The sequence below is a fragment of the Chthoniobacterales bacterium genome (genome assembly GCA_036569045.1).
In the GTDB taxonomy this organism is placed as follows: domain Bacteria; phylum Verrucomicrobiota; class Verrucomicrobiia; order Chthoniobacterales; family JAATET01; genus JAATET01.
The window spans coordinates 1-55955 of the sequence record DATCRI010000019.1 but is presented as its reverse complement, the minus strand read 5'-3'; the positions used below and the strand labels follow the sequence as shown (position 1 = coordinate 55955).

Here is a 55955-nt window from a genome sequence, read left to right as displayed (position 1 = left end):
GTCAACGACTGAACCTCTCATTAGTTCAGAAAACTTTTACGAAAAGTCGCTGATTTACCAAACCGCCAATATAATGCGACTTTGTGTATTTTGCCATTCTGATACGGTGCTACACTCTGTTAAACGATTCATTTTTTAGATAAATCGATCGTACATTCGACTTCCACACCCACTTTAGATCTCGACAGGGAAGAGCATCAGTTTTGAGCAGCGACAATTTTACTTGAACCTCGCTAACAAATCATCCACAGAGATAACAAATGTCTTATTCCGACCTGACACCCGAAATTCTCCGCGAACTCCTCACTCTCGTTGAGAAAAAGGAAACTCTTCTAGCAGAGATCGCTACGATCGACGCATCGATTACCCGCTTGGCTAGTGCCGATTCACAATCGCAGAAAACTGCCCCCTCTCCTGCGCCAAAAGTCAAAGCACCTACAGCTTCCAAGACAACGCGCGCCGCAAAATCATCACAAGCATCTCCTGAGAAGCAATCAGGTTCATTGGCTGAGCGAGTTGCTGTAGCTTTGAAGGACAAACCGGAAGGATTGTCGGTTCCCGAGATCGCCAAGCTTACCGGAGCAAAGCCTGCCAGCCTGCATGTTTTCTTCGCCACGACCGGAAAGAAGAAGGGATTTGTGAAAGTCGGTCGCGGCGTTTGGGCGTTGGGCACTACCAATGAACCCATCATCCCTGTAATCGCTTCCGAACCGACAGTCGAGTCCCCCACCCTTGCAGCAGAACCAGCTATTGAGCCGGTAACGGAGGTCGCTCCATCTGCATCCGCGGTACCACTTGTAGCAACGGTTCAGCCAGAATTTGCAGCCGCTCACTGAGAAGTTCTCACATATCACAGAAAACCCCGTCAGCCATAACTGACGGGGTTCTTTTTTGGGTTGGTTAGGCAATGAAAGGAGAGCCACAGATTAATTTCGCTGTGTCCAGAGCATAGAAGATGTCAGTTCCTACCTTTTAGCTGATTCTACAAGATCTCTACCAAGTCGGCCCATCTACAGCCGATGCCTTCCCGCAGCCGAATTAACGTTGTGACCAATATATTCAGTCTGCCAGCTTCGATTTTTTGAAGCGTTCGGATGTTCAGATCAGACATCTCTGCGAGCTTCTCCTGAGTCAAACCATGGGACAAACGTTCTCGACGAATGTTTGCTCCCAAGACTCTCAGTTTCTGTTGTTGCTGCGCAACCGCCACGCGCCCCATTAGGGCGTAAAATCGTTCTTGCGAACACGGCCCAATAGGGCGTAAAACGACACAAATGATCAGGAGTTTGTGCGTTGCCGCGTCAGTCGTTTTCCTCTGTATCGAAAACGTATTTGCTCAAGTTCCTCCTCCCCAGCCTCCATCAGCCGCAACACCTGGTATCAAGCTCGGCCCCAAGTGGAACACGAAGCTGCAGGGAGGAACGGAGACCATGACCGATCTCGTTCGTTTACTTGATCCATTGGTTAACGCAGGTGCCAATCTGGACGCCGACAGCAGTATCGAAATCTACAAAGGCGTCACTTACCTGATGCCGATCAAGGAAGCCGTCAAAACCTTGGGACTGACTGGTAACCTCCCATCACGGAACATGCTCGGATGCCCGGGATTTCCGAAGGAGTCATTTTTCTATTACACCTACAAAGGATTGTTCGCGGACGGCTACAATCAAATCAACATCGTTGTGGATCAAGCGAACCAGGTGGTGTGCATTCAATTGGTCCAAGAAGCGCCAAAGCCCGGACAATTCCCACCACGATATACAGGAGATCAAGGCTGGAGAACTTACAATTTCGTCAGCTATCGGAACAAAGCCATGAAGAAACTCTTCATCGACCACCAGGTCTTTTACTACATTCTAAGCGATCGACCGGATTGGAGGCGGTGGTCAGGATCCTCCCTTTCAAACTATCCCTTCAAGCTTTTGCGGATCGATACGGTTTTGGTCGACCCCGATTATCCCAGTCGAAAGGGATACGGCGAAAACCGCACTCTCGAGGCGGTCCGCCTTTATCTGCCGGTGCCGCTGGCACAATTGATCCTCTATTGCATCAACAATTCGATGAACTCAGGCGCGTAAACTTATGATTACAGGAATTCTAATCTTTGGAGCCATCATGGCTTTTCTGGGCATCGGGGCTCACGCTACCGGCCTTCCTCATCTCTTTTACATTCTTTTCCTGCCGCTGGCAAAGGTGTTGGCCGCCGGCATCGTCATTGGAATTCTCTTCTATGGATGCGCCACAGGGCATTTTCCCAATTGAAACGGTCTCGGAGGAGGCCACTAAAAACTACGCCGCAAACTTCGGAGAATACCGGACGAAGTTCGAAGAAATACGGACTTCTCCCTATCTCGCAGAATTCAATTTCGCAAAGCTCTTGGAAGCAAAGCGATATCAGCAGATCGAGCAGGTCATTACCTATTCGGATTCCGTCTTGCAGTGGTTCTTCAACGGTTTGCTCAATTTGGATTCTCATCAGGTGGACCCACTCATGATCGAGATTGCCGATTTATGGAAACACTACTGCCACTTGCTGCTTATTACCACCCGATGTCAGGCCGCCGTCTATCGCGCACATCTGGTCTACCATCAGAACAACGGATTCACCGCGAACTTCGTTTCGTACTTCATGGGTAATGGACGCGTTCAACGTGATGTCGAGATGGAGCAGCTTGCTCAATATTCCCGGGCCGTTGAAGAACTCAATGCCGCCGACAACGAAGTTGCGGCTCATTTCCGAATTCTTCAAATGACCCATTCCAAAAACGCACAGGAACTTACCAGAAAATACTCCTAAGCCCCCCTCGCATCAAACGCGGAGAGCGCGGGTATAATGATAGGCAAGCGAGCTTTTGCTAAGTGAAAAGCTTCTTTTCAACCATCAACCTGCCATCATGAAAACAATCCTCACGCTTCTCTTCCTGATGACCGCCCCATTTTCATATGGTGTGGTCGTCTATTCCAACAACTTCGACACTCCCGCCAATTACAATGGCTGGTTCGCTTCCGGCGATGTGGCACCTTGGTACACCACGATCTCGTATGCTTCCGCCGGCTATGGAGGTAGTCCCGGATGTCTCACGATCAACGTGAAGACCACCACGACAACCACCAATTATTCTACCTATGCAAGTTTGAAGCCATTCACGCTTACGACGGAATCGAGCAACACCCGTCTCTACATTCAAGGATATGTCCGTGCGAATACGGCAGAAACCACGGGATCTGTGCAGATCGGGATTGGGGCGCCGATTGGCCTGACTTTGGAAACGTATCCGACGGGGTTGCAATATCAGACGCTAAAAATTCCTCCTCTGAACGCAGGGTGGGTTTCTTTTACATTGGTCTATTCCAACCTATATCCTCAGCTTAACGGCCGTAATTTGCAGCTCGGAAATCTATCGATGTGGTTTGCAGGCGACAACTGGTTCACAGGCAAGGGATCGCTTTCCTTCGACAACATCACGATCCAGACGGTCACGACAGCCGTTCCTGAACCTGGCAGCCTCATACTGCTAGGAATCGGGTGCGTCATTGTGATCATGGCACGAAGGAGCCCCCCTCCCCAGGAAAAGAGGTCCGATCGAGGTATAATCCTTAGAGATGATACTTAGATTGGAGGTCCCAATCCGAGTCTCAGGCAAATCAGGCAAACAAAAAAGCCAGTGGAATCACCCACTGGCTTTTTTCATGCCCTCAACCAACCACGACACTCACATGGCCATCATTGTCGAAACCAACTACAGCAAGAAACTAGGACTACCCGGATACAGCAGTCACCAGTATTCGGTGACGGTCCGTACCGAAGTCCACGACCTCACCCAGCTCGAAGCAGAAAGCTCCAAGCTCTATCGGCTTCTTCAGGATGCCGTCGACCAGGAGATCCAGCATGCAGGCTACATTGGAGAAATTCCACCTTCCGACGGTCCTTCCCATCGGAAAAATGGTGGAGACCACTGGGCCTGCTCTCCAAAGCAGAAAAGTCTCATTTTGAAACTCATGGAGACCCATGAGCTCGACAGACAGGAAATCGAGAATCTCGCTCACCAGTGGCACCGAAAGCCAGTTAAAACTCTGAGCACTCTCGAAGCTTCTGCTTTCATCGGAGACTTGATCGATGTGTATCAAGGTCAAGGCGGCCAGCAGAAACGTAATGGACGCTCAGTCCGTCCCACCAACGGAGTTCATTAAAATGTCCAACAAATGGCAGATCGCTCTCCGGGTTCTCGGAGCCGTGATTCGCATTCTCGAGAAAGCTTTGGGCGGCAAATAGCCGTTCAAAGGATCCACCAACAACGAAGGCCGCTCTCACCAAGCGGCCTTTTTCTTTTTCCAACTTATGTCCCCTACCACCCTGTATTACCGCGAGGGCGCTTCCGATAAGGTCTATCAGATCGCGCTCGAAGAACGCTCCACCGGATGGGTCGTCAACTTCGCCTATGGGCGTCGGGGAGCGACTCTCTCGACCGGCAGCAAGACTCAATATCCAGTCTCATACGAACAGGCTCTGAAAATCCATGACCGGCTCGTTCGGGAGAAACTCGCCAAGGGATACACTCCCGGCGCGGACGCGACTTCCTACTCGGGAGGCAGCCAGGAGTTTACTGGCGTCCTCCCTCAACTGCTAAACCCGGTTGAGGAGGTCGAGCTTCCTCAGCTACTGACAGACGACTCGTTCGTCCTTCAGCCCAAGATCGATGGACGACGACTACTCATTCGGAAGATGGGGCAGTCCGTCACCGGGATCAATCGCCGAGGAATCGAGTGTGGCATCCCTGAGTCCATCCCGGACGACGCACTCCTCTTCGAGGGAGACTTCCTCATCGACGGCGAGGCGGTCGGAGACGTGTTCAGCGCTTTCGACCTCCTTGAATGCGACGAAGAAGATTTGCGAAATGAGCCCTACCGGCAGCGTCTCATCGCATTAATGACGTTGCTTGGCGACGAACCCGTTGGCTCGATCCGGCAGGTGTGCACCTTCTGGGGCGAGCAGGAAAAGCGCTTCGCGTTCGATCGCTACCGGGAACAGGGCATCGAGGGCGTCGTCTTCAAGCGTGAACTTGCCTCCTACTCCGCTGGCCGTCCGGCCTCGGGCGGAAATCAGCTGAAGTTCAAGTTCGTGACCACGGCGTCCGTGATCGTTTCGGCGATCAATACCAGGCGCAGTGCGGCGATCTCTCTCTGGGATGATACCAAGTTGGTGCCAGCTGGCAACGTGACGATCCCACCCAACCATCCTCTGCCTGAAGTCGGGCAGGTGGCCGAAGTGCGCTACCTCTACGCCATTCCCGAGAGCGGGAGCCTCTACCAACCCGTTTATCTCGGTCTCCGGGATGACATCGAACAAGCCGAGTGCCTCGTCTCTCAGCTCAAATACAAAAAAGCGGCCTGAAGTCAGGTCCTCAACCCAAAAACCAAAACCACATGACCAACCCCAAACTCGTCCTCACCTCCGTCATCTGGCTGATCCAAACCAGTATCAGCCTGGTGGCCGTCAACATCGCCCGGCGTTGCCTGGGCTCCACTCATCACAAGAAATCATGAACATCGCCCCTTCCTCCCCTCGCCGCTGCAACCTCATCCTGCACTGCGGCGCTGCAGCCGTCAGCCGTCGGGAATTGGCCTCGGTGCCAACTCCTCAGCCGACACATACCTGGATGCCAATTGCCCACACGAAGGTGCTCGCGCAAATCGAGCGCACCCTGAAGGCAAACGACATCGAAGTGCTCGGCGAAGCCCACAGCCTCACCGCCGATGGTCAGCGCTACTTCGGGCTTCTCGAAGTCCGGCATGGCCACAATGCCAACGATTACTCGTGGGTGCTGGGCTTGAGAAACTCGCACGACAAGACCTTCCCTGCCGGCATCGTCGCTGGGGTCCAAGTGTTCGTCTGCGACAACTTGAGCTTCTCGGGCGAGGTCAAACTGGCACGTCGGCACACGAGGTTCATTCTCCGCGATCTTCCCACACTTGCCCACACGGCAGTGAGCAGGATCGTGGAGCAGTGGCATACCCAGGACCAACGCATCGCCGCCTATGGCGCAACCAGCGTGACCGATGCAAAGGCCCACGATATCGTGATCAGGGCCGCTGATGTGGGAGCCATTACCAACCGTCACATCCCGGAGGTGCTTCGGGAATGGCGGGAACCGCGTCATTCTGACTTCGCGCCGCGTACGGCCTGGAGTTTGTTCAATGCGTTTACTGAAGGCCTGAAAGGAAATCTTTCTCTTCTTCCTGAACGCACGACTGCGCTTCAAGGGTTGTTCGATTCCAAGTTCGGGTTTCGCCTCCACGGGAAGAACTGAATAGAGAACGAGAACGTCCACAGCCGGCTCGTTCATTTTGGTCGGCGTCACTCCCCTTCGACTCGTTCCCTGCCTGGCCTGTTAGCATCCTTCTCGTTCCTCTCATCGAGGAATTGGGAACGATGCTTGACGGGCAGGAAAAAAATAAACTCAGCTTTTATGCTGAGTTTATTTTAGCTATGACTTGGCAACATCGTTTACGGAAGCATCCTTTCCTGAAATCAACGGGATTTATCGATCCATTCTCACTCTCGATAGGCTGATTAAACCTCTGAATCCCAGCTTTGTCCGCAGCGTTATAGGTTTTCTTAACGCTATCGGCGTAATAATGAAGCAGCTACGGGTTAGCTGCAGCGTCTTGTTGGGCTGCATTTGGATATTTAGATCGCAACTCATCTAGCTGATAAATGCGTAAGTCCGTATAGATATTCAGCTCTTTGAGGGCCTTTTCTAATTTTGCTGTGTATTCTTTAAGGGGCTCACCTGAGAAAGTGGCTACAATAACGAGCATAACCGAGCCCCCCCAATATTCGCCGCTCATTTTTGCAGCATCATCAACGGTCTGTGCCTTATTTCTTATCAGGTCAAAAAGAGCGTAGTTCAATGTCGGGTGCTGCACCAACTTAATTTCTACAGCGATCAAGGCTCTTTTTAATGTAATCGCAGCATCAAACTGAACGGTTGTTTTATAATAATCCAGCGCCACGTTGCGCTTAACATAGCGTCCATATTCAGCTTGTAACTCACGCAAAACGAGATCCTCCGCCTGATAATACAAATCGATAAACTCTTTCGTATCGTCAGGGGTTGATGGGAGCGAATATATACCATCAATAGCTTTGTTATCGCTCTGAATGGCTTGGACTTCGTTCTTAATTTTTAAAAACTGCTCACGTGGCGTCGATGCTCGTAAAAAGGACTCATCTTCTCTGAAGTCGGACGGAGAATATAAAACCTTGTGATTGAGGTTTAATGTTAAAAAGAAGCAAATCACCAATAAAGTAGGAAAGAAGATAAGAAACCAAATGTAGGTCGCTTGATTTGCGGCAGCTACAAATGGAAGAATCAGTGTGCCGCTGATTTCTGTGATGCCCGCAAAAATGGCAATGATAGTCAGAGGGTTTGAGACCTTTTTGAAGGTTTCGAGCATAGAATTTTATATAGCCCAACGTCAAGCTCAGCTACCCCGAGCGCGGGTTGAACTCTTGTGAAGGCGTGAATAGAGAGGATGGGCGGTCGTGAGAAAGCGACGTGTGGCGGCTAGGGGTTAGCTGCAGCGCCTTGTTCGGCTTTTTTTGTTTATTTTAATAAAATAATAAAAATTCTGTCGTTCAAACATGAAGAATTCGCCTAATTTACTCTGTCGAAGAAGAAAAAACTTGACAAAATGTAAGAAAGGCATTATGGCTTTCAGCCATGGAAGCCCGGTATTGTAAACAGAAAAACCAATCCCCACGTGTCAGGCGGAAGCGCGCCGCACGCGTTGTAGCTGCAAAGTCTGTCTTTATCCTGTGTGTCCTTGTCATCTTCTTATATACAGTGAGCGTAATCGCTGCAGTATCGCAGGGGGCCGAGGCGCGAGACATTCTGGAAACTACCGAGCGCCTCTTGACGCCAGTTCTGAGTATCATTGGAATTCTGTTCATTGGGGGAAAGCGATTTACTTGATGGCCGAACGCCAAGCTCAGCTGCCCCGAACGGGCGCGCAACCCAGATGGCGCGTGAATGGAAAGGAAGGACGGTCGTAATCGCTGACGCGTTGCGGCTAGGGGTTAGCTGCAGCGCCTTGTTCGGTCTCATTCCGCGATTCCAAGTAAGGTGCGAAACTCACATTCAAGCTCTGTGATAAGCTTGGGCGCTTCTTGAGATGTGTATTCACTAGCTTTGGTCCAGCGATCGATATCCTCATGACCGCCGTGCTCACGAGCCTGCTCCACATGAATCATGAATTCGATTGAAATGTTATACAGGCCACTACTAAAACTTTCAATCTTCGATGCTAAATCGGGAGGAATAAAAAGGCGTCGAGGTCTATAAAAACGATTAAATTCTCCGAGTCTATCTGCGAAAAACTTACGTCGATCTTCCTTAGAATCTCCATCTTTCCATTCAAACATTGAAACATAAGCTGCGGCAGCTTGATGTAGGGCGTCGATCTTTCCGGCTAATTCAGAGATAATGTCCAACCTCTTCTCATGAATTCTACTGTATTCGATATTCCGTTTTGCGGCGGCTATCTGCAAATCGGCTCGGAGCTTTTCAAGTGTTACATCAGATTCGGCTTTAAGCGTGACTTTGTAAGATTCAAGCTTTTGATCGTATTCGTGTTGAATGGATCGCTTTAAGCGTTCCGAAATCCAGGATTTCGTAAGCCAAATGAGCGCTCCGCTCGTAACTGCCGAGGCGAAGATGGATTCGATTATCATTTTAATGACCGAACAGTATATTGGATTGAATGGGGCCGATAGAAAAATAGGCTGAAATATCACACCGGCTCTACATCGAGCATGCTGCCGCCCTTGCTCGCGTAGAAGGACTGTTTTGGAGGGATAAAACAGCGATACAGAGATAATAATCACCAGAATTGATCAAAACACTCAAGCTGAAACCCCACTTTTGTATTTGGAATCTTGAGCCATCACCCGCCGGTGCCAGTTTTTACCATCTCCACCAATCACTTAACCCGTCGGTGCCAGTCCATCCATACCCGTCCAGTTCCTCCATTCGCTTACCGCAGATATATTTCTGAGAAGGATTGAAGGAACCTCTCAACACCTTTTTTAAACAAAAAAATCAACAGATACAGTTCAATTACATATTTAAAACACTCAACTAGTATCCTTCAATCCTTCATCACCGAGGATCACGGTTTTGTTGAGATAGAGAATCTTCTGAAGTTCTCCATTATCACATCTCCCTCCGGGCATCCGGACGAACATTACAATGCCACACTAGTTTGTAGTCGTCGGACAAGTAGAGAAATCTGGAACGCAACAACTGGCAGCCGCGAAGCGGAACATAGAGAAGAGATCAAGAACGTCTCTCAGAAATTAGCTCTAAAAATACTCCTCATCGATTTTTAATTTATTTCATTCCTTTTTTGGATGAAGGCTCCAAATACGTTCCCGTTCCCGTTCTAAAGAACGGGGAACGTGGGAACGAATTTTTTGGGATGCCTCGTAGGTTGAAAATAACCATCCATTCCTGGTGACGGAACGAATTGGGAATGAATTTCTCCGCTATTTCTCCACAGTCTAAGTGGACAAGTTCCGGTCATCTTTAGGCCACGAAACGAAAGCGTATTTGCGCGTTCTTCCATCCTGTGTTTCCTCTTGAATGTATCCAGCAGCTTTAGCCGCTTCAATCGCCTGCAGAATTGCCTCGTCTCTCCCACGTACTCCTTTTTTGATTTCACCTCTCTTAGCTGGCACTTTGCTGTTCACGAAGCTACCCACCAAGCACCAAGATCGGAGGCACAACGCTCACCGAAATCATCGCGACGTTACAAGAAGACTCAGGTATGGCGCCGAGCCGCTGGAACCAAGTGAGAACTCCATCGTACATCTCACCAGCGAATCTGATCAGATGTGCGACAATGATAAGATTAACAGTTTAAGTTCATACGTAGTTCATACGCGACGAAGTCGCGTATCTATATATTTGAAAGCCCTTTATCAGAAACCTTTAATAATTATTTAAAAACATTTACCTAGAGTAAATCATCCACTTTTGTCTGTTCCGCGTCCGCTTTTGTCACAGTGCATCTAATTTTGTCACTCTATGTCCACTTTTGTCATATTGGGTGACAACTCTTGTCGCGTTGGAAAGCGGTGCCCATTTCGGGCCAGTCCTTGGTACACTCGCGCGACAGTAGTGTCCTGATACAAGTACGCTGAATTGAACTTCTTTGGCGACTGTCCATCAATGGCATAAAACATGTACCATTCGGCTTCGACCCCTAACATGCGAAGCTGAGGCAGGCATTTCCTGAACGCTTTAAGGTCAGCCGGCGTAATTGCATAATTTCTCACCTGACGCTGTTTGAAGCGCAGAAAGCATTCTGCGATCTTTTCAACATGTGCCGAGGCCAACTCCTCAGAAAAACCGTGGGCTATATCACTCTCGCCAATGGGATGCGCTTCGGCATAGTACCCCGCCTTGTCCGCTTGACAGATTACACCTGCCGCTACCAGAGAGCTGAGAGCACGTGAGATGCTTCGAGAGCTAGCAGGAATGACAGGCGGATGCTCAACCTGCTTCGTTCCTTCCTGAACCAATCGAACTTTACTCAACGAACTGGAACTAAGCCTAAACGCCAGCTCCCAACCTGAACCCTGCCCGTGACGAACTTCATACTCAAGTCGATCTTGCCTCAGAATGTTCAAGACCATTGCGGCAAGAATGCCGTGCTCCAACGCGTCGCCTTCGACGAAGAACCCCAGGCTTGCACTCATGTATTTCTTTTCGATTTTATCGCTGATCGTGAAAGTAAGTTTCTGACGACCTTCACGATGAACATCGATATCATCACCAAAGTGTTGGGCTAGGCGTTTAAGCCCATTATCTATTCCTGACCGGGACAGGTACGGTAAATCCGATTCAAGCTCAGCGAGACTGCGGTAGCAGCTCACGCCATTTTTAAGGGCAGCATTCCACCTTTTTCGACCGTGCCGTTTCCACAGAAGCAGACGATGAAGAATAATGGCTGCGGTGATATCCGGCGCTTTGTCGTTGACGTCAACTGCTAGTTTCCGAGAAAACGAATGCCACTTTTTAATTGAATTTGGATTTTCCGAACTAATCTCCATTATGGGTTCTGATGGCGGCGCCGCAACCACTTCTGGAACAGGCTTAGCCAGCTCCCTGCCATCACTTGTAAGAAATGCCATCGCCTCAGACATAGTCATCGTTGGCATGCCATCGTGCGTCAGAATTGACATAGACTGTTGATAATACTAGCGATTCTCAGCAAGCCCGCCAAACTTGTTAAGGTCTCGCGGGTTGGTTGAGTTCCTGCGGTAGGTGAATTGGTAAGGATTAAGAGCTAAACTGGGTGGAATGAGGCGTTCGGTTCATACGAATCACTCGGTAATGGTCATTGGCTGAGACATACAGTTGAGAAAGGCGATCAATCGGTAATTTCTGCAAGTCCTGCTTCAAGGCCTCAATAAGCATCCTTTTCTTTGACTCCACAACCTGCTCGCGAGTGGGTTGCCCTTTCGCCTCATCAACTGCATCTTGCCAGATGTGCCATACGACGGGATACGGCGTCAGGTCGTTGTCCCAATCAATTAGGTCAAGCATAGGTTCCACTACCTCAACAGTGGGAGGCTTGATCCCGTAGGGCGAACTTGCCGTAATGTCGTCGATAGCGAATTCCACGATGTTCGCGTATTTAATGAAATCATATTCGTGCTTACCCCAGCCTTTTGCCTCAGCAGCTTTCATGGCGACACCGAGAGCGTAATCAACATCGGGGCGACGATCTTCGCCATCGTAGATGTATGGGGGAGGAAGGAACGCAAAGTGTCCCGCCGCAATTTTTTTGATCTCGGGCATTTTCACTCCGGTTGTCGAGAACCATATGGCGACGATTTTAAGCTCGACACCAAGTTTAGCGGCGAGTTCGGAGCAGGTCAGTCCGGAAGACCCGGCTGCCTTGAGGGCGGCGAGGATACTCTCTTTTAACGCCCCACTGGTGGTGGGCGCGGGCACGTCGTTGGTAGTCGGGTTTTGGATGGGTTGGTTCTTATCCGTGGACCCAAGCAAGCGTGCTTGGCCGATAGTTTTTCCCTTCAAGATTTGTTTCTTTGTGCTCATTCAGTTGTTGCGTGTTTGGTCAATAGGTGTTGTATGACAGTTGTATGTCAGGAAGCCCATGTAAGCTCATTCGCCGATCATGTCAACATACAATCTGTATACAATTTTGAAACCGAAGAAAAATAAACACCGCCTCGCGGTCGTAAGGGAAGTACTTGGAATGACTCAGAAAGAGTTCGCCAAGCACCTTCACAAATCCCTCCCAACGATTCACTCCATTGAAAGTCATCGACTTGCCCTCTCCCCGAAGCTCGCGCAATGGATCCAGCTATCGCTGGGAGTCTCTGACGCTTGGTTACTTGGATCCGGAGATGAATCTACTCCGGTTAGTCGCTTTGGCCACCCCTACTCCAAAGATGATTTTATCAAATCAAAGCTTTTTCGCGAAGGCCTAGGTGCATTCGAGGGACCACGCCCGATCGCCGATTTACTCGGTAACATGCTGGAACAAATACAAAAGAAGGACCGAGAAGCCTTCGAAAAGCTCTATAATGAGGCGGCACAACTCACGATGAGGGCCTATTACACTTTTCAAAAACCAAACAGCTCAGAAAACTAGAACGCTCACAGGTGTAAGGGAATGTCATGGTCGGAGATTGTTCCGACCAATCAGATCGAATTCACTCGGTAACCTTCCGGCCATCGAAGGCGCGTTGCTCGAATCGAACGCAACCGATCGACCAACCAGCCGCGGAGAGCTTTTCGACAATGATCTCCCAGCATTTGAGACCTGAGGTCATGAAGTCATATAGCCGCGAAAATGTTCCCATGCGACTCTAGATCGCGGCTTGAAAGCTGCTCGTCTCTTCGGCGTGCGATACCTTATCATCCTAGCCGCTGCTTTTTCTCTCGATTCTCTCCGCGCCAGATTTCTTTGGAAGTATCTCGCGCCGGAATCGACCGAAAAAATTTCCGCTGACGGCTCCTCCGCACAATTCGACAGAGAGCTGGCCGGAAAAAGATCAAGACGAAGCGAGAAAAATTTGGATCGCTACGAAAGAAAAACATCACCGAGTTCCCTGCTGCCTACTCGCTGCCAAGCCATTTTTCCGCAAATCTGCTGCCAAATGCTGCCAAAAAATTTTACAGAGAAGCCCCTTTTTCAGAGGGTTGGACGGCTTTATCTCTGAAAAATTTCCACTGAGACAAATCCTTGAACATCAAGAACTTAAAGTGGCAGCGCCTACGGGAATCGAACCCGTGCACCGGCCTTGAGAGGGCCGTGTCCTAACCCCTAGACGAAGGCGCCGTTTTCACTACGAAAGCGGCGAACCGCGAACTCGCAAGTTGGAAAAGAGTCCGGTAAAGGTGCCAGCGATGAAGCTCTACGTCAAGACCTGGTGTCCATGGTGTATCGACGCCGTCGACTGGCTCAAGATCCGGGGCTACCGGTTCGACCAGCTTGACGTCCTGGCCGACCGGGCGACCTACGACCGGATGATTGCGATTTCGGGACAGAGCAAAACCCCGACCCTGGAGCTGGCGGACGGCGCCGTGCTGCCCGATTTCGACGTGCGCCAGCTCGAGAGATTCCTCGCGGCCCACGACATTCATCCCGGATGATTTCGAACGTTCTCATCATTGCCGCCACGGCCGCATTTTTCTACGGGCTGCGTTCCTACCGCCACCCCGCCCTCCACCGCCTCGGCACCTTCGGCCTGCTTTTCGGAATCTCGTTCCTCGTCGGTTGGCTGATCCTCGAGAGCGCCCTCATTGGCCTCCTGCTCGCGGCCACGTGGCTCCTGCTTCCCTGGCTGGAAATCCTCACCCGCGCCCGCCGTCTGCGTCTGCCGCTCGAGCGGGAACTGCGCTCGCTCCCCGCGCCGGACGGCGACCGTTTTCCCAACCTGCGGGAACTGTCCTCGGAAATCGAATCCGCCGACTTCGACCGCGTGGATGACCTCGGTTGGGAGCACGACGACCACCAGCAATTCTATCGCGTGTTTTATCAGCCGAAGAGCGGCACCGAGGCGTCGATCTGCCTCGTCGAGCAAGGCGAGATCGCCTTCTTCTACCTCGCGATCACCTCGCGCGCGCGCAGCGGTGCCACCTACCTCACCTGGAACTATCCTTTCTCCTACGGTCTCCAGCTCGATCCCGACCTCCGGTTGAATCGCGCCGACGCCGAGGCGACGTTCCACGAAATGCTTGCCGACCACCGCCTGTTTCTCGACCGCGAGCACGTCGCGGTGGACGCGATCGTCGAGCAGGACCCCGCGTCGCTCGGCGAAAAAATGGAAGCCGACATGCGCCGCCAGATCGCGCACAACCTCTCTTCGGGCGTGCTGAAGCACGATGGCGACAATTTGATTCGTTACTCGGCGCGGGGATTGCTCTTCCTTTGGCTCCAATTCCTCCGCGATCTCGTGCGTCTTTCGTAAATTCCGTCCCTCGTTTTTCCCTCATGTCGTCCCTTTCCTTTGCCCGTCGCAGCATCGACCAGGTGATGGCCGACGAACGCGCCGCCACTTTTGCCAGGCGCAGCATCAAGGCCTCCGCCAAGCTCGAGGGCCTCAAACTCGCCCTCTCGATGATGGATCTCACCACCCTCGAAGGGAAGGACACCCCGGGCAAGGTGGCTCACCTCTGCCGCAAGGCCATCGCCCCCGCGGAAGACCGCCATGCCGTGCCGAGCTGCGCGGCCGTCTGCGTGTATCCGAATCTCGTTCGCGCCGCGAAGCGCTTCACAAAAGGCTCCACGGTCAAGGTCGCGTCCGTCGCGACGGCCTTTCCCAGCGGCCTCATGCCGCTCGCGGTGAAGCTCGATGACGTGCGCATGGCCGTCGAGGATGGCGCCGACGAGATCGACATGGTGATCGATCGCGGCGCATTCCTCCGCGGCGAATACCGCCAGGTCTTCGACGAGATCGCTGCCGTGAAGGCCGCGTGCGGTGCCGCGCATCTGAAGGTCATCCTCGAGACCGGTGAGCTCGAGACCTACGACAACGTCCGCCTCGCCAGCGAGATCGCGATCCGCGCCGGCGGCGATTTCATCAAGACCTCCACCGGCAAGGCGGCCGTCAACGCGACGATGCCCGTCACGCTCATCATGCTGGAGACGATTCGCGATCATTTCTACGCGACCGGCGTTCGCATCGGCATGAAGCCCGCGGGAGGCATCAAGACCGCGAAGGAAGCCCTCGCCTACCTCGTGATGGTCAACGAAATCCTCGGCGCCGACTGGATGACGCCCGACCTTTTCCGCTTCGGCGCCAGCACGCTCGCCAACGACGTGCTCATGCAGATCGCCCGCCTCGTCGACGGCCGCTACCAGAGCGCCGAGTATTTTTCCCTGCCATGAAGTCCCATTCCAAGGCCGTCGCCCTCCACCCCAGCCCCACCGCGCACACGCTCGAAGTCGTCCCACGCGACGAGCGCCGCCTGCGTCTCGGCGAAGGCCTGGCCTATGCTCCCGCCCCGGAATCCGCCCCGCCCACCCTCGAGGTCGACGCCGCCTACGGTCTCTTCATCGACGGCGCCTTCACGAAGCCCGGCAAGACTTTCGCGACCATCAATCCCTCGACGGAAAAGGAGCTTGCGCAGGTCACCGCCGCCACGGCCGCCGATATCGACCGCGCCGTGAAAGCCGCGCGCAAGGCGCAGGAAACCGTCTGGGGAAAAATGCCCGCCGCCGAACGCGGAAAATACCTCTACCGCATCGCGCGCCTCATCCAGGAGCATTCGCGCGAACTCGCCGTGCTCGAGACGATGGACGGCGGCAAGACGATCAAGGAAAGCCGCGACATCGACCTGCCGCTCGTCGCCGCGCATTTCTTCTACTACGCCGGTTGGGCCGACAAACTCGCCTACGCCTTCCCCGGCCGGAAGGCCGCCCCGCTCGGCGTCGCCGGCCAGGTCATCCCCTGGAATTTCCCGTTGCTCATGGCCGCGTGGAAACTCGCGCCCGCCCTCGCCACCGGCAACACCTGCGTGTTGAAGCCCGCCGAGACCACGCCGCTCACCGCGCTGCACCTCGCCCGCATTTTCCAGGAAGCCGAGCTGCCTCCCGGCGTCGTGAACATCGTCACCGGCGCGGGCGAAACCGGCGCCGCGCTCGTGAATCATCCCGGCATCGACAAGGTCGCCTTCACCGGAAGCACCGAGGTCGGCAAGAAGATCGCCGCGGCCCTCGCCGGCTCGAAGAAGAAGCTCACGCTAGAGCTCGGCGGCAAGGCGGCGAACATCGTGTTTGACGACGCCCCGATCGAACAGGCCGTGGAAGGCATCGTCGCCGGCATCTATTTCAACCAGGGCCACGTCTGCTGCGCCGGCTCGCGCCTGCTCGTGCAGGAAAGCGTCTACGAGGAAGTCGTCCGCCGCCTGCGCGACCGCATCGGCACGCTCCGCGTCGGCGATCCGCTCGACAAGAACACCGACATCGGCGCGATCAATTCCAGGCCGCAGCTCGAGAAGATCAAGGAACTCGTCGCCAGCGGCGTGAGCGAAGGCGCGGACCTCGTCCAGCCAAAGTGCCGGTTGCCCAAGGCCGGGTATTTCTATCCGCCGAGCTTCTTCACCGGCGTCACCGCCGCGCACCGCATTGCCCGCGAGGAAATCTTCGGCCCCGTGCTCAGCATCATGACATTCCGCACCCCGGCCGAGGCCCTCGAACGCGCGAACAACACGCCCTTCGGCCTGAGCGCCGGCGTCTGGACCGACAAGGGCAGCAAGATTTTCAAGATGGCCGCGAAGCTGCGGGCCGGCGTCGTGTGGGCAAACACCTACAACAAGTTCGACCCGACCAGCCCCTTCGGCGGCACCAAGGAAAGCGGCTACGGCCGCGAAGGCGGCCTCCACGGCCTGCTGCCATACGTGTCCCTCAAGTAACTTCCTTATCGACCTCGAACCCGGAAATCATCCTCGGAGAATCGCCGGGAGTGCCGTGTTTACTCCCGGGGATGATGGACAGCATGAGAAATCCACCTTAGTATTTTCTCGTGCTTTTTCGCTGGTCACTTCTCTTGCTCGCGCTCTTGGCGCCTGTATCTTATGCCAAGACCTATTATCAGGAGTTCTACGCCCCCCGAACGGCGAGTTTCGACTTCTACGATGAGTTCTCCGAGGGGTTCTCGCTCAACATTCGAACGACGAACAAGCACGTCAACGTCAGCACGACACGCTTGTTCAACGAGAACACGTCGACCCCGGCAATCTACGAGAGCTTTGTCGGAAAACCTTCAGGCAGAAGGTTGGAAATTCTGAAAGACAAAGAGGACGTTCCTCTGGTCGATTCCAAATACGTCATCCCCTCCACTTACACGGTGAAAATTCACGCGAGATCGCCGGAAGGCAAGACGATCAGCGGCGTTTTGGTCACCCACATCGGCCCGTCCCCCTCGACGACGATCAACGGCGTCACCTACGGGAGATATCGGATTCACTATCGCTTCGACGGGACGATTTCGGACCCTTCGCTACTTGGAATCAAACAAAAGAAGTTCACGCTGAAGCGCACGATTCGCGACTGGCTTTCCCACCCCGACGGCCCCTAGCCGGAATCGATCCCGAGAAAGTCGGTTGCGACCATGGCGCCGGGCGGCGTGGCGGGCGAATCTCTTCGCGTTTTTTGGTGGCGTTTTGAGGCTCCCGAATTTCTGAAATCGTTCTAAGGTTCGCTCCATGGGCGCGCGAAAGGTTTTGGTTTCGGACTTCGATGGCACCATCACGCGACGCGACTTTTTCGACCAGGTGCGCCGGCGCTGGCCCCGGCCTCCCGAAAACGATCCGTGGGAAAAATACGTCGCCGGCGAGATCACGCATTTCGACGCGCTTGCCGAAATTTTTTGCGATATCCGCACCACCGAGGCCGACCTCCTCTCGCTCGCGGACTCGATGGAATTCGATCCCGACTTCGCGCGATCGGCGCAGGCCCTTCAGGACGCGGGCTGGGAGCTCATCGTCGCCTCCGCCGGGTGCGACTGGTATATCCGCTACCTCCTCGGCGAGACGGCGGCGAAGCTCGTTGTCCATGCGAATCCGGGCGAATTTTCCCCCGAGCAGGGCCTGCGCATGGCACTCCCCGAGCGCTCTCCGTTCTTCAGCCCCACGACCGGCGTGAACAAACTCGCCATCGTCCGGGACGCCCTCGAGCACACCGCCGAGGTCGCCTTCGCCGGGGACGGCCGGCCCGACCTCGAACCGGCGCTCCTCGTCGCCCCCGCCCATCGCTTTGCTCGCGGATGGCTCGCCGACGCCTTGCGCGAGCGCGGCGAGGCGTTCCACCCGTTCGAGCGCTGGTCGCAGATCGTCCCGCACCTTTTACCATGCTGATCCCGAAGCAGACCGCCATTCCGAGCCTCGTGCGCGTGAAACCCGGCGCACTCGACCGCATCGGCATTTACGCGGACCGCCATGCCTTTCGCCGCGTGCGGGTGTTTTCGAGCGACGGCCTGCTTCCCGAGCTTCCCGCCCGACTCGAGGCAGCGCTCACCGCCAGCGGCATCGAGATCGTGGAGACCTCGACCGTCACCGACGCCAGCTTCGAACGCGCGAGCGCGTCGTTCCGGGAAATGCCGGCCCACGTCGACGCCATCATCGGCTTCGGCGGCGGCAAGGCGCTCGACATGGCAAAATACGTCGCCTTTCTCGCGCGTCTCCCCTACGTCGCGGTGCCCACGTCGCTCTCGAACGACGGCTTTTGCAGCCCTCAATCCAGCCTCACCATGGGCGGGCGACGCCGCTCGCTGCCCGCAGCCGTGCCGATGGGCGTCGTCCTCGACACCGCCGTCTGCCTCGGCGCGCCGGAGATCCTCTGGCACTCCGGCGTCGGCGACCTCGTCTCGAAATTCACGGCCGTCATCGACTGGAAAATCGCGTTCCACACCGCCGGCACCCCGGTCGACGACTTCGCCGCGCTGCTCTCCGACGCCAGCGTCCATCAATTCATGGCCCGCCCGGTGCGCGACCTCGAGGGCGTGAAGCTCCTCGGCAGCGCCCTGCTCCTGAATGGCATCGCCATGTCGATCTGCGGCTCGTCCCGGCCGGCCAGCGGCAGCGAGCACCTCGTCTCCCACGCGCTCGATCACCTCTCCGCCCGCCCGCGCCTGCATGGCCTGCAGGTCGGCGTCGCCACGTATCTCATCAGCCTGCTCCAGGGCCAGCACACCGAAGCCATCGCCCAACTCCTCACCGCCAGCGGGTTCTGGGACGCCGTGGCCGCGGATCCCTTCTCGCGCGCGGAATGGCTGGCCGCCGCGCGAGAAGCTCCCACGATCAAGGACGACTTCGTCACGATCCTTTCTACCCGCGACTGCCTGCCCGAGATCGAGCGCGCCCTCTCCACCGATCCCCATTTGCAGCGCTGCTTCGGATGATTCTCTTTCCGTTCCCGATTTTTTCGCTAGAATTTTCAACAGGCACCCACCGCCCGATTCCCCTCCCTCCTCTGGCATCCTCGCCGCCATCCATCCCATGAAACGACCGCTCGTCCTTCTCGCGTTTTCCCTCTCCACCGTGCTCGTCTCCGGCCTCCGCGCCGCGGACAAATCCGCCGTCGATCCGAACGCCCTCGCACCCCTCGAGCGCATGAGCGCCACGCTCGCGAAAGCGCCGGCCTTCACCTACCGCTCGAAGAACATCCTCGAGATTCCCACGGAGAGCGGCCAGTTCATCACGCTCTTCTCCACCGGCGAGATCGCCCTCCGGCGCCCGAACAAACTCAGCGCCCACCTCGGCGGCGACGCCCCGCACTTCGATTTCTACTACGACGGCGATACGGTTTCCGCCTTCGCCCCGGGCCCGGATTTGTATTCCTCGTCGAAAGCCCCGGCGACGATCGACGAAATGCTCGCCGGCCTGCAGGCCGAGACCGGCATCCGCTTCGCTTCCGCCCCGCTTCTTTTCAGCAATCCCTACGCCGTGCTCACCCGCGACCTCATCAGCGCCGTCGTCGTCGGCCCTTCCACGGTGAACGGCTCGCCCGCCGAGCACCTCGCGTTTCGCTCGCCAGGCGTGAACTGGGAGATCTGGCTCGAAGCCAGCTCCCGCGCGCTGCCGCTCCGCCTTGCGGTGACCTTTACCGATCGGGAAGGCTTCCCTCGCACCGTCGTGGAATTCTCGCGATGGAACCTGCATCCGTGGTTCCTCGGCGACAGTGCCTTTGTGTTCAAGAAGCCCGCCGACGCGAAAGAAATCCCCTTCACTTCCGTGCTGAAAGCCGCCGATCGTTAGCCCCTCACCCGCTTCCTTTCCATGAAATCGCCTTTTGCCCTCGCTCTCCTCGGCACCACTCTCGCCCTTCTCCAGGTTGGCTGCACCGCCTACGTCGAACCCGGCGTTCCGGGCCCCGCCCCGGTCGTCTATGGAGGCTACGCACCCGCGCCCGTGGCCGTCGTCGCCTGGGGCGGCCCCGGCTACTACGGCGGCACCTACTACCGCACGAGTTCGGCCTATTACAGCAGCACCTACTACCGCAACGCGTATCGCGGCGGCGTTTACCGGAATTCCTACGGAGGCCACGGCGCGGCCTACCGCACACCCTGGTCGAATGGCGGCTATTACAACACGAGCCACGGCGGCTCCGCCAGCTGGCACAATGGCTCCGGCAGCGCAACCGGCCGGCGCGGCAGCACGGTGAACTGGGATAATGGCTCGGGCAGCGCCGAGGGCTTCCGCGGCGGGTCCGCGAACTGGGGCGGAGGATCCGGCTCGTGGAGCGGATCCCGCGGCCGATCCGGATCCTGGCACCGCCGCTAGATTGCGGCGGGGGTTTGGGGAAACCACGCAAATTTTTGTCCGAGCGAGAGGATCCTGTTCGTCGATCCCTTGAACACCTCACCACATCAAAATCATCATGAACGCTCAAACCATCCCCACCCCTGAAGTGAAGGCCGTGCCCGACGGCATGCACACCGTCACCCCGCACCTCTGCTGCGCCGGCGCCGCGGAGGCCATCGCATTCTACGAGAGGGCGTTTGGCGCCGAGGAAATCTGCCAGGTCCCCATGCCGAATGGGAAACTCATGCACGGCGCCATCCGCATCGGCGACTCGATGATCTTCCTCTTCGACGAAATGCCCGAATACGGCGCGCTCGGCCCGAAGGCCCGCGGCGGCAGTTCCGTCACGATTCACCTCCAGGTCGAGGACGTCGACACCGCCTTCGAACGCGCCGTGGCCGCCGGAGCGACCGTGAAAATGCCGCTCGCCGACATGTTCTGGGGCGATCGCTACGGCCAGGTCGAGGATCCCTACGGCCACAGCTGGTCGCTGGCCACGCACATCCGCGACGTGCCGCCCGAAGACCTCGCCAAAGCCGCCGAGAAGGCTTGCGGATGATCAGCGCCGCGTTGCCGGGCGCGGTTTCCTACCGCTCCCGGTAACGACGAAGGCGCCGCCGGAACGATCCCGGCTTTTCGCCGAAAAGGCACCGGCCACGCTTGAGCGCCTCGGTGCGAAGTTCGCGCATGCGTTCGTCGAGACGCTCCCGCCATTCCCTCGAGTCATAGCCCCGGTCCGCAGTCACGTCTTGCAGGCCGGCGAGGTCGTGATCATCGCCAAGGATTTCTCCCAGTCCCTCGAGCTCCGCCTGCCAGCCTCTCAGCACCGGAGGCCAGATTCTTCGAACGATCTGGGCATGATAACCAAGGTCCTTCACCCGCTTCCGCCACTCGTGAAAAGCCTCCTCCGGGCCTGCGACGCGGCAACGCTCCATGGCCGCCCGGCCCCGGCGATAGGAACCTTGCAGCGCAGACTCGACCGCGCCAAATGTCACGCCCCGGCCCGGATGCGCCGCCGCCAGCCGCCCCCGCGCGGCGCGGGAGATCGCTTTCACCCGACGAAGCGCGGCATCCACGTCGTCCGCGCCAGCCGTCGGTAACTCGCCTCGCAACCGCGCCAGCGATTCCTCGCCTCGCCAATCCGTCGCAAGTTTCTCGAACGTCTTTTGGAGAACCTCCGCATCCCGAAGCCTCGCCAGACTGCGGCCCAGATCGCGAGCGACCCGACTTTCGGCCCTGCAGAATTCGGGATTCTGCTCCCTTAGCAGACGCAACGTCGCCCGCACCCGTTTGCAGCGCTTGCGCACGGCGTGCACCGCATCCGCAGCCCCGGCATCCCGCTCCATCCGGGCAAACTGCTCTCGAAGAATCCGCTCGAATCCCTGCCCGACGTCCTCCCCGCTTTTCAGGTGAAAGGCCATGTCGGAAGTTCGCGGGGAATCGGGGGACCGTCCACCGGATATCCTCGTTGACTTGCCCGCACGCACCCACGCAATGCGCCGCGAATCGTGACAGAAATCTGCCCAAAATGAGGCTGCCCAATCTTCCCAGACGATCCCTCCGAGTCACCGTCATCCTGGGAATCCTCCCGCATCCGCTCTGGGATGGGGCGGTGTGCGGCCTGCAGGTCACGGATTGCCGTGAATGCGTTGTCGAAGCGCGCTGTCTCGCGAGCACGCCTGCTCCAATGGCTGCGCGAACGGCATCCCGAGTCCCCGCCTCGCACGCGGGCCGAGATTCTCTCCCCGCCCCAGCCCTCCGCGGCCTGAAGAAATTTCCCGCGCATGGCCGGGTCGGCGCGCGATGTCTTCGTAGGTAAATCCTCACCCATGAATGCCGCCAGATCCCGCCCCGCCGCCGTCGAGACCCGGACATTTGCCATCGCCGTCGAGGGCCAGCGCCCCACCCAGCACGCCCATCGTATCGAGGCCCTCTTGAGAGACGCCCGTGGGGTGATCGGCGTGGAAGCTCACCTCGACGAAGCGCGCGTGATCGTGACCTACGATCCTCACCTTGCCGCGCCAGCCGACATCCACGACACGCTCATCCAGCGCGGCTACCACGCAGCCGCCCGGGCGGAGTGAGTTTCGCTGCGGCTTCGCTCAATTCGCTCCACGCAGCGCGGAATCGAGGCGGGATACATCCGCCCGGAGCGCGGAGGGATTTCCCTTCTGCTTCTGCACCTGCGAGACGATCGCCTGCACGGTATCCTTCATCTGGCTCATCGCCATCCCCTTGAGCAAAAACGCGGCCTTCGACGAAGGCTTCACGAGATTCGTGTAGCGAATCACCGATCCATCGCCAAAAGGCTCGACGGCAAGGTTTCCGCGGCTCTCGACGATGCTCGTCGCCCGCAGCACGGTCCAATCGACGCACAGTTTGTCATCGCCATCTTCCTTCAGCTCGTTGCGCACCGTGTAGGCCTCATCCGGCAGGATCGGCACATCGATCACGTAATCGACCTCGAAGCTGCGCGGCGAAAGCTCCTTCGAAATGCGCGACGTCAGGCAGTTCGGGATGTAGTGGCAGGCGTTGTTGTAGTCGAAAAAGACGGCGACCACCTCGCGCGGCGTCGCGTTCACCTTTTGGTAAACCCGCACGCGCGGCCATGGATAGCCATCCAGCGTCTCGCTCGTCATCACCTGCTCGCCGGCCTTCACCTTCGCCCGGTCCGACGCCGAAAGGTCCCCGAGCAGATCGGCGCGCGCCAGGCAGGGACCGAGCACCAGCAGGCCGCACAGGAATCCACGGACGAACATACGAGGGGAATCCATGACGCGGCACCCGGCGAACTGCAATCCGAATTTCCTCTACCGCCCGGAACGAACCGGGAGTTGTGCGACTCGCGGGAGCCGGGCATGATGCGACGCTCGAACCCTCACCACCCGCGACCATGAATCTTTCCGACGACCAAAAATCTGCCGTCGCCGCCTGGCTGGAGGCCGGCGCGACGCTCTCCGACGTGCAAAAACGCCTGCGTGAGGAATTTCAGGTTTCGCTCACCTATCTCGACACCCGACTGCTCGTGGACGACCTGAAAATCCAGATCAGGGATCCGGAGCCCGAGCCGAAGCCCGCCGAACCCGTCGCCGCGGAAGCCGCGCCCCCTTCCCCGGAGGAGCCTCCATTCCCGGACGACGACCTCGCCCCGCCGCCGCTTCCCGGAGGCAAGGTCAGCGTGACGATCGACCAGATCATGAAGCCCGGCACAATGATCAGCGGCAAGGTGACGTTCTCCGACGGCGAGAACGCCGAATGGTATCTCGACCAGACCGGCCGCCTCGGCCTGAACCCGGACACGATCGGCTACCGGCCCGCGGAGCGCGACGTGCTCGCCTTTCAGGTGGAACTCCAGCGCCTCGCCCGCTCGCAGGGCTACTGATGGTTGTCCACGTCAACGGCGAACCCCGCGAACTGGCCCGGAGCGGCACCGTCGCCGAGATGGTCGCCGAGCTGGAGCTGCCTGCGCCGACGCTCCTCATCGAGCACAACGGCACCGCGCTCCACCGCTCCGAATGGCCCGCCACCTTGCTGGCCGAGGGCGACCGCATCGAGCTCCTCCGCGTCGTCGCCGGAGGATAGACTTTCATCCTACTTGGATATTTGGAAATCCGGGCTAGAAAAGCGCCATGCTGCGCCCCCGGATTTTTGTCCTGTTCATTCTCGCCCTGCTACCTATCGCGGAAGCTGCAACCTCTGATCCGATCGTCGTCGGGCGAAACGCGACGGATTTCTCTTTCCAGACCACGGAAGGATCGAAACGGATTCGCGATTTCCGGTCAAAATGGCTGCTTCTCCAGTTCGGCGCGTCGTGGTGCCGGCCCTCCGAATGCACCGCCGCCGTTTTCTCCGGAATCCAACGCAGACTCGAAGGGCAGCCTTTTGTTTTCCTCGAGCTCAACAGCGATCCCACACTCTCCGATATCGATCTTTACAGCCAGGTGCGCTTTGCCGGTCTGCGAGGCCTGATCCCGCAATCCGTGCCGCGCCCTTTCAACGCGTCATCCTTTCCCCGCTGGTATCTGATCGATCCGCGCGGAGTCATTCGGGCCGCTGGCGCCACCGAAGCTCCAGACAAGCTACAAGAGGATATCTCCCGCGTAATCGCTGGTCCGCTCAAACTTAAGAGCGAGGCGCTGGAGCCCCTTCCCGACGACAAATCCCTCGCAGAAGCCGATTTTCTCTACCTCCAGCAGGATTATGCCGCCGCCCGCGAAACTTACTTCGCGATCTTTCAAAAAGATCCCAAGGCGATCGATGCGCTCCTGAAGGCAGGAATGGCGGAGGCCTACGTCCACAACCTGTCCGCCGGCCGAAAGTTCGTCGACAAAAACATGCCCGCAGATGCGGCCCTCACCGACCGGCAGATCGTGTATCAGACAAATTTCATCACGAGCACTCCGAAGAAATTCGAACTCGTCGAACGGCTCGGACCGGTCTTCGACCGCCACCCCGACTCCCAATACCTCAAGAGCACCCTCCTCGTGGAGCAAAAGCTTCCCGAAGAGGCCACCGACGACGACCTGAACCAGATTTTCGGAACCCTTCAGGGGATCGATGACCTAGAAAGCCGCGCATTCCTTGCCGTCGCACTCGAAAGCCGCGCAAAGATCGCCCCCGCGCTTAAATACGGCGAGCCGAACCTGCGCAGGCTTACCAATTACCGAATCGCTCACATGATCGGGCTGCTCACGCGCCACGGGCAGCAAGCCAAGGCGCGCAGCATCTATTTCAAGGATTGGCCAATCGAGCGGGCCGCCACCGCGAACGCGCAGGAGGCCTGGGAATACGCTTTCATCTACGCAACCCTCTCCGACTGGGACGCCGTGGATGCTTACGGCGCGCGCTACCAGCAACTCATTGGAAATCGCCCATTCGGCATGGAGATGCAGTGGCTCGCCGCGATTCGGGAGAGGAATTTCACCGGGGCTGACGCTCTGGCGAAGCAGGTGCAGGCCTTCGCGGAGACTCACCCGCAATACAAGGTCGCAGCCGCCGCATTTCAAGGCACCGCGCTCCCTCCGAGGGAATCTCTCATCAACGGCTTCGACACGCACACGCGCCGCGACAACATCCTCGCCTATGCTCTGATTGCCGAACGCAGCGGAAACTTCGAAACCGCGCGAAAGGCCTATCGAACCATGCGAGAACTCGACGACACGGTAAAAGTTTCCCGAACGCCTTGGCAACGCACCTCTCCCTCACCCTCGGCAAGTAACCTCTCGTCCCCCGGGGCTTGCTCTTTGGCATTTAGCCTCTAGCGTTGTCGATTCATGTTCAGCCGCCTTTCCGACAAACTTCAGGACGTCTTCAAGGACCTCCGCGGCCATGGACGCATCACCGAGGCGAATATCAATGACGCCCTCCGCGAGGTGCGCCTCGCTCTGCTCGATGCCGACGTCCACTTTCAGGTCGCGAAGGACTTCATCGCGAGCGTGAAGAAAAAGGCGCTCGGCGAGGACGTCCTTCGCAGCGTCACGCCCGGCCAGCAGATCGTCAAAATCTTCCACGACGAGCTCGTCACCCTTCTTGGCGGCGATTCCAGCCCGCTCAATCTCGACAAACCCGCGCGCATCCTCGTCGTCGGCCTCAATGGCGCCGGCAAGACGACCTCGTCCGCCAAGCTCGCCCGCTGGCTGAAGACCCAGGGCCGCACGCCGAATCTCATCGCGTGCGACCTTCTGCGCCCCGCGGCGATCGACCAGCTCGCCACCCTGGCCGGCCAGGTCAACGTCAACGTCTTCACGCCCGACAAGAGCGAAAAGGACGTCCTCCGGGTTGCGAAGAGCGCCCTCGCCTGGGCCGACGAGGTGGGCGGCAACGTCCAGATCTTCGACACCGCCGGTCGCCAGGAAATCGACGAGCCGCTCGTCCAGGAACTCAAGCGCCTCAAGGAATATCTCCAGCCGGAGGAAGTCCTCCTTGTCTGCGACGCCGCCACCGGCCAGCAGGCCGTCTCCGTCGCGGAGCATTTCCACGGCGCCCTCGGCCTCACCGGCATCATCCTCACCAAGCTCGACGGCGACGCCCGCGGCGGCGCGGCCCTCTCGCTTCGTGCGGTCACGAAGCAACCGATCAAATTCGCCGGCGTCGGGGAGAAACTCGACCAGTTCGAGCCGTTTCACCCCGACCGCCTCGCCGGCCGCATCCTCGGCATGGGCGACGTGGTCAGCCTTGTCGAGAAGGCGGCCGAGGCTATCACCGAGGAGGACGCCCTTCGCATGCAGAAGAAGCTGCAAAGCGGCGGCTTCGACCTCGATGACTTCCTCCAGCAGTTCAAAATGCTCAAACGCATGGGCCCCCTGGAAAATATCCTTGGCATGTTGCCCGGCATGGCTAACCTGAAAGATTCCTCGATCGACGAGGGGCAGCTTAAACGGGTGGAGGCGATCATTCTCTCCATGACTCCCGGCGAGCGCGCGAAGCCCGAGATGCTGAACGCGCGACGACGCCAGCGGGTCGCCCGCGGCAGCGGCACCTCCGTCTCCGAGGTAAATAATCTTCTTCTCCGGTTCGGCCAGATGAGGAAGATGATGAAAAAGGCGGGCAACAGGAAAAAAATAATGGCCCAGGCACGCCGGGCTGGACTTCCAGGAATGAAGTGACGCCGCCCGCGGCCGAAAATTTCCAAGACCGAGAAAACTCTTAACCAGATACGACCATGGCAGTTGCAATCCGACTCAAGCGCGAAGGCGCCAAGAACCACCCCTTCTACAAGATCGTGGTGGCCGACCAGCGCAAGCCGCGCGACGGACGTTTCATCGAAATCATCGGCTCCTACGATCCGAAGAAGGAAGGCGAGAACTTCGCCCTCGAGCTCGACCGCGCGAACTACTGGGTCGGCGTCGGCGCCCGCCCTTCGCAGACCGTCGGCAGCATCATCAACAAGGCCCGCAAGAAGGCCGAAGCCGCCGCGGCCTGATTCCGGCCGCCTCTCCCGACCCGTGGAAGAGTTTCTTCGCTACGTCGTCGGGAAGCTCATCGAATACCCCGATGAGTTGCTGATCACGCGCACGGAAGACGGAGACAAGTCCGTCTTCCATCTCGCCATGCGCAAAACCGATCTACCGAAGGTCATCGGCAAGGGCGGTCACACCATTCAGGCGCTCCGCGAGCTGCTCCAGGCGTCCGCCCGAAAAAAAGGCATCCGGGTGGGCCTGGAAATCATCGAGTAGATTTTTCCCGGCGTTACGGCTGCACGCCAGGCACGCGGTTGATCCGATCGAGTTCGCGATCTTTCCGCGCGACGTAGAAATCGAAGCCCTCTGCTCGACACCGGGCCACGAAGTCCGCGATTCGCGCCACGTTTGCCGGATCCTCGCGATCGCCAGTGTCCACGTAGTCGACACAAAGCACCTTTCGGCCGGTCGTGCACAGCTTTCGAAGATATCGCAGCCGGTAGCGGGTTTCATCGGCCGGCTGTCGCGCCGTTTCGTTGTAAAACAGATCTTCCACGCCGATCCCGGAAATGGCGCGCCGATACTTCCCGCCGGTGTCGTAGCGGAGAATGTCCTCCGCATTCTGGGGGAAGACGAGCATCCGATGTCCGGTGGCGAATCGCAGGTATTCTGCGATCCAGACCACGAGATCGATCATCCGTCGAGCCGCCTCCGCCCGGTCTCCCCGCGGATCTCCCGGCTGCCAGACTTCCCCACCGCCACCGTAACTCGCGGAAGCCGCCCAGTATTCGTAGGCATCGATGATGTCGAGATACACCCCGGTGAATCCCTGCCTCGCAATCCGATCGAGATAGGGCCGCAGAACCGTCTCGCGCCATGCGGGATCCCAGTAGCGCACCTTGTAATTGCCCACCCAGTCGGGGTTCGTGTGCCCGAGCCAGGACGGAGCAGCGGCGGTGAATGCGTTCGAATTCCGACGAGCCACCCAATCCGCCCGCCAGTAGAAGCGGTAGTTCTCCGCCTCGCCAATCGAGAGATAGGCCAGCGTGCGGATCCCTGCCCGGCCCAGCGCCTTCACCTGACCCGGCGGCAGGCGGCCGGCATCGCTACCATCCCGCGAATAATCCACCACGGCGGCGCGAAATCCCGAGGCGCGAATGGCGCGCGGGCTCGGATTCTGGAGCTGGTAGAGCCACGGTGCTCCCCAGGCTGACGAAATCGCAAGGGCGGCGACCAGCGGGATGGCGAAAATTCGCGCACTCACGGTGGTCAACCGGCCCGTCATTTCAACGCGCCCTCAGAACTGCGCGAGGAGGTTCTCGAGGTGCGTCGTGATCGCGACGAGGCCGTTGCGGTATTTGTTGGCCGGCACGGGATCGAGCGCGGTGCGTGCTTCGGAGACCATGCGTTTCGCGGTATCGATCGCCGAGCGCATCGCGCCGCTGGATTTCAGCAGGCCCGTCAGCTCGTCCCGACCGGAGAGATTCTCGTGCAGGAGCAGCTCGCGGGCGCGCTCGCGGAGCGAGTCGTCGTTGTTCTGGAGCAGCAGGAGCACCGGCAGAGTGAGTTTGCCCTTCTGGAAATCGGTGCCGAGCGTCTTGCCCACGGCATCCTCGTCACCGGCGATGTCGAGGATGTCGTCGTAGACCTGATACGCGGTGCCGAGCCGCGAGCCGAAAGTCTTGAGCGAACTGATGATCTCGGGGCTGGCCTCGCTGATGAACGCGCCCAGCTCGCAGGCCGCGGCAAAGAGCGCCGCCGTCTTCATCTCGATGATCTTGAAATAATCGGCCAGCGAGAGGTTGAGATCGAAGCGCCGCTGCGTCTGGATGATCTCGCCGGAGCAGACCTCGGCCGAGGCCTCGGAAACGATGCGGCAGATCTCGTTGTTCGAGAAATTCGTGGAAAGCCGGAGTGCGTGGGCGAACAGGCAGTCGCCGAGCAGGACGCTGAGCGAGTTCCCCCACTTGGCGTTCACGGTCGGCTGCTCACGGCGCGTCTCGGCGCCGTCCATGATGTCGTCGTGAACGAGCGTGGCGACGTGGATGAGCTCGAGAATCACCGCGACGTCGACATGGCCCGAAGTGATCTTGCCCGTAGCGCCACCCGCAAGCAGCGCGAGCGCGGGACGGAGACGTTTGCCGCCGGAATTGATGGCGTAGGCGATGTAGCCCTCAACCGCAGGATCGAACGCCCTCGCCTGCTGGCGAATGCGCTCCTCCACGCTGTAGAGGTGCGGATTGATCAGGTCGAAGGTCTGTTTGAAGGTCACCGCGGTTTCGACACCGGCGGCCAGGGAGCGGAGCTTTGTGAAGTCTTTCACCGGAACGTGATCGTAGGTTCGAGGATGCCCATCGGTTGCTAAATTCGGGCCCGGCCAGCCTGGATGATCTGCCGAACGATGAAGAATGGCACGAGGGCGGCGGCCGCCACCGCGATCGCGAGGAGCGGCCCGGGCACGACTCGCGCGCGGTCGCGCACCACGGCCGTCAGCCCGGTGCGCACGGCTTCCTCCGTCGTCACGACGAAGGCGGGCATGGTTTTAAAATGCGCGGCGTTCTCTTCGTCACCCGGGCGGGTGGCAATGTCGAAGAACTCCGTCTTCACCGGGCCGGGGCAAAGCGCCGTGACGGACACCCCGGTGTCGCGCAATTCCATCCGCAGCGCCTCGGAGAAGCTCGTGACGTAGGCCTTGGTCGCGGCATAGACCGCCATGTTCGGCAGCGGGAAGAAGCTCGCCACGGAACTGACGTTCAGAATGGCGGCCCGGCCGGAGCCGCGCAACGCGGGCAGCAGGAGGTGCGTGAGATGCGTGAGAGCGGCGATATTGACGTCGAGCATGGCGCGCACGCGGATCCACTCGCTGCTTTCGAAGGGTCCGTGATCGCCAAGGCCGGCATTGTTCACGAGAAAATCGACGCGAATGTCCTGTTCGCGGAGCCAGTCGGCGAAGGCTGCCCGCGCATTCTCGTCCGCGAGGTCGGCGGCGTAGATGAAAACCGCCAGATCCGGATGGCTGGCGGAGAATTCCGCGCGGAGCGCCTCGAGGCGGTCGTTGCGGCGGGCGACGAGCACGAGGGATTGGGCGACGGGGGCGAGCTGGCGGGCGAACTCTGCGCCGAGACCGGACGACGCGCCGGTGATCAACGCTGTGCATCCCTCGAAAAACTTCATATCACGCAATCTTCATGATCGCCCTGAACCTATCCAGCCAAAAACCCTTCACGACGAAGGACGGCTCGACGATTCGCAGCATCCTCGATCGCACGAACGCCCCGGTGCAAAACCAGAGCCTGGCCGAGGCCCGCGTTCCGGCCGGCACGGCAACGGACCGCCACTACCACAGGCTCGCCGAGGAATTTTACTTCCTGCTCGAGGGCCATGGAACGATGGAACTCGACGGAGAAACGCGCGGAGTCGGCCCGGGCGACGCGATTCTCATCCCGGCCGGAGCCTGGCACCAGATCACCGCCACCAGCGACCTGGTTTTCCTGTGCTGCTGCGCACCGCCCTACGCGCACGACGACACGTATTTCGAATAAGCCGCGCTACCAGGTGTAGTGCACGGAATAGGTGACCTTGCGCTCCTCGTCGGGCTCGAGCGTCACGCGGAACTCGATCGTGTGGGAGTCCAGCTTCCGGTAGTCGTCGCTCTTGTCGGTGACCTTCCAGTTGTCGAAGCGGCAAAGATGCTCGACCACGCGGATCTCGACCGGCTCCTTCTTGTGATTCCGCAGGGTGATCTCGAAGGATTCATCGAGCCAGTCGCTGGCTTCATTGACGGCGTAATCGGTGCGTCGGCGCTCGCCAACGAGGTCGAAACTGTTCCCGACATAGGCGCGGATCGTCTCGTCCTTTGGCGTGTGATCGATCTCGTTCTCGCCGATGAACTCCATCTGATGATCCTCGTCCTGTTCGTAAAAGCGCATCCGTCCCTTCGGCAGCGGCAGGCCGAGCCTGTTCGCTTCGGAGTTCTTGAATTCACGCAACACCCACACCTTCTTGTTCGTGGGGATGCCGTATTCGCCGGCGCCGCGGAAGAAATTGAAGATTCCGTAATTCGGCGTGGCTCCGTCGTAGACAAAGATCCGTGGGGCGTTCACGCCGGTCGCCCGCACGAATTCCACCTGCTTCGTCTCGTGATCGCGCAGCGTCACCGGCCGGCTGATCGTGTAGAGGTGAAACTCGGAGAAAGCCTTCTCGGTGACAGGTGCCTGCTCAGCCTTATCCATGGCCATACCCGCGGCCAGTGACCTCGGCACCATCTCCGTCCGAACCTGCTGAATCTTGTTCACATCCCCGGCCATCAGTTTCACCTTCGCCCCCCGAAACGTCTTTCCGCTCTGGTTGTCGAAGGTCACCCAGCCGACGAGGTCGACGAGATCGCTCTTCTCGGCGGCCACAAGATTGTAGTCCGCATGCCAGGAAAGTCCGCCCGTGATGTAGGCGATCTCCGCGGCAAATTTGGCGTCCGCGCTGGCATTCAGCTTCCACGACAGGGTCGGGTTCAGCACCGTGTCATCGCCCAGCGCCGGAAAGATCGGTCGCCCCGGCAGCGAGAACTGGAGCTTCCCGTCGACCTCAATGATCGGCTGGATCGCATTCTGTCCGCCGGCGCCGTAGCCACTGCGGATCACCTTTCCCGTGACGGTGCGATCGGGCTTCATCGCCTCCCGCACCACGAAGTCGAGCGACTTCCCTTCATACAGAGACAAGAGAAGCGCCTCCGAGACGGCGTCGTTGCGGTAGCTCTGCTCGAGCACCTGCAGCTTCACCTTGCCGGCCGGATCGCGAAGAATCACCGAGTCCGTCTCGGCGGTGGCGGTCATGTCCGCGAACCGCACGTCGTTAACCCCGGAATGGAGGTCGAGCGGCACCTCGTCGCGCACGACGGCGAAGTTCTGGTTATAGATGGTGAGGGCCGGATTCGCCGTGGCGAGAAGCGGGAGCGTCAGAAGCGAAGCGGCCAGTCGGGAGAGAGCAGCGTGGGGCATACCGGGACAACGCACCAGCCGACGGTTTCTTAGGAACTTTCTCGCAGGAGATTTTCATTGCCACCGCAGGCTTCTTGGATATCCTTCCACCCTCTTTCCGCAACCTCCGCCCCGCCGAGCGCCGGGTGGTTTTCCTCAAAGGTCGTCGCGGTTTTGAACCATTAACCTCAACCCAATTGTCTTTTATGGCAGATATTGATCTGGCAGCGCTTCTCGCCGCCTCCACCAAAAATTACCGCGAAGGTAGCATCGTCAAAGGCCACGTCCTCGAAATCCGCTCCCGCGAATTCCTCATCGACATCGGCTACAAGTCCGAAGGCGTCGTCCGCGCCGACGAATTCGAAGATCCCGAGGAAGTCGAAGTCGGCGACGAAGTCGAAGTCCTGCTCGTCCGCCTCGAAAACGACGAGGGCATGGTCGTCCTCTCGAAGGAAAAGGCTGCCCAGCGCCAGAACTGGGAAAAGATCGTCAACGTCTTCAAGGAAGGCGGCCTCATCAAGGGCAAGGTCAAATCCGTCGTCAAGGGTGGCCTCATGGTCAACGTGGGCGTCGAGTCCTTCCTCCCCGCTTCGCAGATCGACATCATCCCGCCGCGCGATCTCCAGCAGTTCGTCGGCAACACCTACGATTTCAAGATCGTCAAGATCAACGACGACCGTAAGAACGTCGTCCTCAGCCGCCGCGAGATCATCGAGGCCGAGCGCAGCGCCAAGCGCGCCGCCTTCCTCGACGGCGTGAAGATCGGCGACAAGGTCTCCGGCGCGGTCAAGAACATCACCGACTTCGGCGCTTTCATCGACCTCGACGGCATCGACGGCCTCCTCCACATCACCGACATGTCGTGGGCCCGCCTCAACCATCCCTCCGAGATGGTCAAGATCGGCGACCACCTCGACGTCGTCATCCTCGACATCAACAAGGAGAAGGAGCGCGTCTCCCTCGGCCTCAAGCAGATGCAGGACAACCCGTGGGACAAGATCGAAGAGCGCTTCCCCGTCGGCCAGACCGTCAAGGGCAAGGTCACGAACCTCATGCCCTACGGCGCGTTCGTCGAAATCGAGCGCGGTGTCGAAGGTCTCATCCACGTTTCCGAGCTCAGCTGGACGAAGCGCATCGCCCGCCCGTCCGACGTCCTCACGCTCGGCCAGGAAATCGAAGCCGTCGTCCTCGGCGTCAACAAGGAGGAGCAGAAGATTTCCCTCGGTGTTCGCCAGCTCGAGTCCAATCCTTGGGACGAGATCGAGCAGCGCTACATCATCGGCAAGCAGGTCAAGGGCAAGGTCCGCAACATGACCGCCTACGGCGCGTTCGTTGAACTCGAAGAGGGCATCGACGGCATGGTCCACGTCTCCGACATCAGCTGGACCCGCAAGATCAACCACCCGAGCGAAGTCCTCAAGAAGGGCGATGAGATCGAGGCGGTCGTCATCGACATCGACAAGAGCAACCAGCGCATCAGCCTCGGCCTCAAGCAGCTCGAGAACGATCCGTGGAAGGACATCGAGCAGCAATACAAGATCGGCGACCTCGTCAAGGGCACCGTCTCCAAGCTCGCCAACTTCGGCGCGTTCGTTCAGCTCGAAGGCGAGATCGACGGCCTCGTCCACATCTCGCAGATCAGCGAAGATCACGTCGAGAAGGTCAAGGACGCCCTCAAGGTCGGCCAGGAGGTCGAAGCCCGCGTCATCAAGATCGACAAGGCCGAGCGCCGCATCGGTCTCTCGATCAAGGCCGCGAACTACTCGATGGAAGACCTCAAGAAGGAGAGCGAAGTGTTCGACAACATTCGCCCCGGCGAAGACATGGTCGGCCTCGCCGCCGCCTTCCAGATCGCGCAGGACGAATACCGTCCCGGCGAAGGCAAGAAGAAGAAATAAGTCTTTTCCGCAACAATTACGGAAAGCGCCCGGGGGATTCCTCGGGCGCTTTTTCGTTTCCGGATTTGCCCAGCAAGCGTGTTGTGCTAGCTTCCCGAACCAAACTATGGCCAAACCCGAAATCACCGCCTACCTGAAGACCTCCTGCGGCTGGAGCAACGGCGTTCGCGCCGTCCTCGCCAAATACGACCTCCCCTACACGGAGAAGGACATCATCAAGAATCCCGCTTTCCGCTGGGAGATGGAACAGAAGAGTGGCCAGCCCCTCTCGCCCTGCGTCGAAGTCAACGGCACGATGCTTGCCGACATCAGCGGCGAGGAACTCGAGGGCTGGATGCTCCAGGAAGGTCTCGTCGGCGAAAGCGCCAGGACCACCGACGTTCCGCTGAACTCCGCCTGCACCGACGAACAGCACGCCGCCATGGCCGCCGATGCCGTGCGCTTGAAGCTGTAACTTCGTTTCCAAATTCTTTAGCCAAAGGGCTCGGTTCAATCCATTTGGGCCGGGCCCTTTCGCTTTCCCGAGGCCCGTCTCGCGTCTCTGTGACGATCCCTGCCCATCAGAGAAAATCCTTGCGGGGCCGAACCCCTCCCGATAGAGGCAGTGCCGTCGCATGGGGAATCGAGGATTTTCGCAGGAACGCTGGTTTCTGATTGGAGCCGCCGTCTTGGCTGTCGGCACCTGCTTCGTCTTCCGCTGGGCTCATCCGATCGATGTCGCTATTACCGAGGTCAAATGGAACCTCCTTATCGGTCACGACAAACAGGTCGCCGACCACATCGCGGGGGTCGCCGAGCGCATCAAGTATCGCCCGACCGCCTGCGTGCACTACGGCTGGATTTTTGCCAAGAAAGGCCGAACGGACGCAGCAGAGACGCTCTTCCGCGCCGCCGCGGACGCCAATCCCTTCGATCCCGTGGGCGCAGAAGCCCTTGCCGGCCTGTATTTTAGCCAGCAGCGACTCGACGACGTCCGGCGGGTCTTCGTCCGCACCTCGGCGCTGGGCACCGCCCTCACCGCCGAGGGTCTCCGCATGCACGCGAGCATGCAGATCGTCGATGGCCAATACGCCGAGGCGAGCAAGACTCTCCTGGAGCTGACCTCGAAGGAAACCCCTTCCGCTGAAATGCTTGCAAAACTGGGCGACCTCGCCGCCTGGCAGAAAAATTTCAACGAGGCGATCGTCTACTATCGACAGGCTCGCGAGCTCACCCCCGACGATCTCGAGTTGCGAATCCGCCTCACCCACGCCCTCGCCTGGGCAGCCCTCGGTGACGCCCGCGCGGCGCTGGAGCACCCGAAACTCGCCGCCGCTCGATGAAGTTCGCCCCACTCTTTTTCGGCATCTTCCTGCTCGCCGCCGTTTCGGGATTTGCGCAGCCCTCCCCCGCCCTCGCCGCGCCAGACGCCGATCCGTCGAACGTTCCCATCGGCGAGGACGAGGCTCGCATCGAACTCACCCGCCTGCTCCGCTACGACAAGCGCTTTGCCGAGGCCATCGCGGAATATCGGGAGCTCATCGAGAAAATGCCCCAGCGGACGGATCTCCGCCTGGAACTGGCGGAACTCTATGGCGCCGTCGGCGAGACCGACAAGGCGTTCAAGACCATCGACGGCCTCGACGAAACGAAGCTCGACCGCCGCGGCCTCCTGATCGTCGCAAACCTGGAAGCCCAGAAGAAAAATTTCGAGAAGGCGATCCGCATTCTCCGCAGCCTGCTCGCCAAACAACCCAACGATGCCGGCCTGCAGCTCCAGCTCGCGAAAACCCTGAGCTGGGCCAAGAATTACGAGGAATCCCTCAAGCTCTACGCCAGCCTCGTCGAGGCCTCGCCGGACGACATTCAGCTCCGCCGTCAATACGCGCGGGTGCTCGGCTGGGCGGCCCGCTACGACGAGGCCATCACGCAGTGGAAGCTGACGCTGCCGTCGAAGGCTCCGACGCCATGACCTGCGGCCCGAGCATCCGGCTCCTCCCGCTTCTCGCCTTCCTCCTCGCGTTCGCCACGCTCTCCCCGGCTGCGAACGACCCGGAATCCGACGAACCCATTTCGGACGAGGAGGCCACCCTCACCCTCACGCGCAACATGGCCGCCGTGCCCGCCCACCGCGCGGAGGCTCTCGCCCTCTACACCCAGCTTCGCGTGAAGTCGCCGGACTCGATCACGCTTCTTGAAGAACATCGCAACACGGCATCCGAGCTCGGCCAGCTCGACATCGTCGCCCGCGATTTCGCCCTGCTCCAGGAAAGGCGCCCCCTCAGTCCCGAGGAAATCGTCTGGTATGCCGGCACCCTCCAGAAGCTCGGTCGCCACGAGGACGCCATGGACTTCCTCGAGACTCGACTGGGAGGCGCTACCCACCAGCCGGAGCTTGTCGCCATCTACCTCGAGGCCGCCAGCGCCGGTCAGGCGCAGGCGCGCGCCGGGAAGACTCTGGCCCGGCTCGCCATTCGCCAACCGATGCGAACGGATCTCGTGGTCGCCTCTGCCGAGCTCGCCCTCGAATGTAAATCCCCCGCCGATGCGGAGGCCGCTCTCCGTTCCGCCCTCCGGAGCGATCCCCACAATCCCCAGCTCCTCAAACGACTGGCAGAAGTCCTCTTCGCCCAGGATCAGCCCCGAAAGGCGCTCGGCTTTTACCGCCGCGCGGTGATGGCGAATCCGCGGGACGTCGCCCTTCGCCGGCAGGCCGCCCGCGTCGCGGAAATCTGCCACGAAACCGGCACCGTGAATGCACTGCTCCAGCCCGTGATCGATTGCGCATCGATTCCCCAGAACGTCCGCACCGCGACCGCCCTGGAAGCCAGCGCCATGGCGTCCCTGCGCGAGGGACGTTACGCGGTGGCCGTGCGCGACTACACCGAGCTGCAAACCCTCGAACCGGACAATATCTCCGCCGCCTACGGCCGGGCCGCGGCCCTCCGCGGGGCGGGCGAGCTGGACGCCGCGCGCGCAGCCTACCGCGACCTGGCGGAGTCCGATTCCCACGCCGTGTTTGCGAAAAACGCGGAACGCCAGATCACCGACGAGCTGCGCAACCGGGTCCGCACGAGCTACCTCTTCATCAACGAGGATTCCCCCGGCCGCATGGCCGACATCTCGCGGAATATCTTCACCACGGAGGGCGATTTCCGCTTCAACGATCATCTCCGGATGACGCTTGGCTCGCGCACCTGGATCGAGCAGCCCGAAGGCGTCGCCTCGCCCTACTACGCGACCGGCGCAACGGCGACAGTCGACTACCGGATCGCCGCTTCCTGGCGGGTGAACCTGAACTACACCTTCAAGAATTACTTCACGCCCACCGTTCGCGACACCCACACCGGCGGAGCGCTCCTGGCCTTCAATCCCTCGAAGGCTCTCGGCATCTCCGCCAGCTACCAGCACGAGGACGCCCTCACGAATCGCTATAACTTCACGCAGGGCACGCAGACCGACACCGGCCGGCTGTCCTTCGAGAGCCAGCCGCTCTCCTTCCTCGAGCTCTCCGGCGGCGCCCAGCTCCGCGGCTACTCGGACGGAAATCTCCAGTTCGGCGCCGACGGAGGCGCGGGCTTCGTCCTCCTCCAGGCGCCCGGCAAGCTCGTCGCGGAACTGCGCGGGCAGTATCTCACCACGCAGCACGAGAGCGTGTCCGAGTTCACCGACAGCGAAGAAACGAACGTGATCCATCCCTACTGGACGCCCCAAAACTACTTTCGCGGCTCCCTCGGCATGAACTGGGAGCAATCGTTGCGGCCAGCCGGCGCCGCCGATCAGAACGAACTCAGTTACCGCGCCGGCGTGAAGGGCAGTCTCGACACGGACGGCAATCCCGCCATCGCCTTCGACGCCGCCCTGCGCTGCGAAATCGTCCGCAACCTCCTCGTCGACCTCGGCGGCTGGATCGAGCGTTCCCAGCAATGGAACGGCGCCACCGCCTCCGTCTCCGTCGCCTATGCCTTCTAAATCGTCGACCCTGCCCGCGCGGACGATCATCTTCGTGACGATCGCCGCGCTCGTCCTGGCCGTGCTTTACATCATCGGGCACGCGATTCTCATCTCGATCAGCGAGCTGAACATTCCCGAGACCATCGCCATGGCGCTGCTCATCGCCTGCGAGATTTTCATGTTCCTTCACGCGGTGGCGTATTTCTCGAATGTCGCCCACGTCAATGCCCACGCGATCGATCCCGATCGCATCGTGGCGACTCCCGCCCCGCTGATCACCTTTCCCCCCGTGGCTTTCGCCATCTGCTCCTATCGCGAACCGCTGTCCGTGCTCGAAGCGAACATGATCTGCTTCCGGAACCTCACCTACCCCAACCGGCGGCTTTTCCTCCTCGACGACACCCCTTACGACGACGTCGCGACAAATCCCGCGCTCGCCCGCTATCGGTCCGATGTCGATGCCCTCGCCCGCCAGATCGGAATCAACGTCTTTCGGCACAAGTGGCGCGGCGCCAAGGCCGGAATGATCAACGATTTCCTGAGCTTCCTCGCCGGCCGGGACGAGCCCGGGTTCGAAGTCGCGCCAAATCAAAACGTCAACGAACTCCGCGACGCCAAGTATCTCGCCATCTTCGATGCGGACATGAATCCGCTGGCGGATTTTGCCGATCCGCTGGTGGCCCAGCTCGAAGCGGACGACCGGCTTGCGTTCGTCCAGACCCCGCAGTTCTACTCGAACATCACGACGAACCGCGTCGCCAACGGCGCTGCCGCCCAACAGGCCGTGTTTTACGAATACATCTGCGAGGGCAAGGGCATGCTGGATACCATGCCGTGCTGCGGCACGAACGTAATGTTCCGCGTAGCCGCCCTCGAAGACGTCGGGGGCATGGACGAATCCTCCGTGACGGAAGATTTCGCAACATCCGTCAAACTGCACCTCCGCGGCTGGCGGTCCACCTACGTCAACCGGGTATGCGCGTTCGGCATGGGGCCGCAGGATCTCGGCTCGTTCTTCAAGCAGCAATTCCGGTGGGCCTCCGGCACCGTGGGCTTGCTGCGCATGGTGATCAAAGAGTTCCTGAAGAACCCCTTCGCGTTCTCGCCGCGTCGCTGGCTGGAGTATTTTGCCTCCGTCTCGTTCTACTGCGTCGGCTGGGTCTGGCTCATCATCTGGTCGTTTCCCGCGCTCTACGTCTTCTTCGGGTTCCCGCGCAGTCTCGCCCGGCCGGAGATCTTCTTCGCGCTGTTCATCCCCTACCTCGCCTTCACGTTCTGGGCCTTCATTGGGTCACTGCGCTACCGGGGCTACAGCACGGCCGACGTCTTCAGCGGAATGACCATGAACGTCATCAGCTTCCCGATCTACATGATGGCCTCCGCCTGCGGGCTGCTCGGCATTCGCGGCAAGTTCCGCGTGACGTCCAAGGAAGGCGCGACCTCGCTCCCCCTTTATCGACTGTGGCCGCAGCTCACCGTGTTCTGCATTCTGATCGTGACGGTGGCCTGGGGCCTCAACCACGTCATTTACGGCACGCTTTCACCCGCGGCCGTCTTCGGCAACATCATCTGGTGCGCCTACAATGCCGCGATGATCGGGACGATCCTCTACTTCAATCGTCCGACCGAAAAAGTCGGCCTGTTTCGCCGCGAGCGCCGGATCAGGACGACCCGAACGGCCACGCCCTAGCTTCCCGGCGGTCGCGTGAACTCCTCGGCCAGCAGGACGAGCGAATTGTAATGCGTCGCCAGTTTGTGGTCCGAGAGCCGGATCGACCGCAGGTAGACTTCGCTCTCCGGCGTGCGCAGCAGGCGCCGCAGCGAGAACTCGTTGATCTCCGGGCGGATGGCGTGGCGAAACCGGCGTAGAAATTCGCCGAGAGCCTCGTCTTCGTGCAGCTCGCCGAACCCCTGCATCAGCTCCTCGAGCGTCGCGATGTTCTCGCGAATGCGCTGCTCGGTGCGGTCGAGGCTCATGCGCTTGAACAACGTCAGCGCCACCCGATCGACGTTCGAGAGCCGGGCCAGCAGAGGCGCAAGGTGGCCGAGATAGAGAATCATCGCCCGCTTCACGAAGATCGCGTCTTCGAGCACCCACCGGAAAAGTTCGGTGAGCTTCTCATAGGGTTTTCCCGAAGAATGACCCGCGACCGATATCCCGGACGAAAAATCGAACATCACGCCGTAGTCGCCATTGGCGCGGTGGCTGAGCTTGGCCCCGCAAATGAATTTCTCCCCCCGCGGCACGACCCAGCGCAGGTCGCAGTGGTTCAGAATCTCGCTGTCGACGTGAAACGGCAGGCAGAGGTCGACGTGTTCGCCCACGTCGAGGCTGCGTTCGGGAGGCAATTGCACCTCCAACTGCATGCCGCCCGCCGAAACATTCAGCGGCCGGTATTGGAAGCTCGTCTTCATGTCTCCGAGCCACCCCACGAGCGGAAACCCCAGCGAAAAGCTCCAGCGCACCTGCTCGCGCCGTTCACGAGTGGCCGGCGTCTCGACCGAGTGCGCCAGCAGGGTCATCACGGGATCGTGGCCGCCACCGGCGCCCGGGGAGGCCACCTCGGCCAGGATCGTCTCGAGTCTCTCCCGAATGTCGCGGCTCTCGTCCTCTGGCGAGGAAGAAAATCCGCTCGATGGTGCTGGTTCTTCCGCGTTGGCGTCGGTCACTATTCTTTTCCCCTTGGGCGGGGACGCATAACGGAACCCTTGTCCGGATGCAACGTCCATTACTGCCACCGCCCGCCGCAAGCCGGTATTTCACTTGACGGCGGTTTGCGAAAAGTCCACCCCAGTGGCCCCAACTTCATCGCTTAATGACGAATACGGGTTCGGGACGGGAAAACGGGAAACATTTGATCGGAAAGCTTTGGGCGCTCGCCTGTCTGGGATTGCTCACCGTGGTGCCTCCGGCGGCAGCCCTGGCGCCCCTCGAGCCAGAGACGGGATGCTATTTCGGCGTCAGCGCCCAGACCCCGGACCTTCTCACCGTAAACTGGAAATCGGCCCTCGGACTCGCGCCCGCCACCTACGGAATCTTTTGCAAATTTCCCCTCAACGGTGGCGACGAGACGGATCTCGATGACCTTGTCGCCCGGAACAGCCTGATCGGCGCCGTCACCCTCATCACTCTGGAGCCCGATGGCGGCCTCAACACCGTCACCCAGGCGGCCTGCGACGAATTCGCCGCCCGCTGCGCCCTTTACGAGGGCCAAGGCGCCAAGCTAATGGTCCGCTTCGGCCACGAGATGAATGGCTCCTGGTATGTCTGGGGCCAGAAGCCGACCGCCTACATCGCGGCCTTCAGGATGGTGGCCGATGCCGTTCACGCGGTCACGAAGCACACCGCCATGGTCTGGTCGCCGACCAACGGCCTTGGCTACCCCTTCGGCTCGACCACGCTCACCTTCCCCGAACTCGACACGAACAACGACGGGCAGTTCACCTCCGCGGACGACCCGTATTCGCCCTACTACCCCGGCGACGCCTACGTCGACTGGGTCGGCATGTCGGTCTATCACTGGGGCTACAACTCTGGCGGCCAGATCGAGAACCGCGTGCCGGACGATCAGGAATTCTCGAACCTCGTCGCCGGCTACAGCCAGGTCCCGGATTTCTACGAGGTCTACAGCGGCAGCGCTTCCACGCACAAGAAGCCGATGGTCGTTCCGGAGACCTCGGCACTTTTCAGCCTGGATCCCTCGATCGGCGGCTCGGGCACGAATTTCGCCATCAAGCAGGCCTGGTGGAAGCAGCTCTTCAACACCAGCGGCGACATCCAGGAGGCTCTCGACATCTCGTTCAAGTTCCCGATGCTGAAGATGATCGTGTGGTTCAATTACAACAAAATTGAAGACACGACGCAGAAGATCGTCGACTGGCGCCTCACGGACGACGCGGCGATCTCCTCCGGATTCACCTCCTATATCCAGGCCCAGCGCGCGGCGAAGACGTGGATCGCCGGCATCACGGAGTTCACGGCCGTGAATCCCTTCATCAGCCTCGCGTCGGTGCCCGCCTCCATTCCCGCGACGGGCACCTTCAGCGTTCCGCTGACCGTGAGCTCACCCACCGACGCGGACCTCATCGTGAACATCGTCCAGGTCGCCACCGACGGCACCGTCACATTCGTGGGCGGCACCCCGCGCGCGACACCCACCTTCGTCGCCGCCGGCACCCAGAACAAAAAGATCACCGTCTCGGCCAGCGCCCTCAGCGCCTTCACGGTCGGCGGCACCTATTACTGGCAGGCTTTCCTGCTGCCGCCGGGTGAAGAGTGGCCGAATATCGATACCGGCACGCCGCGCGTGAAGGTCGGTGCCGTGGTCGCCGCGGTGGACCCCAAGGACGCCGAATACGCCGCCAAGCTGAAAAAGATCAACGCCGCCATCAAGAAGGCCAAGAAGATCAAGGACCCCGTGGCAAAGGCCAAAAAGCTCAAGAAATTGAAAGCGCAACTCAAGGCGCTGAAGAAGAAATACGGCAAGTAGCCGCCTCCGGGAGCACGCGTTTCGCTCCGGTCGCCACTCCGCAGATCGTCTCGATGAAGGGATTTCATCGAGACCGCGTCATGCCGCGGATGGGTGGCTTGTCATCGTCCCGCCAGCGGGTTACAAGACGAGTCCATTTCCCAACCCATGCCGAAAGACAGCGTCATCAACCCACTTCGCGAAGGACTCCTCAGCCGTTCGGTTCCCGAGCCCTGCTCGCTCGTCATTTTCGGCGCCACCGGCGATCTCACCCACCGCAAGCTGGTTCCCGCTCTCTACAACCTCGCCGCCGATGGCAATCTCCCGCCGTCCATCTCGGTTGTCGGATTCGCCCGCCGCGACAAAACCGACGAAGTCTTCCGCACCGAGCTCGAGACGGCCGCTCGCAAATTTTCGCGCCAGAAGATCAACGACGAGCTGTGGGCGAACTTCGCCAGCGGGCTCTTCTATCACCGCAGCGCCTTCGACGACCTTGCCGGCTACGAATCCCTCGCCCGGCGCCTCGACGAACTCGACGCCCAGCGTGGCACCCGGGGCAACCGCCTCTTTTATCTCTCCGCCGGCCCGGACCAGTTCCCGATCATCCTCGAGAACCTGCGCAAGAGCGGCCTCAACAAGGCGGCCGAAGGAAGCTGGGCCCGCGTGATCGTGGAAAAGCCCTTTGGCACCGACCTCGAGACCGCCGTCTTCCTCAACGACATGGTCGACGGCTCCTTCCACGAGCGCGACACCTATCGCATCGACCATTACCTCGGGAAGGAAACCGCGCAGAACATCATGGTGATGCGTTTTGCGAACGCCATCTTCGAGCAACTCTGGAACGCCCGCTACGTTCACCACGTCCAGATCACGGCGAGCGAGCCGCTCGGCGTCGGCGGCCGGGCCGGTTACTATGACAAATCTGGCGCCATGCGCGACATGGTGCAGAACCACCTGCTCCAGCTCCTCACCCTCACGGCGATGGAACCGCCCACGGATCTCAGCGCGGACGCCATTCGCGATGAAAAGGTGAAGGTTCTCCGTTCGCTGCGCCGCATTTCCGGCAGCGAGGTCGCCAGATACACCGTGCGCGCGCAATACACCGCCGGCGCCGTGAACGGCGAGGACGTCGTCGGCTACCTCCAGGAGGAAAACATGCCCGCCGACTCGCAGACGGAGACCTACGTCGCCCTCGAGGCGAACGTCGACAACTGGCGCTGGGCCGGGGTTCCCTTCTTCATCCGCGTCGGCAAGCGCCTCCCGAAAGGCGCGACCGAAATCGCCCTCCATTTCAAGAGCGTGCCGCCAGTTCTCTTCCGCCAGACCGGCCAGACGATCGACGACAACGTCCTCGTCATCCGCATTCAGCCCGACGAAGGCGTTTCGCTCCGCATGTCGTCGAAGCTCCCCGGCTCCAGCCTGCGCATCGAGCCCGTGAAGATGGACTTCCACTACGGAACGTCCTTCGGCAAGGCCACGCCCGAGGCCTACGAGCGCCTGCTGCTCGATGCCATGGCCGGCGACGCCACGCTCTTCGCCCGTCGTGACGAAGTCGAGGAGGCCTGGAAATTCGTCGACGCGATCAAGGCCGCCTGGGACAGCGGCGAAGGCGGTCCGCTGGCGACCTACGCCGCCGGCACCTGGGGCCCCGATGAGGCCGACGGACTCGTGCAACGCTCCGGCGCGACCTGGAGACGGCTGTAAAACTCTGCCATGAGCACAGAATCCTCCTCCGCCACGCTCGATCCCGCCTTTTCTCCCGGCCTGCCCGTCGAGATCGGCCGCATCGAGAAGGAACTCGGCCGCCTCTGGGAAAACATCGGCGACAAGACGCGCGCGTCGCTCATCAACCTCGCCATCTACACCGAGGCCGCGGAGTCGGTCGAACCGATCACCGAGATGATCGGCCAGATCGCCAGCCAGCACGCCTGCCGCGCGATTCTCGTCTATGCGAACCGCGCCGCCGCCAGCCGCTCGGCCCAGGCCTGGATCAACGCCCATTGCCATGCCGCCGACAAGCGCGAGATTTGCTCCGAGCAGATCACCTTCCAGCTCGACGGCAACTCGCCCTCCGCGCTCTCGAACGTCGTCTTTTCGCACCTCGATAGTGACCTGCCCCTCTGCTTCTGGTGGCAGGCGAACTTCCACGAGCCCCTCGACTCCCGCCTCTGGAGCTGGATCGACCGCCTCATCTTCGACAGCAACTCCTGGGACGATCCCGCCGCGCAATTCGCGCTCGTCCGGAGAATCGCCGCCCTCGGCGAGCAACGCACCATTCTGTGCGACCTGAACTGGACGCGTCTGCTGAGCCTGCGTTCCGGCCTTGCCCACTTCTTCGACAACGCCTGCGCGCTGCCGTATCTCCAGAAGATCGACCGCGTGGAAATCATCCATGCCGCCCACGCTCGTGTCTCTGCCCTGCTCCTGCTCGGCTGGCTCGCGCACCAGCTCGGCTGGAAGCTCGAGACCGTGCTGGGCCGCCATTCCTTCCGCACGCCGGACCATCGCGAGATTCCCTTCGAACTCACCGAAAAAGCCGGCGCCTGCATTTCCACCTGCCGCCTCACCGCCGGCGACGCCGAGTTCCAGCTCGAGCGCGCGGCCGGCGAGGAATTCTTCCACGCCTCGATGAAAGGCGGCAGCTTCGAGCCCTCGAGCCAGCTCCTTCCGGCGGGACGCGACCGCATTGCCGAGACCCTGCTGATGGAACTCAGCCGCGGCGGCAAGCACCCGCTCTACCTGAAGTCCCTCGAGGTCATCACCCCGCTGATCGCGAATTCCTAAAGGGATCGCGCCACCCGGCGGCGCAGCGTGACGACCATCACGAGCCCGCCGGCGACGATCAGCGCGGTGAAGGCGGGCTCCGGCACGGCCACGAACCCGGTGTAGGTCGTCTGCCAGGCCACCGCGTATTCCGCGGTCGAGCCAAAGCCGCTGGCATTGCTCGCGTAGGTCACTTTCAGCACGTAATCACCGGCGGCGAGATCGGTCACCCAAAGCGCCTCGATATTTCCCGAGGAAAGACTCTGCTGCACGAGGGTGAGCGCACCGCCCGTCCCGATCTCGTAGAGAGACAGATTCAAATCCGCGAGCGACAGCGACAGGGCGTTGAAGTTCACCTCCGAGTAGATCGCATTCCACGTGAGCGCGACGCTCAGGTCTCCCGTCGCCGCGAGGTCGAAGGTATAGCTGACGGTGGCGTTGAGCGCGATCGAGTTGAAATCCCAGCCGGTAGTTGCGACCACTGCGTTCGCCGTCTGCTCGCCCGCCGTGAGGATGTGAGAACTGTTCTGCACGTTCAATTCACCGGCCCCGAACGTTGCGTCCAGCGGTGACGTATCGCTTCGGCTCCAGGTGGTGAACTCACTCTTGGTCGCCCCTGCGAGCAGGATCGCCTTGACCACCTCAGACTTCGTGCCGTTTGCCGAAGTCGTCGAAGAGCCGCGCGCCGTCTGGACGAGCAACGCCGCCGCGGAGCTGACGACCGGGGTCGCGTAGCTCGTCGCACTCTCCGGCACGACGAGTTGCGGATAGGTGACGGCAGAATTCACCTCCGAACTCGAGCCGGACGCATGATTGCCACTCGTCACACCCACGCTGATGACATTGTAGGCACTCGCAAGGAGGTTCTGAGCGACCGACCCATTATTCACCGCGACGACGGCCACGTAGTCGTCTCGCTGAATCTGGTAATCGAGACGATTCAAAATGAGTTGATCGTTCGCCGCTGATCCGGTCGTGCCCACCCAGCTAAAATTTGCCACGTCGCGTCCCTCCGTGAGCGGTGCCAGCGGCGAGAATCCGGTCGTTGTGAAATTCAGACTCCCGCTTCCAACCCAATGGTCAGCGAGATACGCGGTCACGGCGGTGATTCCAGAGCCCATGCTCGCGTCTCCGAACAGGTGGAAGCCGACTTCATTCGCATGACTGGAGATTGCCGCAGGATAGGAGGAACCACTCGCGTTTGTAATCGTCACTCCCGTGAACAGGGACTGGTCCGCCAGGTAGGCGTAGGTATTCGGCGTAACCGAAGTGTCCGTTCCGAGGCTCGCCTCGACCTGCGACACGGTGACTCCCGTTCCGTCGGGCACCGTCTTGCCCGCTGCCTGCAGCTCGGCCACGAGATCGCGATAGCCGATCTCGTCGAGATAATCGGCGTGCAGAGGCGCGACGAAGCCCAGGGCGAGGACTCCCGCCACGAAAGCCGACCGGAGGGAAATCGGGCAAAAGCCTTCCACGGCCTTGAAGATGGGCGCGGTTCGCGGTTTCATCAAGTTTCCCAAGCGCTTTCCGGGCAGGAGTTTCCTCCCATTCGCCGGGGAACACTCATCCGCGATCAATTTCTCGACCATGCATTCCTTCCGTTACGTTGAAGACGCCCTCACCTGCGAGGGCGTCCCGCTCACCTCCATCGCCGACGCCGTCGGCACGCCCGCCTACGTCTATTCCGCCGAGACGATTCGCACGAACTTCCAGCGCCTCGATCGCGCGCTCGCCGAACTCGATCACCAGATCTGCTTCGCGGTGAAGGCCAACTCGAACATCGCCATCCTGAATCTCCTCGTGGCCGAGGGCGCCGGCTTCGACATCGTCTCCGGCGGCGAGCTGTTCCGCGTGCAGCGTGCCGGCGGCGACGCGGCGCATTGCACATTCGCCGGCGTCGGAAAGACCCGGCCCGAGATCGAGCAGGCACTGCGCGAGGGCGTCCATTGCTTCAACGTCGAAAGCGAGGCCGAGCTGGCCTTTATCGACGAGGTCGCCGCGGGCCTGGGCGTGATCGCGCCGATCGCCATCCGCGTGAATCCCGACGTCGACGCCGGCACGCACAAATACATCTCCACCGGCAAGAGTAAGAATAAGTTCGGCATTGGCCTCGACCGCGCCGAGGCCGTCTACGCCGAGGCCGCGACTCGCAAGCACCTGCGCATCCGCGGCGTGCAGACGCACATCGGTTCGCAGATCCTCGACCCGGCGCCGTTCGCCGAGGCTGTCGGCAAGCTCATCCCGCTCGTCGAGACCCTCAAGGCGCGCTACGCGATCGAGTTCTTCAGCATCGGCGGCGGCATCGGCATCGTCTACGATCCCGCGCTCGAAAGCGGCGACCCGGCCTGGTGGACCGCGAAGGATCATCCCCGTCGCATCACGCCGGAGGCCTACGCCGAGGCCGTCGTCCCGCTTCTGCGCCCGCTGGGCCTGAAGATCCTGCTGGAGCCGGGCCGCTTTCTCGTGGGCAATGCCGGCGCGCTGCTCTCGAGCGTCCTCTACGTGAAGAAGACGCCGACGAAGATTTTCACCATCGTCGACGCCGCGATGAACGACCTCATCCGCCCGGCGCTTTACGAGGGTCACCATGAAATTCATCCGCTCCGGAAAGCCGCTGGCGAACCCGTCGTGATGGACGTCGTCGGCCCGGTCTGCGAGAGCGGTGACTTCTTCGCGCAGGACCGCGCCATTGCGCCGCTCGCGAGCGGTGATCGCATCGCCCTGCTGAGCGCCGGCGCGTATGGCTTCGTGATGTCCTCGACCTACAACAGCCGCCCGCTGCTTCCCGAGGTTCTCGTCGATGGCACGAAGTGGAACGTGATCCGCGAACGCCAGAACTACGACGACCTCATCCGCGGCGAGACGATTCCCGAATAGGGCTCACCGTGCGCGCGGCCTCAATGGGAGAGCCCGGAGAGGCCGTGAAGCTCGCGGAGGCAGGCAATGCCGTGGTAAACGCCGATCGATAGCAGCGCGAGCAGCCCGGCAATGACGAGCAGCGTCTTCACGAATCGCGCGCCGTCCATCCCGGGTCCGGACGGCGGACGGTCCGCACACGTGCAGGCGTCGCGAGATTCCTGCGTCAGATATTTTCCACACTTCGGGCAGCGCTTGAGCGGCATGCCTCCTCCATAGGCGGCGGAATTTCGGCCCAAAAGCGAAAACCATTTCGGTTCGAGTGCGGACTTGAGCCACCCCTCACGGATTTGTAGCGTCTCGCGCCGTGAGCGATATTTCCCACCGTATCCGCGAAGCCGCCGCGCACGGCCTCCTTCTCGAAGCCTCCGCCGACAACCTTTCCGCCTTTCTCGCGCAGGATCCCCCACCCGTGGCCGTCGCTGCCATCGAGGAGCTCGTCGCCGCCGGGAACTGGAGCGAACTCGACAACCGCTTCTTCCGCACTCTCGCCTTCGGCACCGGCGGTCTGCGCGGGAAATCCATCGGCGCCGTCGTCACCCGGGCCGAACAGGGCGCCGGCGGCCCGAACGATCGCCCAGAGCACCCCTGCGTCGGCACGAACGCGATGAACTTCTACAATCTCAGCCGCGCCACGCAGGGTCTCGTCGCCTACGTGCTCGCCTGGCAGGCCGAGACCGGACGCTCGACGCCCCCGGGCATTTGCATCGCGCACGACACCCGCCATTTTTCGCGCGAGTTCGCGGAATTCGTGGCGAAAGTCATCAGCGACCTTGGCGTGGACGCCCGGCTGTTCGAGGGAGCTCGTTCGACGCCCGAACTCTCGTTCGCCGTGCGCGTAACCGGCGCGGCGGCGGGCATCAACCTCACCGCGAGCCACAACCCGCCGGAATACAATGGCTACAAGGTCTACTTTGCCGACGGCGGCCAGATCGTCGAGCCGCACGCGAGCGGGATCATCGCCCGGGTGAACGCCGTCGCCGGCGAGCGCTACGAACCCGCCGCCGAGCCCGGCACCCTGCGTGCGCTCGGCGCGGAGGTCGATGCCGCCTACATCACCCAGCTCGAGACGCTGCTCCTCGACCCGCAGATCGTCCGCGACGCGAAACTGCGAATCGTCTTCACGCCGCTGCACGGCGTGGGCGGCGTGTCCACGGTTCCCGTCCTGCGCAAGATCGGCTGCGAAGTCTCCACCGTCGCTTCGCAGGACGTTCCCGACGGCCGTTTCCCGACCGTCAAATCACCGAATCCCGAGAACTCCGAGGCCCTTACCCTCGCGATGGAGCAGGCCGACGCCGAAGGCGCTGACCTCGTGCTCGCGACGGACCCCGATGCCGACCGCCTCGGCGTCGCCGCGCGCGGTCCCGACGGCCGGCTGCACCTGCTCACGGGCAATCAGCTTGGCTCGCTCATGGCCTGGTATCGCGCGATGAAGTTCTTCGAGTCCGGCCGACTCACTCCGGCCACCGCCGCGAGCGGCGTGATCGTGAAGACGTTCGTGACGACGGACCTCCAGAAGGCCGTGGCGAAGAAGTTCGGCCTGCGCTGCGTCGAGACGCTCACCGGCTTCAAATACATCGGCGAGAAGCTCGCGAAATACGAGAAGACCGGCGACACGACCTTCGTCTTCGGCGGCGAGGAAAGTTACGGCTACAGCGGCGCGGATTTCGTTCGCGACAAGGATGCCAACGCCGCCGCCGTGATGCTCACCGAGGTCGCCGCCTACGCCCGCACGACGGGAGTCACGCTGCCCGAGCTGCTCGACACCCTCTTCGCGGAATTTGGCGTGCACCTCGAGCGCAGCGAATCGCTCGTGATGGACGGCGCCGATGGCGCGGCGAAGATTCAAAAACTCGCGACCTCCTACCGCGAAAATCCGCCCACGGAAATTGCCGGAGCGGCGGTCACGGAAGTCCGCGATTTTTCGCTCGGCGGATTGATCGACAGCGAAGGAGACGCCCTGCCGAAGGAAGCCATGACGATTTTCGAGATCGCGAATGGCGTGCGGGTGGCGGTGCGTCCTTCCGGCACCGAGCCGAAGATCAAGTTCTACCTTTTCGCGGCCGAGGCGCCGACGGCCGATGTCGCGGGATCGAAAACGATCGCTGCCGACAAGCTCACCGCCGCGTGGGCGGCCCTGAAGGCCGATGTCGACGCCCGCCTCGCAAATTAAATCCGCGCACTCCCCGACCGGGAAGCGAACCTCCTTCGGTATGAAGACACTCATCCCCACCCTCTGCGCGTTTGCCGTGGCCCTCGCCGCGTGCGATGGCCCCAAGCCCGTCGCCGACGCAACTCCGACGCCCACTCCCGCTCCGACGCCAACGGAAGAAACGGCCGGTCAGCGGGCCGCTCGCGAGGCAAAGGAAGCCGCCGCCGCTGCTCTGGAAGCGACCAAAGACGCGGCCGCCAGCGCCGCGGCCGCCACGCGCGAAGCCGCGCAAAAGGCACAGCCAACGCTCCAAAAAGCCGGCGACGCGATCAAGGACGCCGCCAGTGACATGAAGGAGCGCATTCACGAGGCCACGGCGCCATCCACGCCGTCGCCCACACCTCTCGAAACTCCGACGCCCACGCCGACAATGACGCCGACCCCACCGCCCGTGGTGGGGTCCTGAGGGCCGCCAGCGTTACGCCGGCAGCGTGTCGTCGAGCCAGCCGAGGAGTTCGGTGATCGTCTCCTCGGTCTCGTCGCCCATGTTCGAAATGCGGAAAGACTTGCCCTTGATCTTGCCGTAGCCGCCGTCGATCACGCAGTGGTATTTCTCGCGCAGCCGCTTGATCCACTCGGCGGTGTCGACCTCGCGGTTGTTCTTCACGCAGGTCAGCGAGAGGGAGCGGTAGCCTTCCGGCGCGAAGAATTCGAACCCGCGCGCCTTCACCCACTCGTGGACGATGCCGTTGAGTTTCCGATGGCGGGCGTGGCGGGCCTCGACGCCCTCGGTGAAGATGTCTTCGAGCTTCGAGCGCAGCGCGTAGATGTGCGAAATCACCGGCGTGCTCGGGGTCATGTCATCCTGCTGGTTCTTCCGAAATTCGATGAAGTCGAAGTAGTAGCCGCGATCCTTCATCGTGGCCGCGCGCTCGAAAGCCTTCTCCGAGACGCTGAACAGCGCGAGGCCGGGCGGGAGCGCGAGGGCTTTCTGGCTGCCGGTGAGCAGCACATCGATGCCGAGTTCGTCCATCGGAATGGGCTCCGTCGAGAACGACGAAACGGTATCCACGATGAACATCACCTCGGGATATTTGCGAACGACCGCCGCGATCTCCGGAAGCGGATTGCGCAGGCCGGTCGAGGTCTCGTTGTGAATGAGCGTGATCGCGTCGAACTCGCCGGTCGCGAGCGCAGCGTCCACCGCCTCGGGCGTGATCGGCTGTCCCCACTCGACCTGCAACGCCTCGGCGGCCTTGCCGCAACGCTTGCTGACGTCGAACCATTTGTCCGAGAAGGCGCCGTTCATGCAGTTGAGCACCTTCTTCGCGACGAGGTTGCGAAGCGCGCCTTCCATCACGCCCCAGGCAGAGGACGTCGAGAGAAAGACCGGCTGCGTGGTGCCGAAGAGCGTCTGCAGCTGCGGCTGGATTCCGCCGTAGAGTTTTTTGAAGTCGCCGCTGCGGTGCCCGATCATCGGGGTGCAGAACGCGCGAAAGGTTTTCTCCGAGACCTCGATGGGGCCGGGAATGAAGAGCTTGACGTGATCGGTGATAGCCATGGGATGGAAGATCAATCTTCCCAAATAAAGTTCTCCAGCCGCAAGCGCTTTACTTTCTCCTTCGCCTCGGCGGCCTGCGGCCCGGGAACGGCGGCCATCTTCTCGTAGATGGCGACCGCTTCCTTCGTGCGGCCTTGCTTGAGGAGGAGCTGGGCCGCCGCGAAACCGGCCTTGTAATACCAGAAATACTCGGCCTGCCGGTCACGCGGAGCGGTGAGCACCTCGTAGTAGGCCGAGATCGCGCCATCGCCGTCGCCGATCTGCTCGCTGGCGTTGGCGGCATGGGTGAGCGCCTCGTTCCGTTCCGCGGGCAGGGCATCGGGCGAAGCGGCGACGGCGCGCCATTCCTTGATCGCCTCCGCGGCGCGAGCGGGCTGCGTCCGGCTCCACTCGAGAAGCGCGTCCCCCTTCTTCAACCGCGCCGCGAACTGCAGACGCGGATCCTTCGTTGCCGCGATGAGACTATCGAGCAGCTTCACGCTCTCTTCGAACCGCCCGCGCGCGCTTTGCAGCATCGCCTGTTCCCACCGGGCCTGGGTCGCGAGGTCACTGGATTTGTCCGAAGCGACCGCCTCGAGCAACGTGTAGATTGCCGCGTCGATTTCCTCCGGCGACATGCTGCCGGCCGCGGCTCGGGCTGCGAGAAAAAGCGCACTCTGGCGCCTCGCGGAGTCATTCGTGTGCTTCGAGGCCTCCTCGAATTGCACCCGGGCGCCGCGATAATCGCCGGCCCGCATGAGCACCTCGCCCAGCTTCATCCGCACGTCGGCCTCCCGGGAAGCCCCGGGGTGACGCGTGAGAAAATCCTGAGCGGCCTGCACCACCGCATCCACGCACCTCGCGGAGCCGTCGTCGGCCAGATACACCGCGAAATAATCCTTCTGGTCGCCCACGCCGGCGGCCTTGGAATTGTTGATCCGCCGAAACTCCGCCTGCGCGCCGGATCGATCGCCTTGCTCCCAACGCCACTCCGCCGACGCCAGTCGCGCCCGCTCGCCGATCATGCCGCCCTGGCTCGCCAGCCAGGCAAGCTGCTCCCCCGCGTCCGGCCGCTCGGCCCGCGCATTCTGGAAGGCCTGCGCGAGCTCGATTCGCCGCGCCATGCCCAGGCTTTCCTTGCGAAGTGCGTTCAGAATTTCCGCCGCCAGCGGATCGTTGCCGGCGTCGATTGCCGCCAGGGCGGCGTTGGCCAGGGCACTTTCCGCGATTGCCGGTTCGCGATTGGCGGCGTCGACAAAGGTCTTTGTGGCCGCGGCAAAGTCCCTGTTTTGGAATTCCGTGGCCCCGCGCAGGAAGCGCAGCCGGGCATCGTCCGCGCGATCCGTGGGCGCCTCCGCGGCCGCCAGCACCGCGGCGGCATCATTGATCTGTCCGCCGGCAACGAGCAGGCGGGCCAGACGCACCGTCGCGACTACGCGCAGGGGATGGCCGGGATTCTGCCGAATGAACTCGCGGTAATTCCGGATCGCCCGGTCAAGACGACCCTGCCGCTCGTCACCGCGGGCGAGGTAGAATGTTGCGGTGGTGGAAAGAATCGGATTGTCGTTGTCGTTCTCCCACTGCTTGAGCGTCGAACTCGAAGGATCCCGCTCGCGGCTCCGCACCTCGTCGAGTTTCGCGAGCAGGTCGCCGATCAGCGGATTGCCTGGATTTTCACGCACGAAGGTCTCGATGCGATCCTCCGCCTTGTCCTCGTGACTCCGCCGCAGCAGCGCGTCCGCTTCGCCGATCGTCAACCCCGCCGCCAGCCGGGGATCGCGCGGCTTGAATCCCTCGTAGAGGCGGTCAGCGTCGTCGACTTCACCGCTCTCGAGCGCGATGCGGGCCAGCAGATATCGTTGCCGATCCTTCGCCGCGCGGTCGGGAAATTCCGCCCCCTCGAGCAACCGCTTCGCTTCGTCGAATCGCGTCTCGTCGATGAGGATGGCCGCACTCGCCAGCCGGGCTTCGACGCTCCACGCACTCTCCGCCGGCACCTTCGCGTAGACCGCGAGCGCGTCCTCCGTGCGGCCGAGCGCCTCCAGCATGCGGGCGTTGCCCAGATCCGCCTCCACTCGTAGCGAGGCATCCGCCCCGGCCGCGCGGCGATAGTCCGCAAGCGCAGCGCGGTAATCACCATGCTGAGCCAGCGCCTGCGCGCGCCAGAAAATGACCGCCGGATCGGTTCGAAACACCGTGCGCCGCGCCCACTGCACCGCCTCGTCCTCGCGGCCTGCCGCGATGAGACAACGCATCAGCTCCACGACGACCTGCGGCGATGCGGGACCGGCCGCGTTACCGGCGGCATTCTTGAGATCGTAGATTGCCGCCTCGGGCACGCCGTCCGCCCGGGCCGCCCGGCCCCGGGCAATGGCGTCCTCGACCTCCCCGGCCTTCGCGGAAGGCAGCGCCAGAAGCAGGATCAAACAACGCCAGTTCATCGGTTCAACACGGTGCTGAGGTATCGCCCGGTGTGACTCTGCCCGCAAGCCGCGACCGTCTCCGGCGTCCCCTCGACAAGGATCTGCCCGCCGCCATCGCCACCCTCCGGGCCAAGATCGATCACCCAGTCCGCGGTCTTGATGACCTCGAGATTGTGCTCGATCACGATGAGCGTATTGCGCGCATCGCGCAGCTTCATCAGCACCTCGAGCAGCTTGTGGATATCGGCGAAATGCAGGCCCGTGGTGGGTTCGTCGAGGATGTAGATCGTGCGTCCGGTCGCCCGCCTCGCCAGCTCGCTCGCGAGCTTCAGGCGCTGGGCCTCGCCGCCGGAGAGCGTGGTCGCCGACTGGCCGAGCCGCAGATAGCCGAGGCCGACCTGCAGCATCGTGTCGAGCTTGTCGGAGAGCGACGGAATGTTCCGGAAGAACCGCGCCGCCTCGTCGACCGTCATGTCGAGAACGTCGGCAATGTTCTTGCCCTTGTAGGTCAGCTCGAGCGTCTCGCGATTGTAACGGCGACCGCGGCAGACCTCGCACTCGACGTAAACGTCCGCGAGGAAATGCATCTCGATCTTGATGAAGCCGTCGCCCTGGCAGTGCTCGCAACGGCCGCCCTTCATGTTGAACGAGAACCGGCTGGAGTTGTAGCCGCGCACACGGGCTGCCGGGAGTTGCGCGAAGAGTTCGCGAATCGGCCCCAGCGCACCGGAATACGTGGCGGGATTCGATCGCGGCGTGCGCCCGACCGGGCTCTGGTCGATCACGACGACCTTGTCGAATTGCTCGGTGCCGACGATCTCGTCGTGCGCCCCGGGCTTTTCCTTCGCGCCGTTCAGGTCACGAGCCAGCGCGGCGCGCAGGATGTCGTTCACCAGCGTCGATTTTCCGCTGCCGGAGACGCCGGTCACGCACGTGAAGCAACCCGCCGGGAAGGCGGCGGTCACCCCCTTGAGATTGTTCTCGCGAGCGCCGCGCACGGTCAGCCAGCCGTCGCCGATCTCGCCGGCGAGCTCGCGCTTCTTCCGCGGCGCCACGCGCACCTTCGGCACGCGAATCCCCAGGCGACCGCTCAAATACTGGGCGGTGAGCGATTCCTCGCTTCGCAAGATTTCGTCCAGCGTGCCC

General features: G+C 60.7%; 55 protein-coding genes and 1 tRNA gene. 40 read left to right on the top strand and 16 right to left on the bottom strand.

Annotated elements, in window-relative coordinates; translation table 11 throughout:
- Positions 1-260: 260 nt before the first annotated feature.
- The 8 genes from VIM61_04790 to VIM61_04755 all read left to right on the top strand — a co-directional run bounded on the left by VIM61_04790 (position 261) and on the right by VIM61_04755 (position 6308).
- The gene (locus tag VIM61_04790) at positions 261-836 is read left to right on the top strand and encodes a hypothetical protein (GenBank protein ID HEY8899706.1); all 576 of its coding nucleotides are present in this window, start codon (positions 261-263) and stop codon (positions 834-836) included.
- Positions 837-1430: 594 nt separating this feature from the next.
- Positions 1431-2078 carry a hypothetical protein gene (locus VIM61_04785; GenBank protein ID HEY8899705.1) on the top strand — a complete coding sequence of 216 codons (648 nt, stop codon included), beginning with the start codon at positions 1431-1433 and terminating at the stop codon, positions 2076-2078.
- A gap of 4 nt (positions 2079-2082) precedes the next feature.
- Positions 2083-2262 carry a hypothetical protein gene (locus tag VIM61_04780; GenBank protein HEY8899704.1) on the top strand — a complete coding sequence of 60 codons (180 nt, stop codon included), beginning with the start codon at positions 2083-2085 and terminating at the stop codon, positions 2260-2262.
- Positions 2231-2797: a hypothetical protein gene (locus tag VIM61_04775; GenBank protein ID HEY8899703.1), complete on the top strand. Its 567-nt coding sequence runs from the start codon at positions 2231-2233 to the stop codon at positions 2795-2797. Before VIM61_04780 ends, VIM61_04775 begins: the two co-directional genes overlap by 32 nt.
- Positions 2798-2894: 97 nt before the next feature.
- Entirely contained in the window at positions 2895-3614 is a 720-nt protein-coding gene (locus tag VIM61_04770; GenBank protein HEY8899702.1) for a PEP-CTERM sorting domain-containing protein, read from the top strand.
- A gap of 103 nt (positions 3615-3717) precedes the next feature.
- Positions 3718-4191: a hypothetical protein gene (locus VIM61_04765; protein ID HEY8899701.1), complete on the top strand. Its 474-nt coding sequence runs from the start codon at positions 3718-3720 to the stop codon at positions 4189-4191.
- Positions 4192-4339: 148 nt separating this feature from the next.
- A complete protein-coding gene (locus VIM61_04760) occupies positions 4340-5392 on the top strand; it encodes a WGR domain-containing protein (protein HEY8899700.1) in 1053 nt (350 codons plus the stop codon).
- A gap of 148 nt (positions 5393-5540) precedes the next feature.
- Complete coding sequence (locus VIM61_04755; GenBank protein HEY8899699.1) at positions 5541-6308, top strand: DUF932 domain-containing protein; 768 nt, start codon at positions 5541-5543, stop codon at positions 6306-6308.
- Between the two features lie 337 nt (positions 6309-6645).
- Here VIM61_04755 and VIM61_04750 read toward each other — a convergent pair whose 3' ends face one another.
- From VIM61_04750 to VIM61_04735, 4 genes are all read right to left on the bottom strand, one after another.
- Positions 6646-7458 (bottom strand): hypothetical protein, encoded by an 813-nt coding sequence (locus VIM61_04750; protein ID HEY8899698.1) that lies wholly within the window; start codon positions 7456-7458, stop codon positions 6646-6648.
- A gap of 646 nt (positions 7459-8104) precedes the next feature.
- Positions 8105-8734, bottom strand: a complete 630-nt coding sequence (locus VIM61_04745; GenBank protein HEY8899697.1) for a hypothetical protein — start codon at positions 8732-8734, stop codon at positions 8105-8107.
- A gap of 1347 nt (positions 8735-10081) precedes the next feature.
- Positions 10082-11224 (bottom strand): hypothetical protein, encoded by a 1143-nt coding sequence (locus tag VIM61_04740; GenBank protein HEY8899696.1) that lies wholly within the window; start codon positions 11222-11224, stop codon positions 10082-10084.
- Between the two features lie 121 nt (positions 11225-11345).
- On the bottom strand, positions 11346-12128 hold the full coding sequence (locus VIM61_04735) for a hypothetical protein (protein ID HEY8899695.1): 783 nt from the start codon (positions 12126-12128) through the stop codon (positions 11346-11348).
- A gap of 79 nt (positions 12129-12207) precedes the next feature.
- Here VIM61_04735 and VIM61_04730 point away from each other — a divergent pair, with 79 nt between their 5' ends.
- Positions 12208-12687, top strand: coding sequence for a helix-turn-helix transcriptional regulator (locus tag VIM61_04730; GenBank protein ID HEY8899694.1), 480 nt, complete (start codon positions 12208-12210; stop codon positions 12685-12687).
- Positions 12688-12916: 229 nt separating this feature from the next.
- Positions 12917-13258 carry a hypothetical protein gene (locus tag VIM61_04725; protein ID HEY8899693.1) on the top strand — a complete coding sequence of 114 codons (342 nt, stop codon included), beginning with the start codon at positions 12917-12919 and terminating at the stop codon, positions 13256-13258.
- 44 nt (positions 13259-13302) lie between these two features.
- Here the strand turns inward: VIM61_04725 and VIM61_04720 are convergent.
- Positions 13303-13377: transfer RNA gene (locus VIM61_04720), tRNA-Glu, on the bottom strand.
- Between the two features lie 68 nt (positions 13378-13445).
- On the opposite strand from VIM61_04720, the gene VIM61_04715 reads away from it, so the two are divergent.
- From VIM61_04715 to VIM61_04670, 10 genes are all read left to right on the top strand, one after another.
- Positions 13446-13691: a glutaredoxin domain-containing protein gene (locus tag VIM61_04715; protein ID HEY8899692.1), complete on the top strand. Its 246-nt coding sequence runs from the start codon at positions 13446-13448 to the stop codon at positions 13689-13691.
- Positions 13688-14509: a hypothetical protein gene (locus VIM61_04710; GenBank protein HEY8899691.1), complete on the top strand. Its 822-nt coding sequence runs from the start codon at positions 13688-13690 to the stop codon at positions 14507-14509. The genes VIM61_04715 and VIM61_04710 overlap by 4 nt, the downstream gene beginning before the upstream one ends.
- Before the next feature lie 23 nt (positions 14510-14532).
- Positions 14533-15429 carry a deoxyribose-phosphate aldolase gene (gene deoC, locus VIM61_04705; GenBank protein ID HEY8899690.1) on the top strand — a complete coding sequence of 299 codons (897 nt, stop codon included), beginning with the start codon at positions 14533-14535 and terminating at the stop codon, positions 15427-15429.
- A complete protein-coding gene (locus VIM61_04700) occupies positions 15426-16955 on the top strand; it encodes an aldehyde dehydrogenase family protein (protein ID HEY8899689.1) in 1530 nt (509 codons plus the stop codon). The genes deoC and VIM61_04700 overlap by 4 nt, the downstream gene beginning before the upstream one ends.
- Before the next feature lie 110 nt (positions 16956-17065).
- A complete protein-coding gene (locus VIM61_04695; protein ID HEY8899688.1) occupies positions 17066-17620 on the top strand; it encodes a hypothetical protein in 555 nt (184 codons plus the stop codon).
- Positions 17621-17747: 127 nt separating this feature from the next.
- Entirely contained in the window at positions 17748-18398 is a 651-nt protein-coding gene (locus tag VIM61_04690) for a haloacid dehalogenase-like hydrolase (GenBank protein ID HEY8899687.1), read from the top strand.
- Positions 18392-19441, top strand: coding sequence for an iron-containing alcohol dehydrogenase family protein (locus VIM61_04685; GenBank protein ID HEY8899686.1), 1050 nt, complete (start codon positions 18392-18394; stop codon positions 19439-19441). Before VIM61_04690 ends, VIM61_04685 begins: the two co-directional genes overlap by 7 nt.
- 97 nt (positions 19442-19538) lie before the next feature.
- Positions 19539-20297, top strand: a complete 759-nt coding sequence (locus VIM61_04680; protein ID HEY8899685.1) for a DUF2092 domain-containing protein — start codon at positions 19539-19541, stop codon at positions 20295-20297.
- 21 nt (positions 20298-20318) lie between these two features.
- Positions 20319-20822: a hypothetical protein gene (locus tag VIM61_04675; protein ID HEY8899684.1), complete on the top strand. Its 504-nt coding sequence runs from the start codon at positions 20319-20321 to the stop codon at positions 20820-20822.
- A 97-nt stretch (positions 20823-20919) separates the two neighbouring features.
- Positions 20920-21402: a VOC family protein gene (locus tag VIM61_04670; protein HEY8899683.1), complete on the top strand. Its 483-nt coding sequence runs from the start codon at positions 20920-20922 to the stop codon at positions 21400-21402.
- A 28-nt stretch (positions 21403-21430) separates the two neighbouring features.
- On the opposite strand, the gene VIM61_04665 is transcribed toward VIM61_04670, so the two are convergent.
- Positions 21431-22264 (bottom strand): CHAD domain-containing protein, encoded by an 834-nt coding sequence (locus tag VIM61_04665; protein ID HEY8899682.1) that lies wholly within the window; start codon positions 22262-22264, stop codon positions 21431-21433.
- 408 nt (positions 22265-22672) lie between these two features.
- On the opposite strand from VIM61_04665, the gene VIM61_04660 reads away from it, so the two are divergent.
- Positions 22673-22927, top strand: a complete 255-nt coding sequence (locus VIM61_04660) for a hypothetical protein (GenBank protein HEY8899681.1) — start codon at positions 22673-22675, stop codon at positions 22925-22927.
- An 18-nt stretch (positions 22928-22945) separates the two neighbouring features.
- Here VIM61_04660 and VIM61_04655 read toward each other — a convergent pair whose 3' ends face one another.
- A complete protein-coding gene (locus tag VIM61_04655) occupies positions 22946-23617 on the bottom strand; it encodes a hypothetical protein (GenBank protein ID HEY8899680.1) in 672 nt (223 codons plus the stop codon).
- 119 nt (positions 23618-23736) lie between these two features.
- Between VIM61_04655 and VIM61_04650 the strand changes: the two genes are divergently transcribed.
- Genes VIM61_04650 through VIM61_04625 form a run of 6 tightly spaced genes read left to right on the top strand, consistent with a single transcriptional unit; the run spans position 23737 to position 28018 of the window.
- On the top strand, positions 23737-24225 hold the full coding sequence (locus VIM61_04650) for a hypothetical protein (protein HEY8899679.1): 489 nt from the start codon (positions 23737-23739) through the stop codon (positions 24223-24225).
- The gene (gene thiS, locus VIM61_04645; protein HEY8899678.1) at positions 24225-24425 is read left to right on the top strand and encodes a sulfur carrier protein ThiS; all 201 of its coding nucleotides are present in this window, start codon (positions 24225-24227) and stop codon (positions 24423-24425) included. The genes VIM61_04650 and thiS overlap by 1 nt, the downstream gene beginning before the upstream one ends.
- Before the next feature lie 47 nt (positions 24426-24472).
- Entirely contained in the window at positions 24473-26104 is a 1632-nt protein-coding gene (locus VIM61_04640; protein ID HEY8899677.1) for a hypothetical protein, read from the top strand.
- Positions 26105-26116: 12 nt separating this feature from the next.
- Positions 26117-27448, top strand: coding sequence for a signal recognition particle protein (ffh, locus tag VIM61_04635; GenBank protein HEY8899676.1), 1332 nt, complete (start codon positions 26117-26119; stop codon positions 27446-27448).
- Positions 27449-27504: 56 nt separating this feature from the next.
- Positions 27505-27765: a 30S ribosomal protein S16 gene (gene rpsP, locus VIM61_04630; protein ID HEY8899675.1), complete on the top strand. Its 261-nt coding sequence runs from the start codon at positions 27505-27507 to the stop codon at positions 27763-27765.
- Positions 27766-27787: 22 nt separating this feature from the next.
- Positions 27788-28018 (top strand): KH domain-containing protein, encoded by a 231-nt coding sequence (locus VIM61_04625; GenBank protein HEY8899674.1) that lies wholly within the window; start codon positions 27788-27790, stop codon positions 28016-28018.
- A 13-nt stretch (positions 28019-28031) separates the two neighbouring features.
- On the opposite strand, the gene VIM61_04620 is transcribed toward VIM61_04625, so the two are convergent.
- From VIM61_04620 to VIM61_04610, 3 genes are read right to left on the bottom strand one after another with little or no spacing between them, the layout of a single operon-like run.
- Complete coding sequence (locus VIM61_04620; protein HEY8899673.1) at positions 28032-29006, bottom strand: MJ1477/TM1410 family putative glycoside hydrolase; 975 nt, start codon at positions 29004-29006, stop codon at positions 28032-28034.
- Positions 29007-29039: 33 nt separating this feature from the next.
- On the bottom strand, positions 29040-30065 hold the full coding sequence (locus tag VIM61_04615; protein HEY8899672.1) for a polyprenyl synthetase family protein: 1026 nt from the start codon (positions 30063-30065) through the stop codon (positions 29040-29042).
- Between the two features lie 38 nt (positions 30066-30103).
- The gene (locus tag VIM61_04610) at positions 30104-30916 is read right to left on the bottom strand and encodes an SDR family NAD(P)-dependent oxidoreductase (protein HEY8899671.1); all 813 of its coding nucleotides are present in this window, start codon (positions 30914-30916) and stop codon (positions 30104-30106) included.
- Between the two features lie 14 nt (positions 30917-30930).
- Here VIM61_04610 and VIM61_04605 point away from each other — a divergent pair, with 14 nt between their 5' ends.
- Entirely contained in the window at positions 30931-31284 is a 354-nt protein-coding gene (locus VIM61_04605) for a cupin domain-containing protein (protein ID HEY8899670.1), read from the top strand.
- Positions 31285-31290: 6 nt separating this feature from the next.
- Here the strand turns inward: VIM61_04605 and VIM61_04600 are convergent, their stop codons facing one another.
- The gene (locus VIM61_04600) at positions 31291-32736 is read right to left on the bottom strand and encodes a DUF4139 domain-containing protein (GenBank protein HEY8899669.1); all 1446 of its coding nucleotides are present in this window, start codon (positions 32734-32736) and stop codon (positions 31291-31293) included.
- A gap of 185 nt (positions 32737-32921) precedes the next feature.
- On the opposite strand from VIM61_04600, the gene VIM61_04595 reads away from it, so the two are divergent.
- The 6 genes from VIM61_04595 to VIM61_04570 all read left to right on the top strand — a co-directional run bounded on the left by VIM61_04595 (position 32922) and on the right by VIM61_04570 (position 40236).
- Positions 32922-34613, top strand: a complete 1692-nt coding sequence (locus VIM61_04595) for a 30S ribosomal protein S1 (protein HEY8899668.1) — start codon at positions 32922-32924, stop codon at positions 34611-34613.
- Between the two features lie 106 nt (positions 34614-34719).
- A complete protein-coding gene (locus VIM61_04590; GenBank protein HEY8899667.1) occupies positions 34720-35067 on the top strand; it encodes a glutaredoxin in 348 nt (115 codons plus the stop codon).
- Between the two features lie 214 nt (positions 35068-35281).
- Entirely contained in the window at positions 35282-35935 is a 654-nt protein-coding gene (locus tag VIM61_04585; GenBank protein ID HEY8899666.1) for a tetratricopeptide repeat protein, read from the top strand.
- Positions 35932-36564, top strand: coding sequence for a tetratricopeptide repeat protein (locus VIM61_04580; GenBank protein HEY8899665.1), 633 nt, complete (start codon positions 35932-35934; stop codon positions 36562-36564). The genes VIM61_04585 and VIM61_04580 overlap by 4 nt, the downstream gene beginning before the upstream one ends.
- Entirely contained in the window at positions 36525-38564 is a 2040-nt protein-coding gene (locus VIM61_04575; GenBank protein ID HEY8899664.1) for a tetratricopeptide repeat protein, read from the top strand. The genes VIM61_04580 and VIM61_04575 overlap by 40 nt, the downstream gene beginning before the upstream one ends.
- A complete protein-coding gene (locus tag VIM61_04570) occupies positions 38554-40236 on the top strand; it encodes a glycosyltransferase family 2 protein (protein HEY8899663.1) in 1683 nt (560 codons plus the stop codon). The genes VIM61_04575 and VIM61_04570 overlap by 11 nt, the downstream gene beginning before the upstream one ends.
- On the opposite strand, the gene VIM61_04565 is transcribed toward VIM61_04570, so the two are convergent.
- Positions 40233-41216, bottom strand: a complete 984-nt coding sequence (locus tag VIM61_04565) for a PilZ domain-containing protein (GenBank protein HEY8899662.1) — start codon at positions 41214-41216, stop codon at positions 40233-40235. The genes VIM61_04570 and VIM61_04565 overlap by 4 nt on opposite strands.
- Before the next feature lie 185 nt (positions 41217-41401).
- Between VIM61_04565 and VIM61_04560 the strand changes: the two genes are divergently transcribed.
- The 3 genes from VIM61_04560 to VIM61_04550 all read left to right on the top strand — a co-directional run bounded on the left by VIM61_04560 (position 41402) and on the right by VIM61_04550 (position 45799).
- On the top strand, positions 41402-43036 hold the full coding sequence (locus VIM61_04560; protein ID HEY8899661.1) for a glycosyl hydrolase: 1635 nt from the start codon (positions 41402-41404) through the stop codon (positions 43034-43036).
- Positions 43037-43183: 147 nt separating this feature from the next.
- A complete protein-coding gene (gene zwf, locus VIM61_04555) occupies positions 43184-44719 on the top strand; it encodes a glucose-6-phosphate dehydrogenase (GenBank protein ID HEY8899660.1) in 1536 nt (511 codons plus the stop codon).
- Positions 44720-44728: 9 nt separating this feature from the next.
- Positions 44729-45799 (top strand): glucose-6-phosphate dehydrogenase assembly protein OpcA, encoded by a 1071-nt coding sequence (locus VIM61_04550; GenBank protein ID HEY8899659.1) that lies wholly within the window; start codon positions 44729-44731, stop codon positions 45797-45799.
- Here the strand turns inward: VIM61_04550 and VIM61_04545 are convergent.
- Complete coding sequence (locus VIM61_04545) at positions 45796-47286, bottom strand: hypothetical protein (GenBank protein ID HEY8899658.1); 1491 nt, start codon at positions 47284-47286, stop codon at positions 45796-45798. The genes VIM61_04550 and VIM61_04545 overlap by 4 nt on opposite strands.
- A gap of 79 nt (positions 47287-47365) precedes the next feature.
- On the opposite strand from VIM61_04545, the gene lysA reads away from it, so the two are divergent.
- The 3 genes from lysA (at position 47366) to VIM61_04530 (ending at position 51312) form a co-directional block, all read left to right on the top strand.
- Positions 47366-48655, top strand: coding sequence for a diaminopimelate decarboxylase (lysA, locus tag VIM61_04540; GenBank protein ID HEY8899657.1), 1290 nt, complete (start codon positions 47366-47368; stop codon positions 48653-48655).
- Positions 48656-49001: 346 nt separating this feature from the next.
- Entirely contained in the window at positions 49002-50867 is a 1866-nt protein-coding gene (locus tag VIM61_04535; protein ID HEY8899656.1) for a phospho-sugar mutase, read from the top strand.
- Between the two features lie 40 nt (positions 50868-50907).
- Positions 50908-51312 carry a hypothetical protein gene (locus VIM61_04530; GenBank protein ID HEY8899655.1) on the top strand — a complete coding sequence of 135 codons (405 nt, stop codon included), beginning with the start codon at positions 50908-50910 and terminating at the stop codon, positions 51310-51312.
- 12 nt (positions 51313-51324) lie between these two features.
- On the opposite strand, the gene VIM61_04525 is transcribed toward VIM61_04530, so the two are convergent.
- The 3 genes from VIM61_04525 to VIM61_04515 form a co-directional block, all read right to left on the bottom strand.
- The gene (locus VIM61_04525; protein HEY8899654.1) at positions 51325-52407 is read right to left on the bottom strand and encodes an alanine--glyoxylate aminotransferase family protein; all 1083 of its coding nucleotides are present in this window, start codon (positions 52405-52407) and stop codon (positions 51325-51327) included.
- A gap of 11 nt (positions 52408-52418) precedes the next feature.
- Complete coding sequence (locus VIM61_04520) at positions 52419-54827, bottom strand: tetratricopeptide repeat protein (GenBank protein ID HEY8899653.1); 2409 nt, start codon at positions 54825-54827, stop codon at positions 52419-52421.
- Positions 54824-55955: excinuclease ABC subunit UvrA (locus VIM61_04515; GenBank protein HEY8899652.1), on the bottom strand; the 1132-nt coding region annotated here is incomplete at its 5' end. The genes VIM61_04515 and VIM61_04520, both read right to left, overlap by 4 nt.

Coding starts and splice junctions, on each gene's coding strand:
- VIM61_04790 (HEY8899706.1), top strand. CDS start 261: ATGTCTTATTCCGACCTGACACCCGAAATTCTCCGCGAACTCCTCACT.
- VIM61_04785 (HEY8899705.1), top strand. CDS start 1,431: ATGACCGATCTCGTTCGTTTACTTGATCCATTGGTTAACGCAGGTGCC.
- VIM61_04780 (HEY8899704.1), top strand. CDS start 2,083: ATGATTACAGGAATTCTAATCTTTGGAGCCATCATGGCTTTTCTGGGC.
- VIM61_04775 (HEY8899703.1), top strand. CDS start 2,231: ATGGATGCGCCACAGGGCATTTTCCCAATTGAAACGGTCTCGGAGGAG.
- VIM61_04770 (HEY8899702.1), top strand. CDS start 2,895: ATGAAAACAATCCTCACGCTTCTCTTCCTGATGACCGCCCCATTTTCA.
- VIM61_04765 (HEY8899701.1), top strand. CDS start 3,718: ATGGCCATCATTGTCGAAACCAACTACAGCAAGAAACTAGGACTACCC.
- VIM61_04760 (HEY8899700.1), top strand. CDS start 4,340: ATGTCCCCTACCACCCTGTATTACCGCGAGGGCGCTTCCGATAAGGTC.
- VIM61_04755 (HEY8899699.1), top strand. CDS start 5,541: ATGAACATCGCCCCTTCCTCCCCTCGCCGCTGCAACCTCATCCTGCAC.
- VIM61_04750 (HEY8899698.1), bottom strand. CDS start 7,458: ATGCTCGAAACCTTCAAAAAGGTCTCAAACCCTCTGACTATCATTGCC.
- VIM61_04745 (HEY8899697.1), bottom strand. CDS start 8,734: ATGATAATCGAATCCATCTTCGCCTCGGCAGTTACGAGCGGAGCGCTC.
- VIM61_04740 (HEY8899696.1), bottom strand. CDS start 11,224: ATGCCAACGATGACTATGTCTGAGGCGATGGCATTTCTTACAAGTGAT.
- VIM61_04735 (HEY8899695.1), bottom strand. CDS start 12,128: ATGAGCACAAAGAAACAAATCTTGAAGGGAAAAACTATCGGCCAAGCA.
- VIM61_04730 (HEY8899694.1), top strand. CDS start 12,208: ATGTCAACATACAATCTGTATACAATTTTGAAACCGAAGAAAAATAAA.
- VIM61_04715 (HEY8899692.1), top strand. CDS start 13,446: ATGAAGCTCTACGTCAAGACCTGGTGTCCATGGTGTATCGACGCCGTC.
- VIM61_04710 (HEY8899691.1), top strand. CDS start 13,688: ATGATTTCGAACGTTCTCATCATTGCCGCCACGGCCGCATTTTTCTAC.
- deoC (HEY8899690.1), top strand. CDS start 14,533: ATGTCGTCCCTTTCCTTTGCCCGTCGCAGCATCGACCAGGTGATGGCC.
- VIM61_04700 (HEY8899689.1), top strand. CDS start 15,426: ATGAAGTCCCATTCCAAGGCCGTCGCCCTCCACCCCAGCCCCACCGCG.
- VIM61_04690 (HEY8899687.1), top strand. CDS start 17,748: ATGGGCGCGCGAAAGGTTTTGGTTTCGGACTTCGATGGCACCATCACG.
- VIM61_04685 (HEY8899686.1), top strand. CDS start 18,392: ATGCTGATCCCGAAGCAGACCGCCATTCCGAGCCTCGTGCGCGTGAAA.
- VIM61_04680 (HEY8899685.1), top strand. CDS start 19,539: ATGAAACGACCGCTCGTCCTTCTCGCGTTTTCCCTCTCCACCGTGCTC.
- VIM61_04675 (HEY8899684.1), top strand. CDS start 20,319: ATGAAATCGCCTTTTGCCCTCGCTCTCCTCGGCACCACTCTCGCCCTT.
- VIM61_04670 (HEY8899683.1), top strand. CDS start 20,920: ATGAACGCTCAAACCATCCCCACCCCTGAAGTGAAGGCCGTGCCCGAC.
- VIM61_04665 (HEY8899682.1), bottom strand. CDS start 22,264: ATGGCCTTTCACCTGAAAAGCGGGGAGGACGTCGGGCAGGGATTCGAG.
- VIM61_04660 (HEY8899681.1), top strand. CDS start 22,673: ATGAATGCCGCCAGATCCCGCCCCGCCGCCGTCGAGACCCGGACATTT.
- VIM61_04655 (HEY8899680.1), bottom strand. CDS start 23,617: ATGGATTCCCCTCGTATGTTCGTCCGTGGATTCCTGTGCGGCCTGCTG.
- VIM61_04650 (HEY8899679.1), top strand. CDS start 23,737: ATGAATCTTTCCGACGACCAAAAATCTGCCGTCGCCGCCTGGCTGGAG.
- thiS (HEY8899678.1), top strand. CDS start 24,225: ATGGTTGTCCACGTCAACGGCGAACCCCGCGAACTGGCCCGGAGCGGC.
- VIM61_04640 (HEY8899677.1), top strand. CDS start 24,473: ATGCTGCGCCCCCGGATTTTTGTCCTGTTCATTCTCGCCCTGCTACCT.
- ffh (HEY8899676.1), top strand. CDS start 26,117: ATGTTCAGCCGCCTTTCCGACAAACTTCAGGACGTCTTCAAGGACCTC.
- rpsP (HEY8899675.1), top strand. CDS start 27,505: ATGGCAGTTGCAATCCGACTCAAGCGCGAAGGCGCCAAGAACCACCCC.
- VIM61_04610 (HEY8899671.1), bottom strand. CDS start 30,916: ATGAAGTTTTTCGAGGGATGCACAGCGTTGATCACCGGCGCGTCGTCC.
- VIM61_04605 (HEY8899670.1), top strand. CDS start 30,931: ATGATCGCCCTGAACCTATCCAGCCAAAAACCCTTCACGACGAAGGAC.
- VIM61_04600 (HEY8899669.1), bottom strand. CDS start 32,736: ATGCCCCACGCTGCTCTCTCCCGACTGGCCGCTTCGCTTCTGACGCTC.
- VIM61_04595 (HEY8899668.1), top strand. CDS start 32,922: ATGGCAGATATTGATCTGGCAGCGCTTCTCGCCGCCTCCACCAAAAAT.
- VIM61_04590 (HEY8899667.1), top strand. CDS start 34,720: ATGGCCAAACCCGAAATCACCGCCTACCTGAAGACCTCCTGCGGCTGG.
- VIM61_04580 (HEY8899665.1), top strand. CDS start 35,932: ATGAAGTTCGCCCCACTCTTTTTCGGCATCTTCCTGCTCGCCGCCGTT.
- VIM61_04570 (HEY8899663.1), top strand. CDS start 38,554: ATGCCTTCTAAATCGTCGACCCTGCCCGCGCGGACGATCATCTTCGTG.
- zwf (HEY8899660.1), top strand. CDS start 43,184: ATGCCGAAAGACAGCGTCATCAACCCACTTCGCGAAGGACTCCTCAGC.
- VIM61_04550 (HEY8899659.1), top strand. CDS start 44,729: ATGAGCACAGAATCCTCCTCCGCCACGCTCGATCCCGCCTTTTCTCCC.
- VIM61_04545 (HEY8899658.1), bottom strand. CDS start 47,286: ATGAAACCGCGAACCGCGCCCATCTTCAAGGCCGTGGAAGGCTTTTGC.
- lysA (HEY8899657.1), top strand. CDS start 47,366: ATGCATTCCTTCCGTTACGTTGAAGACGCCCTCACCTGCGAGGGCGTC.
- VIM61_04530 (HEY8899655.1), top strand. CDS start 50,908: ATGAAGACACTCATCCCCACCCTCTGCGCGTTTGCCGTGGCCCTCGCC.
- VIM61_04525 (HEY8899654.1), bottom strand. CDS start 52,407: ATGGCTATCACCGATCACGTCAAGCTCTTCATTCCCGGCCCCATCGAG.
- VIM61_04520 (HEY8899653.1), bottom strand. CDS start 54,827: ATGAACTGGCGTTGTTTGATCCTGCTTCTGGCGCTGCCTTCCGCGAAG.